Annotated in this window: 44 protein-coding genes and 2 pseudogenes (2 of these 46 cut by a window edge); 15 read left to right on the top strand and 31 right to left on the bottom strand. The window is 67.2% G+C overall.

The window, feature by feature from the left end; genetic code table 11:
- On the bottom strand, nt 1-1,759 hold the 5' portion of the coding sequence (locus EAX62_RS02415) for an Ig-like domain repeat protein (protein ID WP_121900063.1). 1,067 nt of this gene lie to the left of the window's left edge; only the first 1,759 of its 2,826 coding nucleotides appear in the window; it begins with the start codon at nt 1,757-1,759; the stop codon falls past the left edge of the window.
- Nucleotides 1,760-1,950: 191 nt separating this feature from the next.
- Between EAX62_RS02415 and EAX62_RS02410 the strand changes: the two genes are divergently transcribed.
- Entirely contained in the window at nt 1,951-2,460 is a 510-nt protein-coding gene (locus EAX62_RS02410; protein ID WP_121900062.1) for a phage tail protein, read from the top strand.
- A gap of 165 nt (nt 2,461-2,625) precedes the next feature.
- The gene (locus EAX62_RS02405) at nt 2,626-4,038 is read left to right on the top strand and encodes an alanine/glycine:cation symporter family protein (protein ID WP_121900061.1); all 1,413 of its coding nucleotides are present in this window, start codon (nt 2,626-2,628) and stop codon (nt 4,036-4,038) included.
- A gap of 30 nt (nt 4,039-4,068) precedes the next feature.
- Here the strand turns inward: EAX62_RS02405 and EAX62_RS02400 are convergent, their stop codons facing one another.
- The 11 genes from EAX62_RS02400 to dnaA all read right to left on the bottom strand — a co-directional run bounded on the left by EAX62_RS02400 (nt 4,069) and on the right by dnaA (nt 26,656).
- Nucleotides 4,069-5,625: a hypothetical protein gene (locus tag EAX62_RS02400; RefSeq protein WP_121900060.1), complete on the bottom strand. Its 1,557-nt coding sequence runs from the start codon at nt 5,623-5,625 to the stop codon at nt 4,069-4,071.
- Complete coding sequence (locus EAX62_RS02395) at nt 5,625-9,854, bottom strand: hypothetical protein (RefSeq protein WP_121900059.1); 4,230 nt, start codon at nt 9,852-9,854, stop codon at nt 5,625-5,627. Before EAX62_RS02395 ends, EAX62_RS02400 begins: the two co-directional genes overlap by 1 nt.
- A complete protein-coding gene (locus EAX62_RS02390; protein ID WP_121900058.1) occupies nt 9,851-12,334 on the bottom strand; it encodes a hypothetical protein in 2,484 nt (827 codons plus the stop codon). The genes EAX62_RS02395 and EAX62_RS02390 overlap by 4 nt, the downstream gene beginning before the upstream one ends.
- Nucleotides 12,335-12,336: 2 nt before the next feature.
- Nucleotides 12,337-14,541: a DUF6603 domain-containing protein gene (locus EAX62_RS02385; RefSeq protein WP_121900057.1), complete on the bottom strand. Its 2,205-nt coding sequence runs from the start codon at nt 14,539-14,541 to the stop codon at nt 12,337-12,339.
- A gap of 155 nt (nt 14,542-14,696) precedes the next feature.
- Nucleotides 14,697-15,275 (bottom strand): DUF721 domain-containing protein, encoded by a 579-nt coding sequence (locus EAX62_RS02380; RefSeq protein WP_158600472.1) that lies wholly within the window; start codon nt 15,273-15,275, stop codon nt 14,697-14,699.
- Complete coding sequence (gene recF / locus EAX62_RS02375; protein WP_121900055.1) at nt 15,268-16,425, bottom strand: DNA replication/repair protein RecF; 1,158 nt, start codon at nt 16,423-16,425, stop codon at nt 15,268-15,270. The genes EAX62_RS02380 and recF overlap by 8 nt, the downstream gene beginning before the upstream one ends.
- A gap of 201 nt (nt 16,426-16,626) precedes the next feature.
- The gene (locus EAX62_RS02370) at nt 16,627-19,806 is read right to left on the bottom strand and encodes a DEAD/DEAH box helicase (protein ID WP_121900961.1); all 3,180 of its coding nucleotides are present in this window, start codon (nt 19,804-19,806) and stop codon (nt 16,627-16,629) included.
- 163 nt (nt 19,807-19,969) lie between these two features.
- Nucleotides 19,970-21,130, bottom strand: a complete 1,161-nt coding sequence (gene dnaN, locus EAX62_RS02365; protein WP_121900054.1) for a DNA polymerase III subunit beta — start codon at nt 21,128-21,130, stop codon at nt 19,970-19,972.
- 101 nt (nt 21,131-21,231) lie between these two features.
- Nucleotides 21,232-23,781: an ABC transporter permease gene (locus EAX62_RS02360; RefSeq protein ID WP_121900053.1), complete on the bottom strand. Its 2,550-nt coding sequence runs from the start codon at nt 23,779-23,781 to the stop codon at nt 21,232-21,234.
- Nucleotide 23,782: 1 nt separating this feature from the next.
- The gene (locus EAX62_RS02355) at nt 23,783-24,784 is read right to left on the bottom strand and encodes an ABC transporter ATP-binding protein (RefSeq protein ID WP_199711071.1); all 1,002 of its coding nucleotides are present in this window, start codon (nt 24,782-24,784) and stop codon (nt 23,783-23,785) included.
- A gap of 501 nt (nt 24,785-25,285) precedes the next feature.
- Nucleotides 25,286-26,656: a chromosomal replication initiator protein DnaA gene (gene dnaA / locus EAX62_RS02350; protein ID WP_199711162.1), complete on the bottom strand. Its 1,371-nt coding sequence runs from the start codon at nt 26,654-26,656 to the stop codon at nt 25,286-25,288.
- A 366-nt stretch (nt 26,657-27,022) separates the two neighbouring features.
- Here dnaA and rpmH point away from each other — a divergent pair, with 366 nt between their 5' ends.
- From rpmH to EAX62_RS02305, 9 genes and pseudogenes are all read left to right on the top strand, one after another.
- The gene (rpmH, locus tag EAX62_RS02345; protein WP_121900051.1) at nt 27,023-27,160 is read left to right on the top strand and encodes a 50S ribosomal protein L34; all 138 of its coding nucleotides are present in this window, start codon (nt 27,023-27,025) and stop codon (nt 27,158-27,160) included.
- 10 nt (nt 27,161-27,170) lie between these two features.
- A complete protein-coding gene (rnpA, locus tag EAX62_RS02340; RefSeq protein ID WP_121900050.1) occupies nt 27,171-27,521 on the top strand; it encodes a ribonuclease P protein component in 351 nt (116 codons plus the stop codon).
- Nucleotides 27,518-27,749, top strand: a pseudogene (yidD, locus tag EAX62_RS02335) (membrane protein insertion efficiency factor YidD); the annotation flags it as partial. The gene rnpA and the pseudogene yidD, both read left to right, overlap by 4 nt.
- Before the next feature lie 79 nt (nt 27,750-27,828).
- Nucleotides 27,829-28,944: a membrane protein insertase YidC gene (gene yidC / locus EAX62_RS02330; RefSeq protein WP_267897971.1), complete on the top strand. Its 1,116-nt coding sequence runs from the start codon at nt 27,829-27,831 to the stop codon at nt 28,942-28,944.
- Nucleotides 28,945-28,966: 22 nt separating this feature from the next.
- Nucleotides 28,967-29,509: a Jag family protein gene (locus EAX62_RS02325; RefSeq protein WP_121900047.1), complete on the top strand. Its 543-nt coding sequence runs from the start codon at nt 28,967-28,969 to the stop codon at nt 29,507-29,509.
- Nucleotides 29,506-30,192 carry a 16S rRNA (guanine(527)-N(7))-methyltransferase RsmG gene (gene rsmG / locus EAX62_RS02320; protein WP_121900046.1) on the top strand — a complete coding sequence of 229 codons (687 nt, stop codon included), beginning with the start codon at nt 29,506-29,508 and terminating at the stop codon, nt 30,190-30,192. Before EAX62_RS02325 ends, rsmG begins: the two co-directional genes overlap by 4 nt.
- Before the next feature lie 1,339 nt (nt 30,193-31,531).
- Nucleotides 31,532-32,551, top strand: a complete 1,020-nt coding sequence (locus EAX62_RS02315; protein WP_121900045.1) for a ParA family protein — start codon at nt 31,532-31,534, stop codon at nt 32,549-32,551.
- Nucleotides 32,551-33,456: a ParB/RepB/Spo0J family partition protein gene (locus EAX62_RS02310; protein WP_121900044.1), complete on the top strand. Its 906-nt coding sequence runs from the start codon at nt 32,551-32,553 to the stop codon at nt 33,454-33,456. Before EAX62_RS02315 ends, EAX62_RS02310 begins: the two co-directional genes overlap by 1 nt.
- 101 nt (nt 33,457-33,557) lie before the next feature.
- Nucleotides 33,558-33,938, top strand: a complete 381-nt coding sequence (locus EAX62_RS02305; RefSeq protein ID WP_233557771.1) for a DUF3817 domain-containing protein — start codon at nt 33,558-33,560, stop codon at nt 33,936-33,938.
- Here EAX62_RS02305 and EAX62_RS02300 read toward each other — a convergent pair.
- The 8 genes and pseudogenes from EAX62_RS02300 to EAX62_RS02265 all read right to left on the bottom strand — a co-directional run bounded on the left by EAX62_RS02300 (nt 33,935) and on the right by EAX62_RS02265 (nt 40,970).
- Entirely contained in the window at nt 33,935-34,618 is a 684-nt protein-coding gene (locus EAX62_RS02300) for an SURF1 family protein (protein WP_121900043.1), read from the bottom strand. The genes EAX62_RS02305 and EAX62_RS02300 overlap by 4 nt on opposite strands.
- Nucleotides 34,615-35,553, bottom strand: a complete 939-nt coding sequence (locus EAX62_RS02295; protein ID WP_121900042.1) for a D-alanine--D-alanine ligase family protein — start codon at nt 35,551-35,553, stop codon at nt 34,615-34,617. Before EAX62_RS02295 ends, EAX62_RS02300 begins: the two co-directional genes overlap by 4 nt.
- Before the next feature lie 32 nt (nt 35,554-35,585).
- The gene (locus tag EAX62_RS02290) at nt 35,586-36,920 is read right to left on the bottom strand and encodes an aminotransferase-like domain-containing protein (RefSeq protein ID WP_233557770.1); all 1,335 of its coding nucleotides are present in this window, start codon (nt 36,918-36,920) and stop codon (nt 35,586-35,588) included.
- A 34-nt stretch (nt 36,921-36,954) separates the two neighbouring features.
- The gene (locus EAX62_RS02285; protein WP_121900041.1) at nt 36,955-37,596 is read right to left on the bottom strand and encodes a hypothetical protein; all 642 of its coding nucleotides are present in this window, start codon (nt 37,594-37,596) and stop codon (nt 36,955-36,957) included.
- A gap of 1 nt (nt 37,597) precedes the next feature.
- The gene (gene trxA, locus EAX62_RS02280; RefSeq protein WP_121900040.1) at nt 37,598-37,918 is read right to left on the bottom strand and encodes a thioredoxin; all 321 of its coding nucleotides are present in this window, start codon (nt 37,916-37,918) and stop codon (nt 37,598-37,600) included.
- A 66-nt stretch (nt 37,919-37,984) separates the two neighbouring features.
- On the bottom strand, nt 37,985-38,938 hold the full coding sequence (trxB, locus tag EAX62_RS02275; protein WP_121900039.1) for a thioredoxin-disulfide reductase: 954 nt from the start codon (nt 38,936-38,938) through the stop codon (nt 37,985-37,987).
- A 158-nt stretch (nt 38,939-39,096) separates the two neighbouring features.
- A pseudogene (locus tag EAX62_RS02270) lies at nt 39,097-40,509 on the bottom strand (MFS transporter); the annotation flags it as partial.
- Nucleotides 40,509-40,970, bottom strand: coding sequence for a DUF2871 domain-containing protein (locus EAX62_RS02265; protein ID WP_121900037.1), 462 nt, complete (start codon nt 40,968-40,970; stop codon nt 40,509-40,511). The pseudogene EAX62_RS02270 and the gene EAX62_RS02265, both read right to left, overlap by 1 nt.
- A 133-nt stretch (nt 40,971-41,103) precedes the next feature.
- On the opposite strand from EAX62_RS02265, the gene EAX62_RS02260 reads away from it, so the two are divergent.
- Both EAX62_RS02260 and EAX62_RS02255 read left to right on the top strand, forming a co-directional pair.
- Complete coding sequence (locus EAX62_RS02260) at nt 41,104-41,703, top strand: TetR/AcrR family transcriptional regulator (RefSeq protein ID WP_121900036.1); 600 nt, start codon at nt 41,104-41,106, stop codon at nt 41,701-41,703.
- Entirely contained in the window at nt 41,670-42,044 is a 375-nt protein-coding gene (locus tag EAX62_RS02255) for a hypothetical protein (RefSeq protein WP_121900035.1), read from the top strand. The genes EAX62_RS02260 and EAX62_RS02255 overlap by 34 nt, the downstream gene beginning before the upstream one ends.
- A 106-nt stretch (nt 42,045-42,150) precedes the next feature.
- Here the strand turns inward: EAX62_RS02255 and EAX62_RS02250 are convergent, their stop codons facing one another.
- The 7 genes from EAX62_RS02250 to EAX62_RS02220 form a co-directional block, all read right to left on the bottom strand.
- The gene (locus EAX62_RS02250) at nt 42,151-43,326 is read right to left on the bottom strand and encodes an FAD-dependent oxidoreductase (RefSeq protein ID WP_121900034.1); all 1,176 of its coding nucleotides are present in this window, start codon (nt 43,324-43,326) and stop codon (nt 42,151-42,153) included.
- Nucleotides 43,327-43,397: 71 nt separating this feature from the next.
- Nucleotides 43,398-43,889, bottom strand: a complete 492-nt coding sequence (locus EAX62_RS02245; protein WP_121900033.1) for a DUF3253 domain-containing protein — start codon at nt 43,887-43,889, stop codon at nt 43,398-43,400.
- A gap of 153 nt (nt 43,890-44,042) precedes the next feature.
- Entirely contained in the window at nt 44,043-44,927 is an 885-nt protein-coding gene (locus EAX62_RS02240) for a hypothetical protein (protein WP_121900032.1), read from the bottom strand.
- 284 nt (nt 44,928-45,211) lie between these two features.
- Complete coding sequence (locus tag EAX62_RS02235; RefSeq protein ID WP_121900957.1) at nt 45,212-46,762, bottom strand: catalase; 1,551 nt, start codon at nt 46,760-46,762, stop codon at nt 45,212-45,214.
- Nucleotides 46,763-46,824: 62 nt separating this feature from the next.
- Entirely contained in the window at nt 46,825-47,283 is a 459-nt protein-coding gene (locus EAX62_RS02230) for a Fur family transcriptional regulator (RefSeq protein ID WP_121900031.1), read from the bottom strand.
- A gap of 93 nt (nt 47,284-47,376) precedes the next feature.
- On the bottom strand, nt 47,377-49,317 hold the full coding sequence (locus EAX62_RS02225; RefSeq protein ID WP_121900030.1) for a DUF2207 domain-containing protein: 1,941 nt from the start codon (nt 49,315-49,317) through the stop codon (nt 47,377-47,379).
- 39 nt (nt 49,318-49,356) lie between these two features.
- A complete protein-coding gene (locus EAX62_RS02220) occupies nt 49,357-50,664 on the bottom strand; it encodes a glucose-6-phosphate dehydrogenase (RefSeq protein WP_121900956.1) in 1,308 nt (435 codons plus the stop codon).
- A gap of 88 nt (nt 50,665-50,752) precedes the next feature.
- On the opposite strand from EAX62_RS02220, the gene EAX62_RS02215 reads away from it, so the two are divergent.
- A complete protein-coding gene (locus EAX62_RS02215; protein WP_199711070.1) occupies nt 50,753-52,561 on the top strand; it encodes a glycoside hydrolase family 15 protein in 1,809 nt (602 codons plus the stop codon).
- Between the two features lie 3 nt (nt 52,562-52,564).
- Here the strand turns inward: EAX62_RS02215 and EAX62_RS02210 are convergent, their stop codons facing one another.
- Both EAX62_RS02210 and EAX62_RS02205 read right to left on the bottom strand, forming a co-directional pair.
- Nucleotides 52,565-53,488, bottom strand: a complete 924-nt coding sequence (locus tag EAX62_RS02210; protein ID WP_121900028.1) for an enoyl-CoA hydratase/isomerase family protein — start codon at nt 53,486-53,488, stop codon at nt 52,565-52,567.
- 33 nt (nt 53,489-53,521) lie between these two features.
- Entirely contained in the window at nt 53,522-54,493 is a 972-nt protein-coding gene (locus EAX62_RS02205; RefSeq protein WP_233557769.1) for a sugar-binding transcriptional regulator, read from the bottom strand.
- Between the two features lie 159 nt (nt 54,494-54,652).
- Here EAX62_RS02205 and EAX62_RS02200 point away from each other — a divergent pair, with 159 nt between their 5' ends.
- A complete protein-coding gene (locus EAX62_RS02200) occupies nt 54,653-56,383 on the top strand; it encodes a glycerol-3-phosphate dehydrogenase/oxidase (protein WP_121900027.1) in 1,731 nt (576 codons plus the stop codon).
- Between the two features lie 60 nt (nt 56,384-56,443).
- Here the strand turns inward: EAX62_RS02200 and EAX62_RS02195 are convergent, their stop codons facing one another.
- Both EAX62_RS02195 and EAX62_RS02190 read right to left on the bottom strand, forming a co-directional pair.
- Entirely contained in the window at nt 56,444-57,385 is a 942-nt protein-coding gene (locus EAX62_RS02195) for an SDR family oxidoreductase (RefSeq protein WP_121900026.1), read from the bottom strand.
- Between the two features lie 202 nt (nt 57,386-57,587).
- Nucleotides 57,588-57,671: the final stretch of an MFS transporter gene (locus EAX62_RS02190; protein WP_121900025.1), read on the bottom strand. 1,212 nt of this gene lie beyond the right edge of the window; the window shows 84 of its 1,296 coding nt (coding positions 1,213-1,296); the start codon falls outside the window, past its right edge; it ends in the stop codon at nt 57,588-57,590.

Genomic DNA, 57,671 nt, shown 5'->3' with positions numbered 1-57,671 from the left:
CAGCAGCGGGGTTCACGCTCTGGTCGAGGTCATCGCTGCTGGAACCATACGAGGCAGTTCCGCTGTAGGTGGCCACGACGGTGTGGGTTCCGGCCGTGAGCGTGGACGTGGTCCACGTTGCGTGACCGGCAACAAGATTGACGGCCGCGTCCACCACGGCACCGTCGAGGTTGAAGGAGACCGATCCCTCGCTGACCGTGGTGGCACCTGCGTCCACGGCCGCGGTGAACGTCACTGGTTGACCCGGGATCGACGGGCTGGGGGCCGCGGACAGCACGGTTGTCGTCGCGGCCTGCGTGGTCACCGTGACACACCATCCCCCCGCAATGGATCCGGAGTCGCCGGAGGCATCGTCGACAACCGACAGGCTCCACGTGCCATTGGGAGCCGACCCGTTGAACGTCGAGAACCCCGTGGCAGAACTCGGCGCCGGTGCCGGCGTCGGCATGACGTCGTTGGACCCGTCATCAGCGTTGGTGGGCCGGAAGGTGCCGCTGACCAGGGGCGCCGACACACCGGCCGGGGCCGCATCGTCGAGCGTCACGTCCACATTGCTGACCGGATTGAAGCCGCCCGTGTCGCTGAGCAGGAAGAGGTTCGTGCTGGGCGCGGGACCCGAGAGCAGCACGTCGAGGTCGATCGGTGCCTGATGGGAAAGCCCCTTCAGGCTCGCGGTGACCTTGGTGATGGTGCCCGACAACCCGAAGACCGTGATGTTCGAGGGATACGGCTGGGCCGCACCCACGCTGGGGACGGTGATGGTACCCGCGTTGCAGAACGTGTTCCCCGTCACGACGGTTGCGTTGTCGACGCGTTGGGCGACGGCTCCGTTGCTGGTCAGGAAGCCCGCGGCCCCGCTGAACGTTGCCCGAATGTCGTGCGTGCCCTCGGAGAGGGCGGAGGTGGTCAGCGACGCCTGCCCGGAGGCGTTGAGTGCAACAGGGGCTCCGAGGTTGCTGCTGCCGTCGCTGAACTGGACAGAGCCGCCGGTCGCAGGGGTGCCACCCGCTGTGACACTGGCGGTGAACGTCACGGGGTCCCCCGTGGTGGTCGGCGTGCCGGACGTGACCACGGCGGTGGAGGTGGCGACCGCCGAAGTCGCGGTCGTGATCGTCAGGCTCCAGCCACCCGCCATCGTGCCGGTCTCACCGGACACGTCGTCGACGGCGAAGAGCTGCCAGGAACCGTTGGGGTTGATGCCGGTGAATGCCCCGGCCAGGGTGGTCGCGTTCGACGGCGTCGGGGCGGGTGCCGGGAAGGCGTCGCCAGCTCCGGTGTTGGTCGGCTTGTATGTGCCGCCCGGCAGGATGAACACCCGGGGCACCGGTCCGGCTGCGGAGTCGGAGAACGTGAGGTTGACGTTGTTGGCTGTGACCAGTTGAGCGCCCGGGAACTCGCCACTGGGATCGCCGACGTCCGACATGACGACGAGCGTCTCTCCCGACGGCGCGACGAGCATGGCATCGATGTCGCCGACCGAGCCGTGGGTGAGGTTGGTGAAGGTCACCGTGACGTTGGTGACCAGACCACCCAGACCGGCGACGGGGATGCTGGACGGGTACGGGTTCGCGGGGCCGAGCTGATTCACCGAGCCGGCCGCGGGGATGTCGATGCTCGTCGTGTTGGCGACGGTGGTGGAACCATCCGCCAACGCCGGCGACGTGCCCAGCGTCCACCAACCGAGCGCCAGCATCACAGCGGAGAGGGAGGCAACTGATCGGCGGGTGGTACCCCTCACGCCGCGGGTGTCAGTGGTCATTGCGTCCCCTCCCAAGGGTGAGGGCCACCCCCTCATCGGGATGACCTCTGGCGCGCACGTCAGTATTCAGTCAGACTATTTGGTGCCGCGTGAAATGGCTAGGGTCTGACCCGCCACATCACCTCCCGGGCCCCGCCATGACCACGGTGGGTGCTTGTGTCCTCATCATTGGTGCCACAAGGAGACACGTCATGGACCCCCTTCTCGGTGAAATTCGTCTGTTCGGCTTCGCGTTCGCTCCGACCGGCTGGGCGAGCTGTCAGGGCCAACTGATGGCCATCGCTTCCAACACAGCCCTGTATTCGCTCCTGGGCACCACCTACGGCGGCGACGGCAGGACGAACTTCGCCCTGCCGGACCTTCGCGGTCGTCTCCCTCTCGGCTCCGGGCACGGCCCCGGCTTGTCCGACTACACGCAGGGTCAACTTGGTGGTCAGGAGCAGGTCACCCTGCAGGCCGGTCAGTTGCCCGCGCACAACCACACCGTCGCAGCGTCCTCCGGCGCCACGGGTAAGAACCCGTCCAACGCCTTTCCAGCAGTCACCCCGGGCGGCGTGTCCTACGGCACGTCGGCCGACATGTCCATGAACCCGACGATGGTGGGCGGTGGCGGCGCCGGCCAGCCGCACGAGAACCGTCAGCCGTTCATTGCGCTCAACTGGTGCATCGCGACGCAGGGCGTCTACCCCACACGCCAGTGAGGATGATCGTCATGTGCTGCGCCACCCGGTGAGCTGCCGCCCCCGCCCACACAGAATTCATCCTCGGAATGTCCCGCGGAATCACGACCATGGCGGATAGTGTCACGCCCACACCTCGCACCGCCTTCTGACTGTCGGCAAGCGACTGCCCCCTCAGGAGGATCCGTGTTGGACTGGCTCGACACCATCGACAGCTTCATCTGGGGACCTTTCCTCCTCATCCCGCTGCTGTTGGGCACCGGCGTCTACCTGACGATCCGCCTCGGTGGTCTGCAGTTCCTCAAGCTGATCCCGGCGCTGCGCATGGCCTTCTTCGACGCTTCGGAAAAGGACGCCGACGGTGACATCTCCCACTACCAGGCACTGACGACGGCTCTGGCCGCGACGGTCGGGGTCGGTAACATCGCCGGTGTTGCCACCGCCATCTACCTCGGCGGACCCGGGGCGGTCTTCTGGATGTGGGTGACAGCCCTCTTCGGCATGGCATCGAAGTACAGCGAAGCATTCATGGGTGTGCGGTTCCGGACCACCGACGCCCGCGGCGAAATCTCCGGCGGTCCTCAGTGGTACCTGAAGCGCGCCATCCCGGGCAGGTTCGGCGTGGTGTTGAGCGTCGCCTTCGCAGCCTTCGCCATCCTCGCCAGCTTCGGCATCGGCAACATGACCCAGTCCAACACAGTGGCCGCCGTCGTCAAGGATCAGTTCGGGATCACCCCATGGATCACGGGTCTGGTGCTCATGGTGTTCACCGGCCTGGTGCTGGTCGGCGGCATCAAGTCCATCGCCAAGGTCACAGCCGCCGTCGTTCCCGGCATGATCGGGCTGTACGTGCTGGCGGCCCTGGTGGTCCTGGGACTCAACATCGGTGGCATCCCCGACGCACTGGCCACGATTTTCACCGACGCCTTCACCGGCACCGCCGCCGCTGGTGGCTTCACCGGGGCCGTCATCGCGCAGGCCATCCAGTTCGGTGTGGCACGCGGCATCTTCTCCAACGAGTCGGGCCTGGGATCGGCCGCCATCGCAGCGGCCGCGGCCAAGACGCAGCATCCGGTCCGCCAGGGGCTCGTGTCGATGACCCAGACGTTCATCGACACCATCATCGTGGTCACCATGACAGCGTTGGTCATCGTCTCCACCGGGGCGTGGACCAGCGGCAACAAGGGCGCCACCATGACGTCGGAGGCATTCAGCGTTGGTCTGCCCGGGGAGTGGGGCAGCCTGATCGTCACCGTGGCTGTCATCTTCTTCGCCGGCTCCACCGTGCTGGGATGGGCCTATTACGGCGAGCGGTGTGCGCAGCGGCTGTTCGGCATCAGGTCGGTGAAGGTGTACCGGGTCATCTTCACGCTGGTCGTGTTCCTCGGGGCCACCACCGAACTCTCCACCGTCTGGACGTTCTCCGACATCATGAACGGCCTCATGGCACTGCCCAACCTGGTGGGCCTGTTGATCTGTTCCGGGCTGATCGCACGGGAGACGAGGGCCTACCTCACGCGCGACCCGGACCTGCGCAATCCGCCTCCCGGCAGCACGCTCGAGGGCATCAGCGAGTGGGAGACCTCCACGCGCAACTGATGTCGTGCGTGGAGTGATGCCCGGCGGCCGTCAGCCGGGGGGTGACTCACGGAAAACGTCGAAGCGGAGGTGCGAGGTGGGTCCGGCCAGCAGCGGCATCCGACGTCGCTGTCGCCACAGCACCGGCAGACCGTCGGTCCCCCGCGCCAGCACATAGCGTCGCTCCAGACGAACGCCCTGGTACGGCACTGCGTGCGGTTCCAGCACATGCCCTCGGCCGTCCGGGGATGCGCCCTCGGCCACCTCGGCATCCGAGACCCCACCGATCAGCTCCGAACGGGGACCGCGTCGGATGCCGGGGACCACGTCGTTGAGTTCCGCCACCAACCCCTGCTCGAAGACGCGCGGCAGTGCGTGATCGGTGGGGAGGCGGTAGGGGTGCCAGTGTTCCGGCAACGTGGTGGACGGCAGCCACGTGAACTGCCGGGTGCCGGTCCGGCGCCCCTCGGCCATGGCCGTTGCCGTGTCGGCATCGGCAGCCAGTTGTACGCCGTCGGCCCGCAGCTCAACGGCCCAGATGACGTCAGCGTCCTCGTCGACTCCCAGCAGGACGTCGTCAAGCACCGGCCCCACCACAGGGCTCGCCGCCGTCGGCCACAGCACCAGGGACGATCTCCCCAGACCGGACGTGCGGTACAGGGACCACGGTCCGACGGGCTCGTCGGGGATGACCGGGCCGGCATCCACCGGCGGCGGTGTGAGCGCATCGTTCTGGTCGAAGCTGTTGCGGACCGTGACAGCGCCCAGAGTGGCCACCACGCCAATCCCCGGCGCTCCGTCCGCGGGTGCGGGTACCGGAACCAGAAACCAGTCAGTGGCATGGTCGGCGATCAACTGGATGAGCAGGACCGTGGCGAGATGGGACCTGTCCGGGGGGTAGCCGCCGATGTCGCTGGCCCGATCCTCGATCTGCCAGATCCGCGGCAGCGGGGCCCCCGGGAACGCCAGGCGTGTCGGGATCACCTCCCGGGGGGGCGTGGGCGCGGGCTCCGGTCCCGGAAGTTCCGACACGGAGTCCCCGGACCACCAGTCCACCTCGCCCCCACCGTGGGCGGGGACCGTCACTTCTGTGTCACCGACGGCGAACGTCGCCGTGTGATCGAGGGTGCGGCTGCTCCACCGGTCCGTGCGGGCGGGGTCGAATCCGGCGACCGCAGGGTGGTCCGCTGCGACCAGTCCCAGACGCCACGCGGCCAGGCCATCAACCTGTCCGGCAAAACTACTTCCGTAGGGGTCAGGCAGGGCGCCGCTGAAGGCGGCACGACCGAGATCCACCGCCGTCAGATCGGGCGCGACCTGCCTGCCCACGCGGACCCGCCGACCCACCGTCCACCAGTCGAGGGCCGACCCCTCAATGATCGCCTCCGCCGGAACCACCGTGGGATCCAGCCCGTCCACCGGCTGAAGGGGGGCGCGGGCCACGGGCACGGTGACGCCCACCGGCGTCCCGGCATCCTCCCCGACGTGTTCACCCAGTTGCCACTGCCTGCCCAGCATCCACAACGGGTCGGCCACCTCGGTGGCGAAGCCGCGTTGCAGGTCACCGAAGGGGGCCAGTGGTTCAAGTCGTCGCAGCCACTCATACATCAGAGGTCCTCCACCAACATCGTGCCTGCCGTGATGACGCTGTCCACCAGCAGTGCGGCGGGGAGCATCAAGGAGAGCTCGGGCGGCATGGGAGCGCGCACGGACCGGACCCGCGCCAGTCGACGCGCCTGCAGCACGGACCCCAGGATGTCCACGGCCTGGTCGGGGGCGTCGACGTCGGCGGGTAGCGCCAGCAGGATCGCCTGCGGTGGCCGTGCACGGGGGGCGTCGTACCCGAAGGCCGCCCACGTGGTGTGGTGCCTGCTGGGCACCGTCTCGGCCCATGTGTCGATGGGAACGACGGCAGCCTGTCCTGCGATGGCCCCGGTGGTGAAGGTGAGGGTGAGGTCACGGTGCGCGGTCTTCTCCCCACCCCGCTGCCAGATCGGGTCGCCGTCGCTCGCCGTGGCGCTCCAGGGTGTGGTGGCGCTCAGTTGCAGCAGTTCGAGCCGGGCCATGGCGGGGCGGACAGCGGCCACCACCTCCAGCCAGGCCGCGTCGTCGAACGGCTGGTGGACCTCCGGCACCGGTCGCGGACAGGCCAGGGGGAGGGCCAGAACGCTGGGGAGCAGATCTCGAATCCGCCGCGCCACCTCGATGGCGTCCGCATCCGCGTCGCTCACCTCGTCGGGGAGATGGCCCAGCCGTCCGGTGAGCTCCAGTGAAGCGGTGGCCGAATCCTCCGGCAGCCCCCAGCGTCGGGTCAGGGCGCCTGTGTCGGGCAGCGGGGCCGACAGCTCCACCAGGAGGTCGGCGGCCATGGCACGCAACCTCCCCAGGCGGAGTCGCAACAACGGGGCGGACCCCTCACCCGGCTCAGGCCCGCCGAGGGCGCCGCAGATGCGGGACAACCTGTCCCACGCCGTCGCCGCGGCGGAGCCGGGCTGGTCGCCGCCGATCAGGGTTCTCGGCACCATCACCGCGTCGGCGACACCCAACCCACTTTCAGCGAGCGAGGTGGGGCCCGCCGCGCCGGCCCAGGTCCAGTCCACGGGGTCCCCCAGCTCAACGGCAAGAAGGGCGGCAAGAGCCGGGTCGGCGACAGCAACCGGGGAACGTGCGTCCAGGGTGTCGGGGTCAGCCCAGGTATCCTCCCAGGGCAGCGCCGCCTGGACACTGGTCTTGACGGTGCTGCCCGAGCGTTGGGTCCGCAACAACCGGAACTCGGGCGGGGCACCGAGGCCTGCCGCCGCCTCCAGGGCCTCCGCTGCCGCCTCGATCCGCCCCTCGACGACGTCGTGGATCGCGTCGGTGACCAGCAAGTCGGAGTAGGCATCCAGCGCAGCCCGCAGGTCGTCGAAACCGGCCGGGTCGATCCCACCCGGCAGGACGGTGGCAGCCAGCACCTGCTGGCCGTCGCACACCCGGCGGCCCTCCCACTCCGGCCTCGCGGGGAACTCCTGACGGAGCAACAACACCAGGGCCGGATCTCCCGCCCTGCGCTCCACTTCCCGGCCGAGGGCCTCCGACAGGTGCACTCCTGATCTGACCTGTTCGACGAGCCCGGCCGCCACCCGCACCGTCCCAGACGTGAGGGTGATGTTCCACTGGGCATCGTCAGCGTGGTGCACGGCCTGATCACGCAGCACGGCCGCGCTCACCGCCTGGGTGTAGCCGGGGGCGTGCAGAAGCCCCGCCGTGGTGGGGGCGGTGGGGTCCTCGCTCGGTGAGAGGTCGTCCACCCACCCGTAGCAGCCGAGCCGCGGACGGCCACCCGCCGCCATCAGCGCCGTCAGCCGGCGGTGGGCCAGGCCCGTCCACCAGGCGTCGGTGCGGTGTCCGGTGAGGTCCAGCACGGCGGGGAGCACCCGTTCGGTGAGCGCGGGATCCACCTTGGTGAGGACTTCGACGGCGGCCCGCACGTCCTCGAACTGCCGGCAGACGACGTCGGCCCGCGGATCGGCGGCAGCCCGGGCGATGAGTGGACCGACGAAGTCCGGCAACTCCACCACCCGTCCACCGTGATTGATGCTGGTCCCACTGGCCAGGCGGTAGAGCTCGTCGATCCCGTCGATGTCGAAAACCATCTCCACGGGACCTCGTACTGCGCCGGGGGGCGCCAGCCGCACCACCTCGGCCTGGGTGAGCAGGAGGCTGTGTCTCACCAGCCGTGCCAGCACAGCCGGTGGATCGCCGTGCAGGCGCCACCCATCGGAGGCGTCATCTGCTTCGGCCAGTAACCCCCAGGTGGCGTCGAGAAAGGTCCGAAGGAGCTCGCCGTACTCATGGTCCACCCGCTGGGGCCACGGCTCCACATCCAGTATCGGCGAGTACCGACGTGAAGGCCCGGGGTGCCAGTGGGATCGCAGGTACCCGAACTGGTCCTCCCATTCCTTCACCGTCTCAGCCGGCCCCACCAGCTCGAACGCGGCACGCAGCGCCGCGTAGATCAGCATCGGCGGCACCTGCCTCGACCCGTACATCCGGGACGTCGGGATGTGTTCCAGCACCTCCAACAGTCCGTCGACGTCCGCGCCGGCGGCCGTGCCCTGACGCAGCGCAGCCGCCAGGAGCGGCTTGTCCACCACCGGCAACCCGACCAGCGGGATCTGCTCAGCCAGCGGATCTCCTGCCCACAACCTCCCCGCCGGCAACCGGCGGGTCCAGCGGTCGTAGTCGCTGATGGGGAGAACCCCGTACGGGAGGTCGCCGATCCTCAGCACCGGGTAGGGCCCGAAGGTGTGGAGGTGCCGCACCGCCCATTCCCCGAGACGCCAGACCTCGTCACCGGCGCGGGCCACGTCCTTGAGGGTCCGCTGCCACAGCACCGGCCACAATGCCTGCGTCAGGACTGTCGCGACGTGGGCCAGTTCCCCATCCGGTTCGGGTACCCCGGGCCACACCGGCTGACCCGTGAGTGCCCCGGAGAGTCCGGCGACGGCGCTGGCACCGGCCCGGGCCGTCTGCAGCCAGGGCGCGGGGTCGGACCCGAGGTCCGTGGTGGGCGAGCCGGCCAGCGTGGTGGTCGGCGTGAGGGGCGGCAACGTCCCCACCCGCCCCGTGTCGGCATGGGTGGTGAACAGCACCGACGGGTCGGCACTGACCGGGTCGTCGTCGTAGCCGATACACAGGAGCACCTCCAGGTACGGTCTTGCATTCCCGAAGGGGATCTCGCCAGCCAGATTGACGTTCTGCGCCGCCGCGTAGGAGTTCCACCAGCGGCGGGGCGTCTGACCGGCCTCGTCTGGCCTGGCCACCGACTCCACGCTTGCCTCAGCAGCGATCGTCTCCCTCACCGGCTCGAGGGTCAACAGCTTTGACGGCGCGTCAGCCGCGCCACCCCAGATCTCGAGCACCCGTGGCAGGGCCACCAGAGCCGTCGTGTTCGGTACCGGGGTCTCCGGGTACTCCTCCGACGGTGTGAACGCGTCGCCGGTCCGCACCACGGGGACGGTGCGCAGCAGGTAGTCGGCCCTCCCACCGCTGACGGCCGCCGCCAACTTGCGGTGGGCGGCTGCGCCCTGCTCACCGTCGAGACCTCCCCCGGCCTCGCTCCAGCACACCGCGACAAGTCGCCCCTCGAGACGGCTCACCGGAGCGGGCTGGCGGGCCATCGACGGGGCGTCCGGCTCCACCCGGACGCGCAATCGCCAGACGGCTTCGGGCGCACCCGGCGCGGCGTCAGGTTCCGGGGGAAAGAAGCGGGTCTCCAGCCGTACCGGAAGAAGAACATCCCACCCCGGCGACGCCACTGCCACACCGGAGTGCCGCTGCCGCCACCCAGTCGCATGCAGATCGGCCAGGTCCGTGGCGTCCAGAGGGACCCCCTGCTGGAACGCCTGACCGTCACCGACCTCGCCCCCGTTGCCGGCAACGTAGTTCAGGATGGCCTGGGCCGTGGCGAGCGACATCGCCGGCGGATCCTCCAGCAGGCGCTCAGGACTCGTGACCAGTTCGTCGAGAAGCCGCTGGGGATCGTCAACGGGAAGTCCGGCCAACCATTCCGAGAAATCCATGAACGCCCAGATGTCCGGCGGTGGTTGACCGATGGCCCTCTCCACCCGGTCCTCGAACGTCAGGAGCGCCTCACGGACCCTGCCGATCCGTGCCGTGAGGTCTGCGGCCTCCTGCGCCGCAGCGGCATCCGGGGGGTCGGCGTGCCGACCGGGATCCCCGACGCGCAGCCAGCCGGGGGTCTTGGCAAGAGTTGACTCCAGTGTCGCCAGGAGGGCGGCGGCCTCCTCGACCGCGTCGCGGGCGTGGGCGGTGAGGTCGTTGACGGCGCTCATTGTGGCAGCAGCTTTCCGAAGAACGCCCGGATGGGCTTGTTGAGGGTGGCCTTCGCGTATGCGGCGCCGTCGGTCATGGGGCCCTGTGCGGCGGTCGGTGGCGTGAACCGGAAACCCGGCGGCGGTTCCTCCAGGACGAGCCAGTGGTCCTTCCCCGCAGTGGGAGGCAACGGGAAGCCGAAGAAGACCAGTTCGGGGTGAAGACTCCCTGTCAGGTTGGGAAGGATCCGGGGGTTCACAATCTTGTCCACGTCGTCCTGCCAGGTCGCGGTGCCACCGGGATTCAGCATGAGGTAGACGATGGTGGCGGGGTAACGCCGGAACAGTTCGGTGTGCAGGACCACGACGAGCTGGGCTCCGATGCCAACCGAGTGGCTCGGGTCGCCGAGGGCGGAGGTGTCGGTCCAGATGGGGGCGCCGGGGCTGGGGCCGGTGAGGATGTCGAGGACGGGTCGGACATCGGTGGTCGGACCGGCGCCATCGTCGTCGATCCGTTGCCAGAACCGGCGCAGCGGTGTCCAGCCAGTCACCAGAGGAAGGTTGCGCCAGCGAAGCTCTCCCAGTGCACGGTGGTTGGCACCCAGGAGGAACGCGTCCACGAACTCGGGGTTCGTCGAGATGGCGTGCACCCTGTCGATGGGCAGTTCACCCCCTCCCGGGAGCAGCCAGTCGGGGGAATTCTCCTGCAGAAATGACCACAGGGGGATGTTCAGCTCCAACGCCAGGTCGGGCGGAGCCAGTTCAGGCTGGCGAATGCCCGTGATGCCGTCCAGCACCCTTCCCACCACCACAGGCCGGGCAACCATGGGGTCGATACCCCCCAGAACAGAGTTCGCCAGCGCCCCCATGTCGGCGACGGGGGAACACTCCACTTCCACCGGGGGACGGGCGACTCTGCCGAGGGTGTCCTCGCTGAGCTGCCGCAGGAGCTCCGGCAGATTGCCCACGGACTCCTTGGAGTCCTGTGGCAAGGCCTCCATCGCCACTTCCAGGAAAGCGTTTCCGGCCTGCCGGAGCATGTTGGCACCCTTCTCCCGCGCGGCGGGATCGGATGCAGCCTTCGCCAGCTCATACTGGCCGGGCAGCGGCTCGGGAGGCGGAACGCACTTGGTGGCGGCGGCGTCGATGAGCGCAGGCAGTGACGTGGCACCTGGCCCGGCGACTCGCGCCAGAGCGTTCCGGGGGCGAAGCATGCGGCGCGCACCGGAGGAGAACAGTGCCGGAACGAGACGGGAGGTTCGCCCGGCCAGCCGGTCGAGCGCGACGGCGCCCCCGTCCACGGGGAGCCGTGACAGCATCGGCGCCACGACGGCAAACGCCGCCCTCGGATCCGCCGGCAGTCTGCGGGTCCACAGCCTCCGTGCAGCGTGCAGCCCCAGTGAAAGGTTGCGGACGCGTTCGGCCAGGACGGCGAGTTCGCCGGACTGCTGCGCGGCCCCGGCGGCGATCTTCTCCTGCCAGGCGATGGCCGCCCAGGCCCCCAGCCCGGCCGTGCCGCGGTGGCGGGGATCCACCCGCAGCTGTCGACGCCATCCGCTGACCGGCACCGGGGTCCCAGGTGCCGCCCACGGCTCGTCGAAGCGCGGCAGCCCCAGCACCCACCGCCCCCCGTGCACCTCCGAGAGTTCCGCCAGTTTCTCCACCTCCTCCGCGATGCCGACGTGGTCGGACAGCGGCTCGGAGGGCGGTTTGTCCACCGCACTCAGCGCTCCACCGAGTTGCAGCACCGGGTCGTCACGACCCCGAACGGTGACGACGGCCCTGCCGAACCCGGCGCTCTGGAGCGCCTCCTCCTCTGCCGTCGTCAAGGGTTCCAGCCGTTGCGCAATGGAGCGGAAGTCGTCCGTGTCGTCGCGGGTACGGAAGCTCCAGTGGTCGTGACAGGGAAGTGTGACCTCCGGCGTGCCATCCCTCCAGGCCACCTGCGGCGGGTTGGCGCCTGTGCCGGGGACGATGGCGGGCACGAGCACGGCGGTGTAGGAGGCGTTCGCCGCCAGTTGACGCGGGCTGAGGATCCGGGCGATCGTGGCGCCGGGGATGGCGTGGACGTGCGCCCAGCCGGCTGAGTTCGTGAGGGGGTGCGCCACCAACGCGGTGTTGAGGATCCGTACGGTGGCGCCGTCGACGATCACCTCCTGGCCCGTCGTTCCCACCACCAGGACCAGCCAGGGTCGCAGGAGTGGCTGGTTGCGCAGGGGTGTGTAGCGCCACGGCAGACCGGGGTCGCTGAGTTCGATGTGGGCGACGCGCGTGATCTCTGCGTCGAGCGTTCCGGGCGCCGGCTTTCGACCCACGATGACGCCGGCCTGCAGGGATAAGACATCCTGGGGTCCTGCGAAGAGGAACGGGGCCGACCCGTCACGGGCGGCGCCGTCGTCCAGTGTGACGACGAGCTCGCCCTGCATGCGACCCTCGGCGTACGTCGGACCTGCCAGGGCGCTCACCCCCGACCGCTGCCAGGCAAAGAACGTTTCGGTCATGGCTACAGCCCTCCCAGAGCAACGGGGTGGGCGGCATCCGCGGCGGTCAGGGCCGCGCCACCCACGATGAGGGAGCGGCAGATCGCGGCAGTCGCGGAGCTGTGGTGGGCCCCGTCGGCGGTGGTGACCCAGGGGGGCGGCGTGACCGTCACCCGTACGTCGACATCCACCATGACGGCGGGTCGATCGCGCTGGGCCACCATCCCCAGAACGCCTTCAGGGAACGCAGAGGCGATCAGCAACAGTCCCAGTGAGCTGAACCTGAATTCGCCGCGCACCTTCCGCAGGATCTCGGGTGCCGAGGAGGCGTCATCATCCGGCCCGGAGAGCGTGGATCCCGCGCTGACCCGTATGCCGGCATCCAGGAGGTCGTACGTCGGGCTGGCCAGTGCCTGCGCCTTCGTCAGGGTGATGAAGGAACCGGGGGCAAAGCGGTCGCGTTCCACACCGCTCTTGCCGGGCGCGGTGGCCGTCACCGTCTGCCGGGTGCCGAGCGGCGTACCGTCCACCCGATCCACCGGCAGGCCCAGGGGAACGCGATGCTGCGTCCAGAGCACACCGGACAAGGGAGCGATCACTGCGAAGTCCCCCTGCCGGTCGGGCGTGGACAGCACCACTGAGCGATCTATCCCTCCGATGGCCCGGAGGTTGGTGGGGCCGAACTCCTCCGCCACCAGGACATCCACGGCGCGGCGCGGCGGGATCGCGGGTGGGCTCTCCGGCTCGCCGAACACGAACGTGTGTTCCCAGTCGAAGTCCTTCAGGAATGTTTCGACGGTGATCCTGCCGTGAATCGTCACGGGTCCGGGCCCATCGAGTTGTCCCTCGAAACGGACCCCTGCGAAGGTATGGCCGAGGAATTTCACTTCCAGTCCGCCCACCACGTCAGCGTTGATGTGGAACGGCGTGAACTGGATGATGGCGTCGAGCCCGAGGTAGCCAGACGCCGAGGCAATACCCGCATCGATGCCCACCTCCAGCCGACCACCGAACTGCAGGGTGTTGGATGTGGCGGCGAGGTAGCCCTCCGCTCTGAACGTCAGGCCCGGAATGGGTACGTCCAGTGCCATGCCCAGACGGTTCAGAGGTCTGATCTTCGCGGGCTCGGGCGAGAAACCGGGATAGAAGCCGCCGAGGGAGAGCACGGTGTAGGGGCTTGCGCCCCAACTGATGGCGAAGGCCAGGTCGCCGTAGATGGTCAGGATCCCCAGCACACCGCTGTCAACGAGCGACGCGTCCACCGTCGCAGTCCGGGCGGGGAAGTCGAGCACGCCCAGGATGTCGGCACGGATCTGCACCACCGCCGGAATGCCAGCACGCACCGAGCCGACGAGCGCGATCACCGGTCCCGGTAGCTGGATCAGGACAGCCAGGTCGACCGATGCAAACCCCGCACCGGCAACCTCCAGCCACGAGAGACGGAACGTGGGCCCCATCACCGCGCTGCCGTCCCGCGGCGGGAACAACTGGTCGACAGCGATCAGTGCGGCGGTGGCCGAGGGACCGATGTCCAGCGGGAAGAGCACCGCCGCCAGCGTGCCCTCGCGGAGTTTCGCTGCCATCGCATCCCGGTCGATGGCTCGTTCCACCCCCACAAGCCCGCCGATCCGGCTGATCTGGAACCCGAAACCGAACTGGAGCCCCGGTGTGAAACCGGCGGCGAAGACGGCCAGGAAGGACGGCCCCCCCTCAGGGGTGCGAGCAAGACTGGCCAGGGCAGCCACCTCAATGACACCGATGCTGGCGCTGATGACACCGGCGACGCCGGTGTCGGTCACCCGCAGCGCCCCGTTGCCCTTCACGGGGCCGGCTTCCAGCTTGGCCTGGAACGTGTCCGGCGGCATGGGGCCGATCGCGATCAGCGCACCACCACGCGGATCCGCCAGCCGCGCGGCCGGGGACGTCACACTCAGAAACAGTGGGCCGAGCGTTGCCTCGGCATGCAGTTGGTACGCATCCATCAGGCCGGTCTGCTTGGCCTGGTTCGTGAGTTCTTCGATGGGCACCATGTCCAGGGCGCGGTCGATGAGGTCGTCCTTGATGGCCTCCAGCCGTTGCTGGTAGTCGCGGATCGCCTGGTCGATGCTGGCTGCGTTGGTGTCGACGGCGTTGTCGAGGGTCTGTGCGGCCTGAACCAGCCCGGCCACTCGGGGATCGACGGCGGACAGCAGCCCCGCCACGATTCCGGCATATTCAGTGGCCCGCATGCTTCCCCCCCGGTAGCGTGCTGCGTCGTCGCGTACTCCGACTCCTGTGCGCTGGGGAGGCCCAGCTCGTGACCATCGTGAACCGTACAACGGACCAATATTAGATCCATGTATTTGGTCATGGCAAGGGCCAGTATTCAACCGCCCGTCGCTGCTCAGCCGTAGGTGTCGCGGGGACCGCGGCCGTCGCGCACGGAGCGGAGTCCCTTCTTCCAACTGCGCTGATTCGGGGCGCGGATGTCAATGCGCTTGACCGTCTGCTCCCCCAGATCCTTGTTCAACCGGGCGACCAGTGCAGCAGCGGAGAACTTCATGCCCGTGGCCCACGCGGTGGAGTCACATTGCACCGTGAGGACGCCGTCGACGAAGTTCACGGGCTGGCTGTGCTCCGCATTGTCGGCGCCCACGAGGTCCGGCCAGTTCCGCAGGACCGTGGACAACGAGATCCGCTTCACCCACCCTCGCCTGCTGCTGACCTGACTCAGGACGCTTCCGAGCGACTGCGGATCGCGGTCGTCAGGACGGGCGCCGGAGCGCTGCTCCTCGAACTGGCCGAACCGTCGGCGCTTCATCGAGGAAGCCGGTGGCGGCATCGCAGGTAGCAACGGTGCGTTGCGGGCAGTCTGGCGGGCGATTTCGCTGGCGAGGTCCAGGCCTGTGGGGTCGTGGGGCTCGGTGGCGAACGAGTCGGCGTCGCTGCTCTCCGGGTCTGTGGGTGGCACGGTGTCACTCATCAACGCTCTCCTCCCACACTCGTCCGGCGTCCACACGAAAGCGACGCTCGGACGGGAACCCGGGGACGTCGGCGCCGACGGCGGCGGTGATGAGCACTTGCTCGGCATCGACGATGGCCCCGGCCAGCCGGTCGCGGCGGGAGGTGTCCAGCTCGGCAAAAACGTCGTCCAGGACGAGCACCGGCTCCGTGCCGTCGTCGCGCACCAACTCGAAACCGCCCAGGCGCAGCGCAAGCGCCAACGACCAGCACTCCCCGTGCGACGCATACCCCTTCGCGGGGAGTTCACCGACGAACAAGTCGATGTCGTCTCTCTGCGGCCCCACGAGCGTGACACCGCGGTTCACCTCGTCGCTCCGGCGCGCCTCCATGGCAGAGAGCATGCGTTCCTGAAGTGTTGCGCGGACGTCGTTGCTGTCGGTGACACCCTCGAGGTCCAGACCCGTCTTGTAGGTCGCTTCCACCCGGTTGTTGACGGGCGCGATGGTCTCGTAGGCGCGTTGGACGTGGGGAAGCACGTCGGCGAGAGTGTCGAGGCGGGCGTGCAGGAGCTCGGCACCGACGGTGGCGAGCTGCTCGTTCCAGGCCGCCAGTGTGGTGTCGGCGTCCCCGCCCGAGGGGCGCATCGATCGACCGGCCATGGACTTCAGGAGGGCGTTGCGCTGCTTGAGTACCCTGTCCAGGTCCTGCCGGCTCCCGGCCATGCGTGGCCACCGGGTCACGACGAGGGAGTCCAGCCAGCCGCGCCGGTCGGAGGGGTCGCCGCGCACTATGGCAAGGTCGACGGGCGAGAAGACGACGGTCCTCAGGGCACCGACCATGTCGCGGGGGCGGGCCACGGGTGCCCGGTTGAGGCGGGCGACGTTGGAGCGACCGTGCGCCACCTCCATCTCCACGGAGATGATGCGGGGGTCGTCGTGGGCGGCCTGGACCTTGGCGCGCAGGATCGCGGAGTCGCAGCCTGCGCGGATCAGGGGCGCCGTGGACGCGACGCGGTGCGAGGTCATGGTTGAGAGGTACTCCACGGCCTCGACGAGATTGGTCTTGCCCTGCCCGTTGGAGCCCACGAACACGTTCACCCCGGGCGACAGCTGCAGGCTGGCGGTGGTGTAGTTGCGGAAGTCCGTCAAGGACAGTTCGGTCACGAACATGGTGCCTCGATCCTAGGCGGTGGCACTGCGGGTGCTGAATCGCAGCGGCAACGGACTGCTTCTGGCCTGACGGGGCGTGTGGTTGTGTTGCCTGGGGCCGCCTGTGAGGGGCAAACGGCGATGTATCGAAGGCGACAGCGCTACGGCCACGGGCTTGTCCGTAGGGATGCAGCCCATCCCCCCGTGGGGCGGCTTGCCTCGTCAGCCAGCAGCGGGTTCGTCAGGCTCGAGGAGGCCGCGGATGTCCTCAGCCGACAGGGGGGCCGAGATGTTGGAGGTCTGACCGACGACGGCGTCGAAGAGGTCGCGTTTGCGCTCCTGCAGCGCCACCACCTTCTCCTCGATGGTGTCGGCGCTGACGAGCCGGTACACATTGACGGGTTTGTCCTGGCCGATGCGGTGGGCGCGGTCGATGGCCTGGGTCTCGGCCGCAGGATTCCACCAGGGGTCGAGGATGAACACGTAGTCGGCTTCCGTCAGCGTCAGACCAAAACCCCCGGCCTTGAGGCTGATGAGGAAGACGGGGGCGTCGCCCTCACGGAAGGATCGGATGCGCTCGGCGCGGTTGCGGGTGCGGCCGTCAAGGTACTCGTAGGCCACGCCCTCCTCCGTCAAACGCTGCTTGACCAGCGCGAGGAAACCGGTGAACTGGCTGAACACCAGTGCCCGGTGCCCCGTGGAGGTGGCCTCCTCCATGAGCTCCAGCAGGGCGTCGATCTTCGCGGAGACTGCCGGGTAGGTGGGGTCCACGAGCGACGGGGCGAGGCTGAGCTGCCGCAGAAGCGTCAGCGAACGCAGGATGGTGATGCGGTTCCGGTTCATGTCACCGACAAGGCCCAGCACTTTCTGGCGCTCCCGCGTGAGGTGGCGGTCGTAGAGCTTGCGGTGCGCCGACGACAACGGCACGGGCACCACCTGCTCCTGCTTGTCGGGCAGTTCAGTGGCAACAGCGGCCTTGGTGCGACGCAACATCAGGGGGCGGATCCGACGGTGCAGGCGGGCGAGAGCGTCGGAGTCTCCGCCCTCGATGGGTTTGCGGTACAGCTCCGCGAACCGTTTCGGGTCAGGGAACAGGCCCGGTGCCGTGATCGACAGGAGCGACCACAGGTCCATGAGGTTGTTCTCCAAGGGGGTGCCCGTCAGCGCGATCTTGACGCGAGCCCGCAACCGACGCACCGCCTGGTAGGCCTTGGACGAGGAGTTCTTCACGAATTGCGCCTCGTCGAGGAGTACCGCTGACCACGTCAGATCCAGGTAGGCATCGGCCTCCAGCCGCAGCAATGTGTAGGAGGTCAAGACGATGTGGGCCCCGTCGACGGTGTCGGCCAACGGCACCCCGCGACGCTTGTCGGTGCCCGTGATGGTGACCACCTTGAGGTCCGGCGTGAACCGGGCGGCCTCTGCCTCCCAGGTCCCCAGCACGGATGTGGGTGCGACGACGAGCAGTGGCCGGTCCAGTTCGCCCGCCTCCAGGGCGGCCTGCGCCATCGCCAACGACTGGAGTGTCTTACCCAGACCCATCTCGTCCGCCAGTACCCCACCGAGTCGGGTCTTCCACAGGAAGCTCAGCCAGGCGAAACCTTCTCGCTGGTAGGGGCGCAGGGTGGCGTTCACGCCGGCGGGGGGTTCCACGTGGTCGAGTTCGGTGTGGTCGAGCAACGCACCCACGGCGGACTGCCACGCGGAGGACTGCTGCGCGACAACGCCCAGCTCCACCAGTTCCTCCCAGAGGCCGGCGTGCTCGGGCCTCAACTGGAAGGTGTCGCCGTCGTTGTCGACGAGGACACGCGCCTCCTCGATGAGGGCGCGCAGCTGCTCGAGTTCCGGCGCATCCAGCATGAACCAGGTGCCCGAGTCGAGGATGAGGTGGTCACGCCCGGCGGCAAGCGCCTGGAACAGTGGTGCGAACGGCACCTTCTCCCCCGCCACTGTGACGTCGACGGCGAGGTCGAACCAGTCGCCCTTGGCGGAGTCCTCGATGCTGAGCGAGATGGTCGGGGCCTCGTCGGCATGGGTGAACGTGGGTGCCTCGCTGCCGGTCTCGACCACCACGTCGTCCCGTTCCTCGAGCGCGGGCAGAACGTCATCGACGAACGTGATGAGCGGGAGGCCCGTCAGGCTCGCCTCGTGGAGGACAGGCAGACCCCGCCCGTCGACACCACGCCACGGACCTGGGCGGATGCTCCCGGCCAGTTCCTGCTCGGCGACTCGATCGCGCAGCGGCGCCTCGGAACCGGTGGGGTGCAGGGCGAGGTCATGGGGTCGATCGTCGAGGAGGTAGCGGAACCCCCACTGCACGAGCGCGGAGTAGCCGTCGAACGTGACGGTGCAGCGCAGCAGCGGCGGCTGCGCCTCCGGAAGGGTCACGTCCTCTGCGACGACCACCTCGAACTGTTCCCGGAGCCTCGGCAGGTAGCCGGTGGCGAAGATACCGACGTCGTGGGAGGGGATCTGCATACCGCCGCTGCTGAACAGGGTCTGCTCGGACTGTGACAGCGTGTGCGTCAGTGGTGCCAGCAGAAAGCGTTCGCGGGTGCGTACGGCGACGCCGTGCGCAGGGTTCCCCAACAGGTTCTGCCATGTGAACGGGAAGGTCTCACCGTCGACGCGGAGTTCCGGCGTGAGAGTCACCCCGTCCTGCGTGCCGTCGACAGCGAACGTCAGCTCGGCCGGGATCTCGAGCAACTCCGGTACAGGAAGCCGGGTCCGGTGGGGCCCCTCCCCCGGAAGCAACTCGATCCCGGCCGCAACCGCCTGCCTCAGGAGAGCCCACATGTCGGGTGGCAATGAGCGGAGCGGCAGCCGGGCGGGGGTGCCGTAGTGCAGATCGGAGCGGTGCGCGGCCCTCAGTGCGTTGACGAGTTCCAACTGGGTGCGGTCGATTCCCTCGCGGGTGAGTTTGAGGTCACTCCAGGAGGCACCGGTCCTGATCCAGCGCTCCTTGCCCCATCGCAAAGGCGTCAGGCCAGGCCCATGGCCGTCGTCGTCCACCTGGAGCGCGAGGCGGATGCCGTCCGGCCCGGACGCACTCACCTGCACAACGGGGTCGAGGGCCCGACGCCAGTGCGGCACAGTGCGTCGCCCCTGGCTGGTGCGGACATGGATCAGGAGGGCGGCGGCGTGCTTGCAGGCATGGCCGATAGGGCAGGCACAACGAGAAGTCAGGGTGTGGGCCTGCGACTCCCGCACCACCGACACCCGGTAGGAGCGGTAGCCGGAGCCACGAACCTGCGCCGAGATGAGTTTTTCCGCGGACAGGATGCTGCCCACACGGTCCTGGGCAGCGTAATCGCGGCCCCTCTCATACGTCTGTGTCCCGAAGAAACGCACGAGGTCGGCCTCAGTGGGTTCGAGGACCCACGGCGGAATGTTTTTTATCAAGTGCGCAATGATAGTCGACGTGCGCGGGATCGCCCCCACGGGCAGCACCGGGGTTGTCCCATGAGACCGTCCTCACGCAGAAGATGAGGTCCGGATCGGCAACCACGCCTCAACCGCACCCGATAATCGCTTGAGGTCGCGTCGCCCTGATGTTCCCCAGGACTCAACTGGGGAGGCGCATCAGCATGATGACGTGCCGGTAATCCAACAGCTGCTCGCCGTCCATGCTTGCCAACCCCGTGATGAGGCACGGCTTTCCCGGTGCCGTGAAGGCGAAGTGTGCGAAAGGCGCATCGATCGAGTTCAGTGCGTCCAGCAGGTAGTGGGGGTTGAAACCGGCGGCCGTGATCGACTGCTCGTCGGTGGTCACCTCCACCTCGGCGGCGATGGCTTCGGAAGCCTGCGCCTGGTCGCCGGTGGCAGCCTCCAGGGCAATGTGGTCCTCGTTGATGATCATGCGCAGCGGGGTGTTGCGCTCCGCCACCAGGGAGACCCGCTTCACGGCGGCGAGCAGGTCGGCCGTGGAGACGCGGACCGCGACAGTCGCGTCGACGTCCATGAGGTGACGCACCTTGGGGAACGCCTGGTTCAGAAGTCGGGTGGTCGCCTCACGGGTGCCCTTGACACCCTGACCGATGAATCCGGCCAGGCCTTCACCCTCGGACTGCGTGGTGGACAGGGACACGGTCACCTTGTCGCCGGACGTGAGGGACTTGGCCGTATCGGCCAAGACCTTGCCCGGGACGAGGACGGCACCCTCCACCGACGGGGAGGATGGCTTCCAGTTGATCTCCTTCAGCGCCATCCGGTAACGGTCGGTGGCGAGCAGCGAGAGATGGTCGCCGTTGATCTCCACGCGGACGCCGGTGAAGACGTTGAGCAGTTCGTCGCGGCCGGCGGCGACGACCACCTGGGAGACGGCCTTCTCGAACACGTCGGCTGCCACCTCACCGGTCTGCGACGGCATCTCCGGGAGACTGGGATAGTCCTCCACCGGCAACGTCTGCAGCGTGAACCGGGCGGAGCCGCAGGTCAACTCCACCTTCGAGTGGTCGGCGTTGAGCTCAACAGGCTTGTTGGGCAGCGAGCGTGCAATGTCGGCGAGCAGACGGCCCGACACCAGGACGGTGCCCTCGTCGCTGACCTCGGCCGGCATGCTGACCTTCGCCGACGTGGTGGAGTCGAAGCTGGACAGCGTGACGGCATCACCTTCAGCCTCAATCAGCAGACCCGCGAGGATCGGTGCTGTCGGCCGGTTCGGCAGGCTGCGAGCCACCCAGGCCACCGCGTCGGCCAGCGCATCGCGCTCCACTCGGATCTTCACGTCGTCGGCTCCTCATTTGTTCGATGGCATCACGCGCACACGGCGTGGGGCTGTTCGCGGGACAGCATACCGGCTGGCAGCGTGCCCCAGTGGCGGCGGGTTCAGTCCATCGCGATGGACTCGAGAATGTTCATCCGGGACGCGCGACGAGCCGGGCCGATGGCGGCCAGAACCCCGAAGAGCGCCGCGACCACCACGTACAGGGCCAGCTGCCACCACGAGATGGAGAGCTCCGTGATGCCGCTGTCCCGCAGCAGGCGAACCAGCACGACGCCGAAGCCAAGCCCCAGCGCCACTCCGAGCAGGGATCCGAGGACTGCCACCACGACACTCTCCAGCCTGATGACGCGACGCAGCTGTGGTCGGGTCATCCCGACTGCCCGCAGCAGACCGATCTCCCTCGTTCGTTCCATGACGGAGAGCCCGAGGGTGTTGACGATGCCGAGCACCGAAATCACGATGGCCAGGGCCAGCAGCGCGTTGATGACGGCAAAGATCTGGCCGAACTGGCCCACGAGGCTGTCGGCGTACTCAGCGTTGTCGGTGACGACGACCGTGGGAAGGTCGGCGGCAGCCTTCTCCAGCCCGGCGCGCACAGCCTCGTGGTCAGCGCCGGGGGCGACCTTGATCTTGGCCACCGACACCAGGCTGGCATCCGCCACCTGCTCAAACGTCCCCATGTTAACGATGATGCTGGCGCGCTGGCTGGGGTCCGAATCGCCGTCGAAGATTCCGGTGACGAGCAGTTCGATCGTGCCGCCCTTGAGGGTGGGAAGGGTGAACGTGCGCCCCAGGGGCAGGTCGAGAGCACGCGACTCGTCCATGGAGAGCAACGCAGAGCCGCCCTCGGGGTTCAGTTGGCCCGCGAGAACATCGAGTGCGGTGCCCTCGGTGACGCCGTCCGGGGTGGTGCCGGTGACGAACACCGGTTCCCCGTCCACCACGGAGGGGCCGTTGGAGAACGTCCAGACCTTCTCCACGCCCTCCACCTTGGCGGCGGCGTCGGCGACCTTGCGGTCGAAGGGTCGGAAGTTGACGGGCGACATGAGGAAGTCACCGCGCTGGGTGTCGGTGAGACCGGCGCGCACAGACGTGGTGGTGCTGCTGGCGAGGATGGTGACGGTGGTCACCAGTGCCAGCCCGATCGTCAGGGTGGATGCCGTGGCAGCGGTGCGACGCGGCTGGCGCGTGGCGTTGCGCTCCGCGATCTTGCCGACCTCACCGAACATCACCTTGTAGAGCCGCCCGAACAACCACACGATGGGGCGACCGATGACGGCCGCGGCCAGGACGCATCCGATCAGGACCGCCACGCAGCCCACACCTGCCCAGACCAGCGGCTGGGGCAGGCCGTCGAACAGGACCCCGCACACGACGGAGGCCGCACCGAGGATGATGAGGGCGAACCCAATGTGGACGCCGGTGCCCATGGCTTCGGTGGGCGCTGCGGCGGCTGTCATGGCCTCCACCGGCCGGGTGGCCGACGCCTTTCGCGCAGGGGCCCACGCCGCAAACATCGTGATGATGAGTGCCAGGACGTACGACGTGGCGACGGCCTGCCACGTGAGGGTGGGGACCGACGTGCCGATGTCGATGCCGAAGAACCCCAGGGACAGCCCGATCAGGGCGGTCAGCCCGTAGCCGGCGGCGATGCCGATGGTTGCCCCCACGAAGCCGATGACGGCGGCCTCCAACAACACCGAGTTGCGCACCTGGTTCCGTTTGGCCCCGAGAGCGCGCAACAACGCGAGCTCACGGCTCCGCTGGGCCACGAGGATCGAGAACGTGTTGAGGATCAGCAGCGACGCAACGACCAGCGCGATGGCGGCGAACACGAGGAGGAACGTGTTGATGAACGACAGGCCTATGGAGAGTTGCTTCTCGAGTGTGTCGGCCTGTTCCTGGCCGGAGACGGCAGTCAGGCCTTCCGGCAGCAGCTTCGAGACCTCGGTGGTGATCTGCTGGGCGTCGGCGCCGGGGGCCGTGGCGATCCAGGCGGCGCTGTAGTCCTTGGCCCCGTCGAGAACCAGATCACGCATTTCGTCGAGTGTGAAGAAGAGGTAGCTGGCCCCCGCAGTGGCCCCCGAGCCGAATGTGGCCGTGCCGACGATCGTGTACGTGCGGATCCCGTTTTTGGGGGTGGAAACCTTGAGCCTGTCCCCGACGGCGTAGCCACCGCGTTCCATGGTGCTGGGGTCGATGGCCAGTTCGTCGCCCTTCTCGGGTGCCCTTCCATCAATGACCCGGGCACCCTCCGCCCCACCCGCAGCGGGTGTGGTGTACCAGTTGGTCCCGATGCCGGGGGCGCCCCCGAACGCCAACACCTTCCCATCCTTGTCCAACGGGTAGAGGCCGGTACTCATGACGACGCCGGTCGCTTCCACCACCCCGTCGAGCGCGGAGATCTTCTCGAGCAACTCCGGAGTCACGGTGGCCTGCGGACCCGTGGAGGTGTCGTTGAAAGCCCCGCCCCCGGAGGAGACGTTGACGTCGGCGATGCCGGACTTCAGGATCGAGTTGAAACTCGACCCCAACAGGTTCGTGAACATCAGCGAACCCGAGACGAAGGCAATGCCGAGGACGATGGAGAAGGCGCTCAGCAGGAGGCGGAGCTTGCGTCCCATGAGGGAGCGCCACGTGGCATGCAGCATGTCAGTTCAGGATCGCGCGGCGCGGAGTGGTCTGCTCGAACTCGTCGTTGTCCTCGAGTTCGGTCTCCTCCGGCGCCCCACTGCCATCGCGAAAGATTGCGTGTTCGGGGTGGCTGCCGCGGGTCCCATCGCCATCGGTTTCGACCACGTCGTCGCTGGGGCTGTGCGGGGAAGAGGGGACTCCCACGAGGCTATCGGTCTTCCATTCAACGAAACTGGCGGAGCCGTCGGGCTCCTTGCCATTGACCGACTGCTCTGCCTCCGCCAGCCTGTCGTGGCGGGGGTAAATCCTGGCCATCGTCTGCAGCAGTTCGTCCTGGGTGGCGTTGCGGAGTTCCTCGATGATGTGGCCGTCCGAGAGAAACACCTGGCGGTCCGCGTAGCTGGCGGACAGCGCGTCATGGGTCACCATCACCACGGTTTGGCCGAACTCGTCGACGCTGCGGCGCAGGAACGACAGGACCTCGGCGGCAGCGGTGGAGTCAAGGTTGCCGGTGGGTTCGTCCCCGAACACGATGTCGGGGCGGTTCATCAGGGCGCGGGCACAGGCCACGCGTTGCTGCTGCCCACCGGAGAGTTCCGAGGGTTTGTGTGTGAGGCGGTTCCCCAGGCCAAGGACGCTGACGATGCGGTCGAACCACTCCTGGTCGACCTTTTTGCCGGCAATGGCAAGCGGCAGGACGATGTTCTCCTGCGCCGACAGGGTGGGAACCAGGTTGAACGCCTGGAAGATGAACCCGATCCGGTCCCGCCGCAGCTCGGTCAGCGGGCCGTCCTTCAGGGACGCCACATCGGTGTCGCCGATGAAGACGGAGCCTGATGTTGGGGAGTCGAGTGCAGCCATCAGGTGCATCAACGTCGACTTCCCCGAGCCGGAGGGCCCCATGATGGCGGTGAACTCGCCGCTGATCACTTCGAAGTCGACATCGTCGAGGGCAACGACTTCGGCTGAGCCGGTGCCGTAGTGCTTCGACAATCCGATGGCATGCGCTGCGATGGTCACGGCGCAACGCTACCAGCGGCCCCGCAGCCGCTGAGCGTCTGTTCTTTCCCCATTTTCGTTCGGGTCTGACTTTGAAGAACATGAGGAGAGTTGTAAGTCAGTAGAGGTCATAGCTTCTGTGAATCCTGTGGGGAACTCGTCGAGCCGCTAGTCGCGCCAGAGATGGCCATGTGGACTCGTCGGGGAGAACCACAAACTACACGGGGAGGATTTGTGGGTAACTCCCCCGGGCACCGTGCCATCTGGAGTTCCAGCGCACCGTCCACAGGCGTATCGGCACAACATGTGGACAAGTCGGGGCCACAGAGCACCAGCAGTGGAGATTTCGTCGTCGGGGTCGCCCACAGGTCCGGGGCGCCGCAGTTGATCACACGTGTCTGGGCACGTCGATCTGGTCCATCACTGGGGAGAAGACCCTCTGGCGTTCCCTGATGCATCGCCCCCCCCGGGAACGGGAAGTGGCGACGGCGGGGGGACTGTCGGGGCGGGCGGTGGCCCGGTTCAGGACTGTTTGATGCGGTTGGTGAGTTCGGTGACCTGGTTGAACAGGTCCCGGTCCACACCCATTTTCTCGTTGATCTTGCGGACCGAGTGCAGCACCGTGGTGTGGTCCCGGCCGCCGAACTTGGCGCCGATCTTCGGCAGCGACATCTCCGTCAGCTCCCTGCACAGGTACATGGCGATCTGGCGTGCCGACGCGATGGTGGCCACCCGGCTGGCACCGGTGAGCTCATCGAGGGAAATGTTGAAGTAGGTGGAGGTGGCGTTCATGATTGAGTCCGCATCCACGCGCACCTCACCACCGTCGCGTACGAGGTCCTTGAGTACGTCCTCGGTCAGCTGGATGTCGATTTCCTGCCGGTTGAGGCTGGCGAGTGCAGCGACCCTTGTGAGGGCCCCTTCCAGCTCGCGGATGTTGGTGGTGATCCTCGAAGCGATGAACTCCAGCACCTGCGTGCCGGCTGTGAGACGCTGCCAGGCGGCCTTCTTGCGGAGGATTGCGATGCGGGTCTCGAGGTCGGGTGGCTGGATGTCTGTCATCAGCCCCCACTCGAAGCGTGATCGAAGACGAGGCTCCAGGGCTTCCAGCAGCTTGGGCGGCCGGTCGGATGTCATCACGATCTGCTTCTGCGCGTTGTGGAGGGTGTTGAACGTGTGAAAGAACTCCTCCTGCGTCTGGATCTTCGATTCCAGGAACTGGATGTCATCGACCAGCAGGATGTCGACGTCGCGGTAGGAGCGACGAAACTCGGCGGTGCGGTTGTCGGAGATGGCGTTGATGAAGTCGTTCGTCAGTTCCTCGGTGGAGACGTACTTCACACGCAGGTTGTCGTAGTAGGCATTCACGTAGTGCCCAATGGCGTGCAGCAGGTGTGTCTTGCCCAGCCCGGAGGGGCCGTAGATCATCAACGGGTTGTATGACTTGCCGGGCTGTTCCGCCACGGCAGCGGCGGCGGCGTGCGCGAAACGGTTGGAGGAACCTGCCACGAACGACTCAAACGTGTAGCGGGGATTCAGTTTCACGGGTTCGGCGTTGGTGCGTGCGCGGGGTAGGAGCGGGACGGGAACGTTGTCCGCCTCGAACACCTCTGCTGAGGCCTCAGGTGTGTCGGGCACCAATGTCGCGTCGATCATCACGGCGAGGTGCGTCGCGCGGCCGGCGTGCTCACTGAGCCGACGCTCGATCTCGCTGCGCAGTTTGGACTCGACGCGTTCGCGTGTTGTCTCGTCAGGGACGGCCAGCATGAGCGTGGTGCCATGCATCGCCAGGGGTTTGGTGCGCCGGAGCCATGCACGAGTGGGTATGTCGGCAGCATTGACGACTTCTTCCCACAGGCCAACAAGCTCAGGGGTAGGGACTTCGCTCACCAGACCCCTTCCAGCTCCAGACGCGACGGGGTACGACCCCCGAGAAATTCTTCCACATAGTTTTCCACAGCGGGGTACAACTTGCCCATTCGGGGTCCTCTAGGGGTCCGGTCCTGTGGATAACAACAGCTCAAGGCTACGAAAGTAGTGCCCAGAGCAGGGACGTGCAACATTTTCCGATGATTCACCGGTGTGTCGCGTGGACTACGTCGATGTAATTTGCTGTGTTGGCTGGTCGGCCGCCCGCGGTTTGTCCAAGTGACGACTGTGCACGTATCGTTGACCAGTCGCTGTCCATTGGACGGCGGCTACTTCCCCTGCCCAATCCCTGGGCAAGTTCCGACAAGATTCCTCGAGGGAGTCAATCCGATGACCAAGCGTACGTTCCAGCCGAGCAACCGCCGCCGTAGCCGCACCCACGGTTTCCGTGCCCGCATGCGCACCCGCGCAGGCCGCAGCATCCTCGGCGCCCGCCGCCGCAAGGGCCGCGTCGAACTGGCCGGCTGAGCCCCAGCCCGTGTTGCCAGGCGCCCGACGATTGAGGAGACCCGCGGAATTCAGCGCGGTCTTCTCATCCCGGGTGCGGGCAGCCAGTCCGAGCGTCGTCGTGCACGTGGCCCGGCCCGAGGTCGACACACCACCCGAATCCACCCGGGTGGGTTTTGTCGTGTCGAAAAAAGTCGGCAATGCGGTGCACCGCAACCGTGTCAAGCGCCGGCTCCGACACATGGTGCTGAACCAACCCACTCCCTTCGGTGCCGATGTGGTGGTGCGGGCCTTGCCTCCTTCCGCCATGGAGCCGAACCGGTTGGACGAGGACTTCGCCAGCGCCTGGCGTCGCGCCTTCCTGAAGGCGTCGTCATGCTGAAGTGGCCCCTCATCTGGTTCGTGAAGCTCTGGCGGAGGGTGATCTCACCCGGCTATGGCGACGTCTGCAAGTTCCATCCCAGCTGCTCCACCTACGGACTGTGTGCGCTTGAGGTGCACGGCGGTATCCGGGGGTCGTGGCTGATCCTCCGACGCCTCGCACGGTGCCACCCGTGGTCCGAGGGTGGCGTCGACTACGTCCCCGGTACCCCCGAGGCCCGCCTGTGGGCCGCACAAGAAACATCCACTTCCCCATCGGGCACAACGCGTCCCGAGTACTCCGCTACTGAGGTTGCCCCGTGATTGACCTGCTGATTCCGCTAGCGATACCCATCTGGGACACCATCTACGGTGCCCTGTCGACGATGATGCAGCCGATCTACTGGGCCGTGTCCGGGATTTTGGTGCTTTTCCACTCCCTCTGGACGCCAGTGTTCGGCAAGGACTCGGGCGCCACGTGGGCGCTGGCCATCATCTCGATGACGGTCCTCATTCGGACGCTGTTGATCCCCCTGTTTGTGAAGCAGATCAACTCGGCTCGCAACATGCAGTTGCTGCAGCCGAAGATTCAGGCGCTGCAGAAGAAGCACGGCTCCGATCGCCAGAAGCTGGGCGAGGAGCAGATGAAGCTGTACAAGGAGGAGGGCGTGAACCCCGCCGCCTCCTGCGTCCCGCTGCTGATCCAGATGCCGATCCTTCTCTCACTGTTCCGTGTGCTGCAGGGTGTGGCCGACAAGACCCCTCGTGGCCACTTTTTCAAGACCAACCCCGATCTCTCCGCGTCGTTGCGCAATGCCGAGCTCTTCGGAGCCGGGCTCTCGGATCGCATTCCGAACGGTTTCCCCCCGATCGGCCCCACCCAGATCATGGGTGTCCTCCTCGTCATCGCCATGGTGACCACCCTGTTCATCACCCAGCTGCAGCTGATGCGCAAGAACATGCCGCCCGAGGCCCTCACCGGTCCGTTGGCACAGCAGCAGAAGATGATGCTCTACATCTTCCCGATCATGTACCTCTTCTCCGGTGCGGTCATCCCCATTGGCGTGCTCATCTACTGGCTCACCACCAACCTGTGGACGATGGTCCAGCAGGGCCTGCTGATCCGGAACAACCCGGCACCCAACACGCCGGCGTTCGTGGACTGGGAAGAGCGCATGCGCGCCAAGGGCAAGGATCCAGCGGAAGTCATGGCGGCCAAGCAGGCCAAGCGTCGTCGCACCAAGGCAGCCAAGACCACCTCCCGTCCCGTCGCGGGCGCAGCCTCCCCCGGATCACCCTCCGAGGTCGAGGACACGGACGAGGCGAAGCCCACCGTGTCGCGCCAGCAGGTGACGCGCAGTACTGTGCGAACCGTCGACGGCAAGTCCGTGGTGACACGGCAGCAGCCGCGTTCCACCAGCCGAGCCACACGCAAGAAGAAGTGACGAGCGAAGGACAACTGGCTTCATGACTGAGAACAACCTCACCCCCGCCGCCGAGACCGACCCCCCGGTGAGCGAGACCAAGAGCCCGACGAGCGAGACCAAGCCGAGCAGCGCCGAGGAGGTCCTTCTGGGCGAGGGCGACCTGGTGGCCGACTACCTCGAGGAGTTCCTCGACATCGCCGACCTTGACGGTGACATTGAGAACTCCGTCGTCAATGGGCGGGCCCATGTGGTGATCGACACCGACGACACCCGACTCGTGGGCAAGGAGGGCGAGGTGCTGGAGGCGCTCCAGGAGCTCTGCCGCCTCGTCGTCATGACCGAGACGGGAAACCGTTCACGGCTCACGCTGGACGTGGCCGGGTACCGCGCACGCCGCCGCATTGAACTGGTGGCCATCGCCAAGGACGCCATCGCCGAGGTCACCGAGAGCGGCGAAAGCGTCCGCATGGCGCCGTTGAACGCCTACGAACGCAAGATCGTGCACGACGAGGTGGCTGCAGCCGGTCTCGTCAGCGAGTCCGAGGGCGAGCCGCCCCACCGTCGGGTGGTTGTCTCCAAGTGAGCTCCGACGCGCCGCAGGATGGACCCGTCAGCGACGGCCTCGACCCGGAAACGGTCGAGGCCGACGCGCGTGCCGCCCTGCACGCGCGTTTTCCGGAGGCGGCTGAACAGCTGGACCGCTACGTCGCCATCCTGCGCAGCAAGGGCATCGAATGGGGCCTCCTGGGGCCTCGCGAGGGCGACAAGCTGTGGAGCCGTCACGTGTCCAACTCGCTGGCGATCGTGGACGTGTTGGGGCAGGGAATTGACGTCGCAGACGTCGGGTCCGGGGCCGGGCTCCCGGGCATCCCCGTGGCCATCGTCCGACCAGACGTCTACGTCACCCTCCTGGAGCCTCTCCTGAGGCGGACCACCTTTCTCGAGGAAACCGTCGAAAAACTCCTCCTCCGCAATGTGCGCGTCGTCCGGCTGCGTGCAGAGGATTGTGACGAGCAATTCGACGTCGTCACCTGCCGCGCTGTTGCGCCATTGGAGAAGCTGCTCCGGTGGACCACTCCCCTGTTCTACCCCGCCGGTGAGCTCGTGGCGCTGAAGGGTTCCAGCGCAGAACGGGAAGTGTCCGAAGCGGGCTCACTCCTGTCGCGTTCCAGACTGCGCGCCGAGATCCTCGAGGTGCGGGCCGCGCCCGACGTCGAGGGCACCCGAGTCATCAGGGTCACCACCAAAACTGAGACATGTCGTTAAAGCGACAAAGAAATGTTTCACGTGAAACGCTGCGCCTGACGACCCCCGCCGGCCCACCGGGCGGAGGCTCGGCGGGTGGTGCATGGCTGGTACGCCCGCATCTCCGTGTCGAAGCCCCCCGCCGTGGTCTCCTCGCGTCGTGGGGTGATCCGTGAATCCAGGAATACCACGGCGGATCCCCCGGTTCTTCGCCACTCGTCCCGCAGCATGGTCCTAGAGAGCGTGGTCCCAGAGAACTGAAAGGGGCAGGGGCTGGACCGAGCGCCGGTGCCGCAGAAATACCGCCTGTCGTCACTGGAAGCCGCGGAGACTCCTCGACCCTTGGGCAAGGCCCGGGGTCAGAAAGCACTGTTTCCTGCGCCGCTCACTCCTGGAGCCGCCGGACAGGGTGAAGCACCTCCTGCACACCCACTCCCCCGCGCGATACTGCGGTCCCCCCACGAATGCACCTCAGAGGGCAGGGGAACGCTGGGGCCCTCCGACAGCGCGACCACCCAGCGCGTCCCAGCCCCGCTCCCCCGCGCGATACTGCGGTCCCCCCACGAATGCACCTCAGAGGGCAGGGGAACGCTGGGGCCCTCCGACAGCGCGACCACCCAGCGCGTCCCAGCCCCGCTCCCCCGCGCGATACTGCGGGTCCCCCCACGAATGCACCTCAGAGGGCAGGGGAACGCTGGGGCCCTCCGACAGCGCGACCACCCAGCGTGTCCCAGCCCCGCTCCCCCGCGCGATACTGCGGGTCCCCCCACGAATGCACCTCAGAGGGCAGGGGAACGCTGGGGCCCTCCGGCAGCGCGACCACCCAGCGCGTCCCAGGCCCGCTCCCCCGCGCGTGATTGCTCCCCCGCGCGTGACAAGGGAGGGTGATGATGTGGGGAAAACCAGGCGCGAACTGGTAGTCGTGGCTGAGGTGTCCTGCACATTCTGTTGGGAGGCTCATCGTGCCCTGGGTTCACCACGGGGGAAACGTGTTCACACCTGTGGCGGTTGATCCCGGTGGTGGTTGATCTCTGTGGTGGTTGATCTCGGTGGTGGTTGATCACGTGGGGCTGCGGTGGTGAAGCCCCACGATTCTCGTGTGATGGAATCCACACGACAGGAAAGCAATGTAACTATAAGTCGATCTATTTACTTAATGTGAAGTGGCTTCATGAGGTGCTTCACCTATTGGTGTGGAGAGTAGAAGTTCTTTGGCGCACACCCTTCAGAGGGCCACTAGACCCCCGGGATTCATGAATCCTCGAGTCCTGGTCCCTGGAGCCTGTTGACGCGACGTGTCGAGATGAGGTCCTCCGTGAGGACCGATACAGTGGGCACGTCGTTGAGAGGAAACACCAGGATGGCACTGTTCTTCCGCAAAGCCCGAGCAAAAGGCGCTGAGCACTCCCCCACCCCGCCCACTGAAAAGGGAACCAGCAGCGTTTCACGTGAAACGGGCGTGGTTCTTCCGGATGGGCCGAAAAGAGCCGCGTTCGATCGGGAGGACGACGACTGGGGATTGGGTCTGGACGATGAATACGGCATCGAGGTGGATCCCTCAGGTCCGCCCTTGTCTCTCCCCCGCCCCTTGACCCCCCGGGTCTTCGTGGTGGCCAATCAAAAAGGTGGCGTGGGTAAGACGACCACGACCGTGAACATCGCCGCCGCGCTGGCGTTCGGCGGTCTCAATGTCCTCGTCGTCGACACGGATCCCCAGGGGAACGCGTCCACGGCGCTGGGGGTCGAGCACGGGCCGGGCACCGCCGGCACCTACGAAGTACTTCTCGACGGCGCACGGATCTCCGATCTTGTGCAGCGCTCCCCCCATACTCCCAATCTGCATGTGCTGCCGGCGGCCATTGATCTTGCTACCGCTGAACTTGAGCTCGTGAACGAGTCTGGTCGGGAGTCGCGCATGAAACGCGCCCTGGCTGACTACATCGAGAGCTCGGCCGTGGATTACGTCTTCCTCGACTGTCCCCCATCGCTCGGACTCCTGACCTTGAACGCTTTGGTGGCCGCCACCGAGATCATGGTGCCGATCCAGTGTGAGTACTACGCACTCGAGGGCGTATCCCAGCTGGTACGCACCATTGACCGGGTGAAGGGCAACCTCAATGACTCGTTGGAGCTCAGCACCGTTGTCCTGACCATGTTTGATTCACGGAACAACCTGAGTCGCGAAGTCGCACGCGAAGTCCGTACGCACTTCGCCGCGCAAACGCTGGATGTGGAGATCCCCCGATCAGTACGGATTGCGGAGGCGCCAAGCTACGGGCAGACGGTGCTGACGTATCAACCGAAGTCCGCGGGCGCCGTGGCCTACGTGAAGGCGGCGGAACAGATTGCCACCTCAATCAAGGAAGCAGGGGACAAGTAATGGCAGCCGCAAAGCAACACAGTGGTCTGGGCAGGGGACTGGGTGACCTTTTTGCACGAACTGATGACGAATCCACCGATGGCGGGAAGTCTGCACCGCTTCAGGACGGCTCGTACTTCGCGAATCTCCCCATAGAGCAGGTACGACCGAACCCCAGGCAACCGCGTACCGTCTTCGACGAGGACGATCTGGACGAGCTCACCGACTCGATCAGTGAGTTCGGCGTCCTTCAGCCGGTTGTGGTGCGCGAAGTCGGGCGTAAGCGCTTCGAACTGGTCATGGGGGAGCGGCGGTTCCGTGCCAGCCAACGCGCGGGGAAGGACACCATCCCTGCCATCGTCCGCGCCACCGAGGACGAGAGCCTCTTGCGTGACGCCTTGCTGGAGAACCTGCATCGTGCTGACCTGAACCCCCTGGAGGAGGCACGGGCGTACCAACAGCTTCTGGACGACTTCGACTGTACGAAGGAGGAGTTGGGCAGGCGTATCCACCGGAGCCGACCCCAGATCTCCAACACCCTTCGACTTCTGAATCTGCCACCCAGTGTCCAGCTCAAGGTGGCTGCCGGGGTACTGTCCGCCGGCCATGCCCGTGCCCTGCTGGGTCTCTCGGATGCCCGGTCGCAGGAACTGTTGGCGGAGCGGATCATTGCTGAGGGGCTATCCGTGCGCACCACGGAGGAGATCGTCTCCATGGGGGAGGGCCGCACCAAGGCCGCCCGGGCGCCCCGCGGGCCACGTGCTCCCAGTGAGCATGAGGCGGGACTCAATCGTTCGCTGAGTGATCACTTCGATACCCGCGTGAAGGTCGACATTGGTAAGGACAAGGGGAAGATCACCATCGAGTTTGCGTCGGCCGACGATCTTGAGAGGATCCTTGCCATCATCGATCAGCGGCAGCTATAGCGGGCTATAGGTATAGCGACATTACGGCAAAACTGTAGAGAGCTTAAACGGTATATAAATGTAGTGATGTGTGGCTTTGCCTGGCGCGTTACCATGGGGGAGTGTCCGAGTTGTCATTCATCGAAGCCGAAGACGTACCCAAGATTCAGGGTGCACTGACCCGTTACCGCATCATGGCATGGGTGGTGGGCGTGCTGTTGGCGGTGCTGGTGCTCGTTGGCGTTCCGCTGAAGTATCTCGCTGGCGACTCCACGGTGGTGACGTGGACGGGCATCCCACACGGTTGGCTGTACATGGTGCTGCTCATCACGGCCTACGACCTCAGTCGTCGGGTCGGATGGTCCATCAAGTGGGTCCTGCTCATCATGGCCGCCGGTACTGTCCCGTTCCTGTCCTTTGTGGCAGAGCATTACGCCACCAGGGACGTCCATGCCCGTCTGGCCGCCGCTGGGGTCACGGCGACCGACGTGACCGAGGTCTAGTCCAGCCGGGGTTTCAGCCCGCGCGCCACGACGATGCTGAAGGCGATTGACGCAGCCGCGAACACCCACCATTGCAGGGCGTAGCCCTGGTGCATCGCACTGCCCTGCACCTCGGGAAGGGCGGCGCTGGCGGGTTCAAGGGAGTACTGGGCGGCCGCGTCCGCGTCGAGGGTGACATATCCGGCCACCATGGGCTGCGGCCACTGCTGGACGAGCCCCTGCAGGCGCAGGGTGGCCGTGGAACCGGCGGGGGCATCCGCAGGGGGAGTGGACTCGCCCTCCTGATCACCGGCCGTGAAAATGCCCTCGATGCTGGTGGGGCCTGCGTCGGCAATGTTCACCTCCCGATCCCCGAGACCCAACACCACGGGGACGATGCGGCCGTCGGTCATTTCAAAGGGCACCACGACCCGCATCGGCCATTGTGAGCCGACGAGCAGTTCGTACCCGGGCACCACCTCGCCGGAGAGCTGCACCCGGCGACCGTAGATGTCGTCAATCGTTCCGTCGGCGGCGATGCTCTCCGACAAGGGCACGGGTGACTGCGCGGCACGTTCCGCGGCCACGTCGACGATGGAGGCCTGGAACCGTGCCATCTGCCACAGGCCCATGACCAACATCACAACCGCCACGATGACCCCGATCAGGATGGTCAACCCTCGGCGGAACGTCAGGCTCATCGATCCCCGCGGGCTCGCTCGACCAACGACGAGAACACCTCACCCAGCTCCATGCCGGCGGCCTCGAATGCCAGGGGAGCCAATGACGTTTCCGTCATACCCGGTGCTACATTGCCTTCGAGGAAGATGGGGGTGCCATCAGCAGCCACCACCATGTCCGTCCGCGACAGGTGTCGCAGGCCGAGTGCCTCGTGCGCGGCCACAGCCAGCTCCTGGGCGGCGCGCAGCGTTTCAGGGGGCAACTCTGCAGGGGTGACGAACCGGGTGGCACCGGCCGTGTAGCGGGCCTCGTAATCGTAGATGCCGGAGGTGGGGCGGATCTCCACGGGGGGCAGGGCGCGAAGTCCGTTGTCGCCTTCGAGGACCGTCACGGCGAGCTCGGTGCCCTCGATGAAGCGTTCGACCACGGCGACGGGACCGTAGGCGTAGGCGCCGACGAGGGCTGTTGCGAGCGATTCCTGATCAGCCACCTTCAGCGCACCGAGCGCCGACCCGGAACGCGACGGCTTCACCATGAGCGGGTAGCCAATCTGGTCGCCGATGGCCTGCATGAGGGCGGGTGCGCCGAGCTCGCGGAAAATGTCATGGGGCAGGGCCACCTGCCGGGTGACCGAGAGGCCTGCGTTGGCCACCACGCGGGTGGCGATCGACTTGTCGAAGGTGAGGCGGGAGGCTGCGCCGGTGGGACCGACGAAGGGCACCCCGAGGAGGCCCAGCACCTCACGCAGGGCTCCGTCCTCACCGAGACCGCCGTGCAGCATGGGGATGACCACGGGATCCTTCGTGGACCGCACGAGGGGGACCAGGTCTGTTCCCACGTCGGTCTCCACCACCTGGTGGCCCCTGCTGCGCAGTGCCTGGGTCACGCGCCGTCCGGAGCGGAGCGACACATCGCGTTCATGGCTCAACCCACCGGAGATCACGATGACGGTCATGGAAGCATCAGTCCTTGTCAGATCATTTTGGTTCAGTAGGTTTCGGCACCGGGGCCCGCAGCCTGCGGGTGTTTGGTGGGGGCCCTCACACCGAAGATGTCGAGCACGTCGAGTTCGTTGCGCACCACGTCGGCAAAGCGTTCGACTCCGATGATGATGCGCTCGGCCGGGGGGAAGCAGTACGACAGCCGGGCGTTGCGGGCACCTTGGCCGTCGGCGAAGAAGGCGGCCCCGGGCACGAACGCCACGCGGGCGTCCACACCACGCGGAAGCATGGCCTGGGCGTCGATACCCTCGGGGAGCGTCACCCACACGAAGAAGCCGCCGATCGGGTGCGTCCAGGAAGTCCCGGGGGGCATGTGATCGGCCAGTGCCTTCAGCATGGCGTCGCGCCGGGTCCTGTACATGGTGCGGAACGCGTCGATCTGGCCCTGCCAGTCAGAGTGCTCCAGGTACGTGGAAATCGCGAACTGGCTGAACACAGGCGGGCAGAGCGTGGCTGATTCCTGCGCCAGCACCAGCTTCTCCCTCACGGCATGTGGCGCCAACACCCACCCCACCCGGAAACCGGGGGCGAAGGTCTTGGAGAAGGAACCGAGGTAGATGACGTCGCTGTCGACGGAGCGCATCGCGGGGACGGGGTCGGCGTCGAGGGACAGCAGGCCGTAGGGATTGTCCTCGACCACCAGTATCCCGAGCTCACGGCACACCCCCAGGACCTCGACGCGCCGCTCCCACGGCTGCGTGATGCCGGAGGGGTTGTTGTAGTTGGGGATGGTGTAGAGGAACTTGATGCGTCGGCCGGCCGCCTCCAGACGGGCGACGGTCTCGCGCAGGGCGTCTGGGTCGATCCCGCAGTCGTCCCCGGCGACGTGGACCACTTCGGCCTGGTAGCTGAGGAACGTACCGATGGCCCCGACGTAGGAGGGGGATTCGGCGAGCACCACGTCCCCGGGGTCGCAGAAGATGCGGGTCACCAGGTCCAGGCCCTGCTGGGACCCTGCGCTGATCATGACGTCGTCGGGGTGTGCGGAAATGCCCTCCAGTGCCATCACGTCGCAGATCTGTTCACGGATGCGTGGCTCTCCCTGCCCGGAGCCGTACTGCATCACCTTCGCGCCGTTGGTGAGGATCATCTCCGCCACGTTCGATGCGATGTCGCCCAGCGGAAGGTCGTGAATGTTGGGCATGCCACCGGCCAGCGACACGATCTCAGGCCGGTTGGCGACGGCGAAGAGTGCTCGTACGGCAGACACCTTCATGCCATGGGTGCGCGCGGCATAGCTGTCGACGAAGCGATCCAGCCGTGTGTCGTGGCGTGGCACATCTGCGCTCACAGGACACACCCTCCCGCAATGATCCGGCACACGTGGCCACGTGTCGAGCGGGTGGGACGGACGGTCATTGCATCGCCGAGTAGAACGAGTTGACCAGCGTTGCGAGTTCCGGGAACTTCTGGTCGGTGAGCCCGGCCACGGTGATGGCTGTGTTGTCCACGAGTCGCGCGCAGACGGGAATGTTGTTGTTGTCCACGGAAAAACCGCATGTGGTGTCTCCGACGGGTTCGGTCTTCTCGATGCCGGTGTCCTTGAGGTAACTGGCGAGGTCGTCCTCAGGACGGGACAACAGCAGCACCACTTTGTTGGTGCCGTCGGAGTAGTCGGAGCGCACGATGTCGCGGTCGCCCTGGGTGCCACGCGGTGTTGTGGTCGTCTCGCCCTGCACAAGGTTCCCGATGGTCACGGGAGGGGCCAGCTCCCACGGCGTTTCCTCAACGGTGGGCGTGGGCGAGGGTTCCGGCTCGCCGGAGCCCCCCAGGGTGAGACCGAGCCAGGCTGCCAGCAGAAGCAGTACTGCCACCAGAGCAATACCGCCCACCTTGACGGCGGTCGGCATCCGTGGGGCCTCAAGGGTGCCGGGCTCGGTGGGTGTGACAAGTTCCTCCGGGGTGGGCCGGGGCACGTTGCGCCACGGCCCCGCCGACCCGAGCTCTTCGGGTCCGGGGTCGACGGGTTCGTCGTGGGGTTCGCGGGGATCGCTCACATCAGAGCAGTTCGTCGATGACCTTCTTCAAGGCGTTCTTGGATTTTCCACCCGAGAGCGACTTGGCGACCCGACCTGCCTGGAAGAACTGCAGTGTGGGCAGGCTGAGGATTCCCTGCTGCGCAGCCAGTCCCGGCTCCGCGCTGGTGTCCACCTTCACGAACTTCACGCGACCCTCGTACGTGCGTGCCAGCTCGTCAATGATGGGGGACAACTGCTTGCAGGGTGCACACCAGTCCGCCCAGTAGTCCACCACCACGAGCTCGGGTGCCATGAGCACCTCGTCGGCGAATGTGGCTTCCTTCACGTGTGTCACTGCCATGTTTCAACTCCTTGTGTTGCTTCTGGTCAGCCGTGCCAGTCTAGGTCCTGGCGCTGCGGTACGGGCTCAAGCGGTGGCGGCCATGTCGTCGAGCGCGGCCAGGTACTTCTCCGCGTCGAGCGCTGCTGCACACCCGGAACCCGCGGCGGTGATGGCCTGTCGGTAGGTGTGGTCAACGAGGTCGCCGCACGCGAAGACGCCGACGAGGTTGGTGCCGGTGCTGTCGGGTTGGGTGAGCACGTAGCCGTCCTCGTCCAGTTCCACCTGGTCGGTCACGAGTTCCGAGCGGGGATCGTGACCCACGGCGATGAACAGGCCCTGCATGGGAACTTCGCGATGCTGGCCCGTCACGGTGTCGGTCAGCGTGATGGACTCGACGGAGTTCTCGCCGCCGATCCCGGAGACGCTGGAATTCCAGGCGAACTCAATCTTGGGGTCACGCTTGGCCCGGCCGGCCATGATGGCGGAGGCGCGGAGCTCGTCGCGGCGGTGAATCACCGTGACCTTGTTCGCGAAGCGGGTGAGGAAGGTGGCCTCCTCCATGGCGGAGTCGCCGCCACCGACCACGGCAATGTCCTTGTTGCGGAAGAATGCGCCGTCGCAGGTGGCGCACCAGGACACGCCACGGCCGGACAGCCGATCCTCGTCGTCGATGCCGAGCTTGCGGTAGCCGGAGCCCATGGCGAGGATCACTGCCCGCGACCTCCACACCACGCCGTCGGAGTCAGTGACCTCCTTCACGGCGCCGGTGAGCTTCAACTCCGTGGCGTCGTCGGTGATGATCTGGGTGCCGAAGCGTTCTGCCTGGGCGCGCATCGCCAGCATGAGGTCTGGTCCCATGATTCCCTCGGCGAAGCCGGGGTAGTTCTCCACCTCGGTGGTGTTCATGAGGGCGCCACCGGAATCCAGGGAGCCTTCGAACAGCACGGGCTCCAGTGCTGCGCGCGCAGCGTAGATGGCCGCTGTGTAGCCGGCGGGTCCCGATCCGACGATGATGACGTCGTGGATCTTCTCGGACATGCGTATCTCCTGGTTCGGTGAAGGTGGTGTGCCCTGCCCATCCTAGGAGAACGGGCAAGGCGGTCCCATTCCGGGCCCCGGGGCCGTCAGCGCTGGGCGGCGCGGCGGACGAGTAGGGCGGAGCCCAGACCGAGGGCGAGCACCACGGCGGCTGCCCACACGGCTGTTCCCGCCGCGGATGCGAACTGCGCCGCGTCCACCTCACGGAAGTTGGTGCTGCCCAGCGCGATGGCCAGGGCCGTCCCGCCGACGGCGCTGCCGAGTGCGGAGCCGACCTGGCGGACGGTGCTCTGGACGGCGCTGCCGGAGCCGGACTGGTTGATGGGTACGTCGCGCAGCACCGTGGAGGTGAGTTGCGCGGAGGCGAGCCCCAGCCCGATGCCGTAGGGCAGCAGCACGAGCGCCACGAGCCACGGGGACAGGCTCATACCCACCACCAGGGCTGTGCCGACGATGCCGATGAGTTCCAGCGCCAGCCCCAGCACCACGACGTTCGGTGAGCCGAAGCGTGCGGACAGGTGCCGGGCGCTGGCGCCGGCGATAAAGGCGCCAGCCGCCATGGCAGCCAGGACGAGGCCGGCGCCGAGCACGTCGAGGCCCAGCGAGTTCACGAGGTGCAGCGGCAGGATGAACACGAGTGAGAACTCACCCACGGCCACCAGCCCTGCGGTCAAGTTGCCCCATGCGAACGTGGGGATGCGGAAGAGGGTGGTGTCGAGCATCGCGGACTGGCGACGTCTCGTGCGGCGCGCCTCACGCCACACGAAGCCGGCGATCAGGATGGCCCCCGCGGCGATCGACACCGGCACGGGGGACAGTGCAGCATCCATGGGCCAGGAGAGCGATCCGATGGTGAAGGGGGATTTCGGGCTCCACCAGCCGAGGCTTGAACCCTCGATGAGTCCGAAGACCAGGGCGCCGAAACCCAACGCCGACAGGATCGGGCCGAGGATGTCATAGCCCTGCCCGTGATCGGTGGCACGGGTCTCGGACACGAAGAAGGTGGCGGCGATGATGACGCCGAGGCCCAACGGGATGTTCACCCAGAAGATCCATGGCCAGCTGGCCACCTGTGTGAGCCAGCCGCCCAGCAGCGGGCCCACAGCGGCGGCCCCGGACATCACGGCCCCCCAGACACCGAACGCTGCGGCTCGATCCTTCCCCCGGAAGGAGGCGTTGACCGTCGAGAGGGTGGAGGGCAGGATCAGAGCGCCGCCGACGCCCTGTACGGCGCGGCTGGCGATGAGGAGATCACCCGTGGTGGCCATGGCAGCCAGGACGCTGCCCAGCATGAAGAGGGCGACACCGGCAATCATGAGGCGGCGTCGGCCAAAGCGGTCACCGAGGCGCCCGAAGGTCAGGAGCAGGGCTGCGAAGACCACCGAGTAGAGACTGTTGATCCACTGGGCCTCGGTCAGGCTGAGGCCGAGGTCGCGGATGATGACGGGCAGCGCCACGCCGACGATGGTGCCGTCGAGCACGATCATCGCCAGAGCGAGCGCCAGCACCCACAGCCCGATCCAGTCGGACCGGGTCGGGCGATCGATCTCCGTGGCCGTGGCGGAGGACATCAGAATGCCTCGCTCACCAGTTCGGCGTGGGGAGCGGACACGTCGGCCTTGAGACGTGAACGCAGAGCCAGGAAGAACAGGACGAAGGCAACGGTGAGGGTGATGTGTCCCAGCCCGGATATTCCGGCGATCGCCTTGCTGTCGGCCGCGGCGCTGCCGAGTACCTGCAGCGAACCCTTGAACACCTGGCTTCCGGCGGTGACGGCCGTGCCTGCGATCCAGGTCCAGAACAAGCCGGGGAACAGCTTGCTCCTGCTCAGATCATACTGGCGCTCCAGCACCAGGAACAGCAGGCCGAAGACGGTCCCGAGCACCAGGAGGTGCGTGTGGGCCACGGCGAGTTGCGTGCCGCTGGGGTGACCGGTGGAGCGGGTGAGTTCGCGGTAGTACAGCCCGGCGAGCAGCCCGGCACCGGTCCAGGCGGCTGCTGCACGGAAGAACCAGGTGGTGGCGCGTGTCATGAGAATCTCCTCAGTTTTTCGTTGAGCGACGGTGTGTCCCTAAGATTTCTCCAGAATACGTTGGAGACACCCTGTCGTCAACTGGACGGTGGGTTAGGATGAGTCGAACTCAGGGTCGAAAGGGGGGCCGCACGTGCCGCGCATCTCCGCGCCCACAGTGGTCGAACACCGCGCAATGGTGCAGCAGCAACTCGTCGACGCGGCCGAGCAGATCCTTCGCTCCGGCCAGCCCGACGCGCTCACCGCCTCGGCCGTCACCGCCGCCGTCGGCATCGCCCGCAACAGCATCTACCGCTACGTCGACAGCGTCGACGACCTCCGCGGCCTCGTTCTGGCCCGCCACCTGCCCTCCTGGCTTGAGGCAGTCGACAACGAGTTGGCCGCCATCGAGGATCCCGCCGACCGTGTCGCCATCTGGGTGCGGGCCAATCTTGAGCAGGCCGCGCGCAGCGGGCACGGCTGGCTCATGGGGCTGGGACAGACAAGCGTGCCCTCCGAGGCCACCATGAAGGTCATGGAAACGGCGCACGCCACCATGCGCGACGTCCTCGCGAACGCCTGGATGCGGCTCGCCAAGGATCGGGAGACGGCGATGGTGGCCGCCGGGTTCACGCGCGGGATCCTGGAAGCAGGCTTCAAGCAGTTGGACGCCGGTCGCGACCCCGAACTCGTGGCCCGCATGGGTGAAGAGTCCGCGCGATGCCTCGTCGCGACGGTCACCGCCCAGCGCTGAGCAACCGGTCGCTCATGGACCGCACCGACCCCTCGCCCGACAGGTCCGACGGCCCGGCGATCCTTCGTGTCCTGCGACGGGTGCCACCTTGGGCGTGGGCCCTCCCGTGTGGTGCCATCGCCGTGGTCTACGCCGTGGTGTGGCCGTCCTCGGAGGCGTCCGGGGTTGGGGCCGGTGCCCGGCTCCTGCTCCTGCGTTGGGGGCACGCCGTGGCGTGGCTGCTGTTCGCATGCTCGTTCGTTGCGCGCAGCCGTCGGACGCGGTCGTCGCGGCGCATCGCCACCGCTCTGGTCATCCTCGGACTGGCGACCTATGGTGCGTTCTTGGCCATGATCGCCTGACCTCAGCGTTCTGGGTTACGCCAGTGAAGGGGCGGGACATGCCGCGGTTGCTGGTCTCCGTGGACGTATACGTCGCAGTGCGTGAGGCGTGTCCGGCTGCGCAGGGTCAGACCTTGCCGCGCAGGATGCGCCTGAAGTAGACCTGCGGCAGGGCGTAGCGGTCCACCCACCACGTCGCTCGCCGTGGGCGGACGAGGTCGAGGAGTGGCAGCGAGGGTTCGGACCGACCGACCCGGTTCACCTCGACAAGCATCAACCGGTGTCGGGCGACGGTGATGGGCATCACCGTGTAGCCGTCGTAGCGCTGGAACGTCGTCGTCCCCGCCGCCAGGATGTTGTGGGAAAGCACCACCACCTGCTTGCGGAGGGCGCCGCCGGAGGGCTTGATGCCAAGGTCGGCGACGTCGCCCAGCGACCAGACCGCGGGGTGACGTGGGTGCTGCAGCGTGTACGAGTCGACGTCCACCAGGCCGGCCCCGGTCCTGCCCGAGAGGCCGCCCTCGACGATCCACCGGGGAGCCCGGTACTGGGGGATGACGTGGGCGTAGGCGATGCCGTCCAATGCGTGGGTGCCATCGGGGGTGGTGATCGTGACGCGTCGGTCGTCGAGGCTCGTGACGCGCGCGTTGCGCAGCACGTGGACCCCGTAGGACTCCAGCGCCTGCTCCAGGATCCGGTCCGCCTTGGGTACGCCGATGGGGGAGCGGTCCGGCAGGACGAGGTGTACGTCCATGTCCTTCAACACCCCGGTTTGGCGCCAGTGGTCGCACGCCATGAAGAGGGGCTTCAGGGCGGTGGCGCTGCACGGCGCGGGCTCGGCGGGCATGGCGAACACCACGCGCCCGGCGGTCAGGTCCCGCAGCGCGGGCCACACGAGTGGGGCCGTTTCGACGATGAATGTCGAGCCGGCCCAGCCGGCGGCGTAGGACTCCGCCAGGCCGGGTGTGGTGTCCCAGTCTTCTTCGAGGCCCGTGCAGATGACGAGGGTGTCGCATGTGATCCGGCGGCCGTCGCGCATCGCGACGCTCGGTGCGTCGGGATCCACCGACACCACCTCGTCGTGGATCCAGGTGCACCCGTGGGGCATCACCGAGGCGGCAGGACGCTCCAGCGTGGCCATGGTCGCCTCGCCCCCGCCGACATAGTTGAGGAGCGGCCGGTAACGGTGGACGGACTCGGATTCCACCACGGCCACGTCCCGCGCGCCGTCGCGCAGGAGGCGTGCAGCCAGTGAGATACCGGCGTTGCCGCCCCCGACGATCAGCACTGCGTGGTGTTCCATGTGTGGCCCTCCCGTGCAGGCGATCTTGATGGCCCCAACATAGCTTCCGTCTGCAACCCCGCCCGGGGCCGTCAGCGATGCAGTTCCGGTCCGGGCGCGATCCGGACGGGGCCCCGGGCTTCGCGGACGTCGACGGTCTCGCCCTTCTGCTGCACCACCACTTCGCCCTGCCCCACAAGGTGGTGGGCCACCTCGCGTGCCACGGGGACGACGTCGCGCCACCGGTCGCCGCCCACCACCCTGGCCGCGTCACTGGGGCAGATGGTGGTCCCGTCACGGTGACGCAGGAGGGTGCGGATGGTCGCGGCCAGCCGTGCCCGCCGGCCCTCGTCGCTGGCCTCCTCCCACCACGGTTCACCGCGTTCACCGAGGGCCACCTTCGCGTCCTGGACGCAGTGCCTGGCCTCGTCGCCGCGACGACCGACCTCGCGGCGGGCGCGCATCAGTTCGGAGACCAGTTCGGCGCGAAGTTTCTCGGGGATGGCGGTGTCGCTGGCACGCCAGCGTCGCCCGTTCACCACGATGTGGTGGCCGTCCTCGGTGCGCTCCACATCGTCGGTCATGGAGGCGAGCGTAGACGTGGCCCCGGTCACGGCCCGGGACACTGTCGCCGACGCCGCATCCGGCGCGCCCCGTGGACGCATGCGTCGCGGCGGGCAGTGCGTGAGGCGTGTCCGGTCAGGCACGAACCTGCCGGAGGCTGGAGGATCCTCAGCTCAACTGTTGAACAGGACCTGGTTGTTGAAGACCCACGTGTTCTCCTGGGTGTACTTGCCGCCCTTGTGGTCGATGACCGTCGTCAGGATGTAGCTGCGGCAGGCACCACGGCCTGTGTTGGGTGTGTCGCACTCGGTGCGCCACTGACGGCCCTCGGCGCTGGTCCATTTCCCGGTGTGGCCCAGGGGGTTGGTCTTCCACAGGGCGCGGTCGGACCAGCGGTAGGTGAGTGAGTTGAAGGCCCATCCCTTGACGGTTTCGAAGCCAGTGGGTGTCTTCTTGATGACCGTGGCGAAGATGTCGGTGCGGCATCGTGCGGTGGCGGAGTAGTCCTCGCAGGTGGTGCGCCACTGGCGGCCGTTGACGGTGCGTTCCCCGGGGATGGTGTAGACCTCCATCATCGGCCGAAACAGTTTCGCCACCGGAACGATCCCCTCCACGAAGTCCAGGCCGCCCATCATGACGATCGCGCCGGGCGAGAGCTCCCAATAGACAAGGACAGCGAGATCGGCGTTGTAGAACGCGCCCTCCCCGAGCGCCTTGAGCGGCTGCGGTCGAAAGAGATACTGAAATTCCTCGGGGTATGCAGCTCTTGCCTTGTCTTCCGCCTGCTTCATGGTCGAGACACCGGGCTCGACGCTGACCTGGAACATCGCTGCGTCCTGCGCCGCCCAGTACTGGCAACTGGTGGGGGTCGCCTCGAGTTTCACCGCTTGACGCTTCGGAAGAACAGAGGGCTGGATCGCCCTGTTGACCTCCGCGGTGCTGGGGCAGGCGATGCGCCTGACGGGGGCAACGTCGGCGCTGGCCGTGGCCACCGGAACAAGAGCCGACATGAGGGCAACGGCGGCGGCCGCAGCAAGAACCTGAGCGAAGGCTTTCATGGTGGTTCCCCCTGGGTATGTGGTTGAGACCGCGATGAAACCACCGTAAGGGCCGACGGGACAGTAAACCGGTGAATGGTCGCTTCGGCCGGGTCCGAGGCAAGCGGCAGCGGTAGCCGCACACGCCTCTTTCAGTGCGCGCCGTGGACGCATGCGTCGCGGCGGGCAGTGCGTGAGGCGTGTCCGGTCGGGTGGTGGATGAAGCGAAAGGGGGCGCCGACCGAGCCGGCGCCCCCTTTTTTCACGGGACCTGAGCGTCATCCCCGGGAGTGCCGGGGGCTGCGTCAGTTGCGTGCGTTGGTCGTCGTCTCCCGCAGGATGGCGCCCGGGTCGACGCCGTCGGCGGCGGCTTCGGCGTTGGCCTGCACGGCAGCCCGGATGCGGGCTCCGATGGTTTCGTCGACGCAGGTCCAATACTGGAATGCGCGTTCCAGCACCTCGGGGTGAACACCTGCCAGTGCACCGGAGACGGTGTCAACGAAGCGGTCCCTGGCGGCGTCGTCGAAGACTTCCCGCACCAGTGTGCCCGCCTGGCCCCAGTCGTCGTCCTCGGCATGCAGCACGTACGCCTGGCGCACCATCGTGCCGTCAGCTTCCCAGCCCTCGGCGACGGGACCCTCCTGATCGGCGTAGCTGCGGCCGAAGCTGTTGGGCGCGTACACCGGCGCTGCGCCGGAGTGCTTGTAGGACATGTTGCCCTCGAACACGTAGGGATCCGGCGCGTCGTTGATGGGCTGGTTCACCGGCAGCTGGTGGAAGTTGGTGCCGATGCGGGCGCGGTGCGCGTCGGCGTAGGCGAACACGCGACCCAGCAGCATCTTGTCGGGGGAGAAGCCGATGCCCGGGACGGTGTTGCTGGGCGCGAAGGCGGCCTGCTCGATCTCGGCGAAGAAGTTCGACGGGTTCTCGTTCAGGGTCATGGTGCCGACCTTGATGAGCGGGTAGTCCGCGTGCGGCCAGATCTTGGTGAGGTCGAACGGGTTGAACCGGTAGTCCTTGGCATCCTCGTACGGCATGACCTGCACCGAGAGGTCCCAGCTGGGGTGCTCACCGCGGCCGATGGCGTCGAACAGGTCACGACGGTGGTACTCGGCGTCGGCACCCGCGAGGCGTTCCGCCTCAGCCCCCGTGAGGTTCTCCACGCCCTGGTTCGTGTGGAAGTGGTACTTGACCCAGAACTTCTCCGCGGCCGCGTTGGTCCACATGTAGGTGTGGGAGCCGTAGCCGTTCATGTGGCGCCACGAACGCGGCAGGCCACGATCGCCCATGAGGTAGGTCACCTGGTGCGCGGACTCGGGCGTGTGCGTCCAGAAGTCCCACTGCATCGTCGAGTCGCGCAGGCCCGAGTCGGGCAGGCGCTTCTGGGAGCGGATGAAGTGGGGGAACTTCATGGGGTCGCGCACGAAGAACACGGGAGTGTTGTTGCCGACGAGGTCGAAGTTGCCCTCAGTGGTGTAGAAGCGCAGCGAAAAGCCGCGAACGTCGCGCCACGTGTCGGCGGAGCCCTGCTCGCCGGCCACCGTGGAGAAGCGGGCCAGCATGCGCGTGGTGGTGCCGGGCTGGAACACGGCGGCCTTGGTGTAGGCCGACACGTCGCCGGTCACCTCGAACTGGCCGAAGGCGCCCGAACCCTTGGCGTGCGGTCGACGCTCCGGCACGTTGGCGCGGTTGAAGTGGGCCAACGTCTCCACCAGGTGCACGTCGTGCAGCAGGAGCGGTCCATTGGGGGAGAGGCTGAGGCTGTTGCGGTCGGACTCGGAGGGGGCGCCGTTGGTGGTGGCTGATCCGCCGGGGTTGGTGCCGTCGTGGATCAGGTCATCGGAATTGAGCTGCATGGTGCCTTTCTCGTGGGTGTACTCGCCGTGCGGTGATCGCACGACGGAGGGGCCTTGATTGATCAGGCCGGGTCTTGTTGGCAGGCGGGGCACAGGCCCCAGTAGGTGACCTCCGCCTCGTCGACGAGGAATCCGTGCGCCTGCACCGGGGTGAGGCAGGGGGAGGTGCCGGTGGCGCAGTCCACGTCCTGGAGGGCGCCGCAGCGGCGACAGGCCAGGTGGTGGTGGTTGTCGCCGACGCGTGTCTCGTACCGCGCTGACGATCCGGCGGGCACGATGCGGCGCACGAGCCCCAGGCTCGTGAAAAGGGCGAGCGCGTCGTAGACGGCCTGCGTGGACACCGCCCCCAGGCGGTCGCGGATCATCCGCGTGAGCGTGTCGGCGTCGGTGTGCGGGCGCTCACCCACGGCGCTGAGGACCGCCACGCGGGACGCGGTCACGCGGATGCCCCGGGCGCGCATCACGGCCTCTGCCGATGCGGTAACGCTGGGGTGAGGTGACGCCACAGGAGAGACGGACATGGCCGTCAGACTATCTCCAGATCTGGAATCAGTCCAGACAAGCCGCATGGGTCGCGGGCGGGAACATTCCAGTGTCGCGTGGCGCCGGGTGCCTCATCGTCGACCGCCGCCCCCTCCACCAGTGCCGCCGCCCGATGACCCTCGCCGCGAGGAGCCACCGCGTGAGCGGGAGGAGGACCCTCCGCTCCAGCCGCGCCCACTGGAACGGGTGCTTGAGTTGCTGCTGCCACTCCCGGACCCGAGATCCGAGATGGCACCGACGGTACTGCTCCATCCCGTGGCCAGCGACCCGCGGCCGATGTCCGGGCGGCCGTACCAGGCGCTCCGTCGGCTCCTGCTGTTCCTGGTGCCGTAGAACTCCCGGTCCTGCTGCAGCCACGCGGGACCGACCAGGGTCAGGACGGGCAGGCGCAACGGCGACTCGGGGAACCGGTTGTACATGTCTCCCACCAGCTGCGCCCAGGACCGTTCGGCGCCGAAGATGATGGCCCACGGCAGCAGGCGTTCGTACAGATGGATGCGGTCGTCCTCCCTGGGGGCGGTGGCGGCGTTCTGCAACCAGGCGATGCGGTTGGCCTCCGAGGCCGTCACGAATCGTTCAAGCCCCATGAGTTCGCGGCGCACTTCCTTCCCTCTGGGAGTGAGTCGGCCATGAGCCGGGGCAACATGCACGGCGTAGAGCACCATGACGGTGGACACCACACCAGCCAGCAGGAACCACCAGCCGAGGCCGGTCAGCCCCGCCCAGATCTGGTACCACCCGAATCCGATGAGGGCAAGGAAACCGATCCACAGGAGCGTTGGGCCGAGGTGGCTGGCCTTGCGCAGGTACAGGTCCTCGAGGGCGCTGTCCCGGTAGTGCTGCGCCTTGGCCAGATCCGATGTGCGTCGGTGCTGCGCCAACGGGAGATGGGTCTCCTTCATCCCGAACAGAAGCTCCGTGATGCGGCGCAGGGTTGCTGTCATGCCCTCGCCGTGCCAGCGCAACCGCAGATCCTCACCAAGATCCGCGCGCTGCGAAAGGGACAGGTCGTCGCTGCCCGGACCAGGCTGCGCGCCCGGCCTCTCGTCGGACGACGTGATCTCGCCGTGCCCGTTGAGCACCAGCCACGCCAGATGCGCGGCAGCCCCGCGCTCCGGGAGACCGAGGAAGTCCGCGGCCAGCACCGGCTCGATGCCCTTGGGAGGCATGAACTGGGTGACCACGCCGGTCTCACCGTGCCGCAGGTCCCGTGCCGCAGCCCGGGCGATCAGGGACACCGCCAGCATGAGCGCCCCGACGCCGAGCGTGAGGGCGATGCCCAGCCACCCCAGGGAGCGGCCCTCCAGGGGTGGCAGGGGATCGGTGACGGTGCCGGGCTCGAAGCCCACAGCGAGGGTCACGTTCTCCCGGGGACCGAGACCGTCGGCGTCCACCCGGTACGTCTGGCCGCTCTTTTGCAGCATGCATTGCTCCCGGGAACCCGCTCTGCCGCGGTAGCAGGCACTCTGGCCGTTGAGGCGGCCCGCCAGCGTGTCGTCGAGCAGGAGCCGCGCACTGAAGGACGTGAAGCCGTTCTGCCACTCGGTGCCGTTGGTGTTGAAGTACAACTCCTGGTAGTCGTTGGTGCCCACCATGGCGTTGGTGATCGTGTACTTGATGACGTAGGTGCGCAGTCCGCTGACTCTCCGCCCGCCACCGATGGCCAGCTCGATGTCGCCGGTGGCCCTGTCCCTGTCCTCATCGAAATCGACCGGCTGCCCCTGCTTGTCCTCAACGGATATCCCCGTGACGTTCTGGAAGTCATCGCCGTACTTGGTCACGAGGTCGCGGACGATGCCGCGCTCGTTGACGAGCATCACGGAGATCTCCTCCTCCACCTCCAGCCGGACCTGGGCACCCTCGGCATGTGCCTCGTATCTGCCGTGGAACGACTCCATGTCGGGGTAGGTCTTGCCCAGCGCGGACACCGCCGCCACCAGCGCGAGGGCCACCACCATCAGGACCACCCACCCGATGGGGTAGGCGATCCACTTGCGCCACAGCGTCAGCATCCGTAATTCTCCATGCCGCCATCGTGCCGTCCGGACGGGTCACCAGCCGGCGGGACCCCCCGACCCGGCGGGGTACTCGCCCAGCGGCACCGAACCGTCGGCGAAGGCGTCGAACACCGGCTGCAGGATCTCCCACGCCCGTACTGGCGAGTCGGCATGCAATTTTGTGGCGCCGCTCCGCCGCACCAGTCCTCGGACTACCCGCCCGTAGGCCGACAGCTTCGACGGCATGAGGTGGGTGTGGAAGGTGGCGCGCTGGAGGTTCTCGGGGTGCCCGGGGTCGGAGATGTTGATCTCCATGACCACGGCGTCGTCGTCGAACCCGAGGCGCAGCGTGGTGCCGCGCGCGTCCCCGACGGGCTTGTAGTGCACGGTGATCTCCTGGCGGGGATCGCCGATGGCCTTGCCGGAGCGGAGTGTGATGGGAACACCGCGCCAGTCGTCGGTGTCCACCGAGAGCCTGACCTCGGCCAGGGTCTCTGTGTTGCGCGACGCATCCACGCCGTCCTCCGCCGTGTAGTCAGGCAGGGTATGGCCGTGGATGCTTCCGGTGGTGTAGCGGGCGCGCCGGGCGGCGACGGTGACGTCGCCGTCGAGGCTCGTGGCGGCCAGGATCTTCGCGGCGCCGGAGGAGCCATCGGCAGGGTCGGCGAGTGAGTGGCCCATCGTCTGGATGAGATGCGACTGCAGCATGTCGCGGGCCGCGCCCGTGGCGTCGTAGAACTGGGCACGACCCTCCAGCCCCAGAGTCTCGTCGAAGACGAACGTGAGGGACTCGACGTCGCGCCCGTCCCACGTGTCGGCAAGTGGCCGGTTGGTTTCCAGTAGGCCGCGGAGGTTCACGGTGCCAGACATGCCCAGGAAGTGGTCGGAGCGCACGATGTGGTCCTCGTCGGTGAACCGGTGCAGGGCCTCGGTGAGTGCCCGGGCGCTGTCCGCATCGGTCCCGAACGGCTTCTCGAGGACGAACTCCATTCCGGAGGGCAGGGCGACGCCAGCCAGCGCGTCCACCGTCTTCTTCGTGATGGCGGGCGACAGGGCGAAGTACACGATGGTGCGCCCCACCCTGTCGGAGAGCAGCCGCCCGAGGTCGTCGGCGGAGGTGGCATCTGCCGTCACCCACGACGTCTCTCCCACCACCGTGTCCACCAGGTCCGCCGGGACGTCTGCGTCGGTGAGGGCGTCGCCCACCTGCGTGGCGTAGTCGTCCTGGGGTTGGTAGCCGACACCGACCACGGACACCTTGAGGGAGTCGTCGGTGGCCATGTACTGGGCCAGGCCGGGGAGCAGCAACCGGCGGGTGAGGTCGCCCGCGCCGCCGAGGATGATGAGTGTGAGCTGCGTCATGTCCTTCACAGTAGGCACCCTGTTCGTTCCACGGAACCGCTGTGCAACAACGGCCACTGTTGTCCCCCGGGGAAGTACCGTGTCAGGGGTGAGCATCCCCATCGAGGAATACGCGCTGCTGTCCGACCTGCACACGGCTGCGCTGGTGTCGCGCCAGGGGAGCATCGACTGGTTGTGTTTCCCCCGCTTCGATTCCCAGGCGGTGTTCGCGGCGCTGCTGGGGAGCACTGACAACGGGCACTGGAGCCTGGGGGTGGTGGACGGTGAGGTGGAATCGCGCCGCTACGTCGGGGACTCCTGCGTGCTGCGGACCACATGGTCCTCGCCGACGGGTCGGGTGGAGGTGACCGACTACATGCCCGTGCACGCGGACCGGAACAAGGACGTGCACGACCTGGTGCGCCGGGTCCGCTGCGTGGAGGGCACCGCCACCGTGCGTCATGTGCTGTGCCTGCGGTTCGACTATGGCTCCGCCACCCCCTATTTCCGTAGCACAGAATCCGGGGAAGGACATGAGGTCCACGCCGTGGCAGGACCGGACCAGCTGACCCTGCGCGGCCCGGCACTGGAATTGCGCGACCAGAGCCACCAGGGGGACTTCACCATGGTGGAGGGTGATGAGTTGGCGTGGGTCCTGTCGTGGTGGCCGTCCTTCGGGCCACGCCCCGAGGTGCCGACTGAGCGCGCCGCACTCCACCACACCCTGAAGTTCTGGGAGGAGTGGGCTGACAGGATCGACGCGAGCGGCCCCTATGCCGGCGAGATCAGGCGTTCCCTCATCACATTGCGGGCGCTCACCGAGGCGTCGACGGGTGGGATCGTCGCGGCACCCACCACCTCCCTGCCGGAGGACTTCGGAGGTGTCCGCAACTGGGACTACCGCTTCGTGTGGCTGCGGGACTCCGCCCTCACCATCGAGGCGCTGGTCTCGCATGGTTTCACCCACGACGCCAAGGCGTGGCGGCTCTGGCTGTTGCGGGCCATCGCAGGTGACCCCAACCAGATGCGCATCATGTACGGGCTGGGAGGTGAGCGTCACCTGTCGGAGACCGAGTTGGACCACCTCAGCGGGTACGAGGACTCAAAGCCCGTCCGCATCGGCAACGGTGCCGCCGAGCAGTACCAGGCGGACGTGGTGGGGGCTGTCATGGTGGCGCTCGACATGGCACGCGACGCCGGCATCAAGGAGAACGAACTTTCCTGGGGGCTGCAGAAATCGATGCTGGACTTCCAGAAGGCGCAGATGGACCGCAAGGACCACGGCATCTGGGAGATGCGTGGCGAGACGCAGTTCTTCACGCATGGCCGGGCCATGATGTGGGCCGCCTTCGACAGGGGGGTCCGGGCGGTGGAGCGCCACGGGCTCGACGGCCCCGTTGAAACATGGCGCGCCCTTCGTGACCAACTCCGTCAGGAAGTGCTTGAGAAGGGCTGGGACGAGGAGTCGAAGTCGTTCGTCCAGTACTACGGCAGCACCGAGGTGGACGCATCACTGCTGCAGCTCGGACACATCGGATTCCTGGAGTTCGATGACCCGCGGATGCTTTCCACTGTGGCCCGCATCGAGCGGGAACTGCTCGATGACTCCGGTTTCCTGCACCGCTACGACGCCTCCTCCGGCGCGGACGGGCTCACCGGCAAGGACTCCCCGTTCCTGATCTGTTCGTTCTGGCTCGTGGAGCAGTACGCCCGCTCCGGCCGCGTCGACGATGCACGCACCATGATGGACGCCGTCTTGTCCGTGTCCACCGACCTCGGGCTGCTGTCGGAGGAGTACTCCCCCGAGCACAAGCGTCTTGCCGGGAATTTCCCGCAGGCCTTCAGCCACCTGGGACTGATCCGGGCCGCCGACGCCCTCGATGAGGTCCTCGCACCGCACGGACGCCCGGCCCGCTGAGGATCAGGCGGCGAAGACGTCGTCGACGGCCCCGGCAGGGACGTCCTCGATGCGGGCGTGCCGCCATTCCGGGGTGAGGTCCTTGTCCACCAGGAGGGCCCGCACGCCCTCGACGAAGTCGACGGGCAGCGTGCGCTCGGCCACCCGCAGGTCCTGGGCGAGGACGGCGTCGCGGTCGAGGCTCGAGGCCAGCCGCAGGGCCCGCAGCGCCACGTGCACCGCGAAGGGGCTGCGGGCCCGCAGCTCACGGGCGGCCGTCCGGGCATCCGGATGGGAATGGCGCTCCAACGCGCGCACGATGTCGGTGGGGTCGTCGCTGGCATAGCATTCGTCGATCCAGTCACCGGCGGCATCCACCAGGGGAGCCGGCAACGAACCGTCAAAGGAGTCGTCAGCCAGACCCATCCGCAGCGCGTCCCCACCGCTGAACGGGGCCGAGGTCAGCGCCACGTGCGTGCCGACGCCCCCCGCGCGGGACAGGTAGAACATCACGCCGGCGTCCGGGAAGAAGCCGATCTTGGTCTCCGGCATGGCCATGTAGGTGGAGTGCCCCACCGTGCGGTGCGACGCCGCGGCCGCGAGGCCCAACCCTCCGCCCATGGTGATGCCGCGCATGTGGGCGGTGACCGGCTTGGGGAAGTCGGCCACCAGTGCGTCCAGGCTGTACTCGAGGCGCAGAAATTCCAGCCAGTCGCCGCCGCTGGTGACGAGTCCGGACAGCTCCCGCACGTCGGCGCCCGCGCAGAATCCTCGGTCACCGGCTCCGGACAATTCCACGGCACGCACGCCGTCGTCGTCACGAAAGGCGGTGAGGATCTCCGTGGCGGCATGCAGCATTTCGAGGTTGAGGGAGTTGATGACCCGCGGGCGGTTCAGCTCGAGGTGGCCCACTCCATCGTCGACCCGGGACGAGATCAGCTCTGACATGCCCCCCAGACTAGGCACCTGCAGCGCGGACCGTCAGTCGAATCGCAGACCGGGACGCATCCTGCGCAGCACCGCGCGGGCAGTTTCGTCGTCCACCACCAGGTCTGTCATGACCCCGGCACGGAGGGCGCCCAGCACCGGGGCGGCCTTGGAGGCGCCACTCACCACGCAGATCCGTTTGGGGATGGAGCGCAGTTCGGCCGGCGTGATGCCGGTGGCTCGCTCGTTGAACGGAACGTCCCGCCAACTTCCGTCCTCGCGCAGCATCACGGTGCAGACGTCGCCCACCACGTTGCTCCGTGTCAGTTCCGCCAGGTCCTGCTCGTCAAGGTAGTTGGCGGAATACACGTGCGACTGGAGTTCCGAGCCCAGCCCGCCCACACCGAACACCGCCACCCGGCTGGAGGCGCGCACTTCCAGCACATGCTGGGTGCTGCGTTCCCGCCACATGGCCGCCCGCGTCAGGGGGTCGTCGAAGAAGGCGGGAAGTGTGAAGAGTTGTTCCTCGCCACGGAAGGCGGCAGCGAATCGCTGGAGGATGGAGCCGACGTAGGGCAGTCCGGTGGTGCGGTGGTTGGCGCCGCCGTTGAGGCCGACGACGGTGACGCCGGTCAGGTCGCGGGGCCTCAACTGGACCGCGATGGCGGAGGTGGTGGTGCCCCATGCGACGCCGACGGTGTCGCCGTCGTTGACGGTTTCGTCGATGAGTCTCGCCGCCACCCTCGCCACCTGGTCCAGACGAAACACACTGCTGGCGCCCGTGCGCACGTGCACGAGGTGGGCGTTGACGTGGAAGTAGCGGTCGAACAGCTCGGCGAGCCTGCTCATGGGGCGTTCCGGGTCGATGATGGTGACGCGGACCAGTCCGCGGTCGCGGCCCTCCTTCAGCAATCGCGACACGGTGGAGCGGGAGACGCCCAGTTGATGGGCGATGGCGTCCATGGTCTCTGACTGCACGTGGTAGAGCCGGGCCACCCGCAGAAGCAGTTCGTTGTTGCGATCCACTCTCCACCTCCTCGTCAACGGGCCCGCAGCAGTTCGTCTGGTTATTCCCGCAGCGGCACCCGTGCGACAGCGTACCCCCTCGATGCACGAACGTGCAGAGGGGTTGCAAAGATGTGCATCGCGAAGGAGGCTGGTGGTACGAGGATCAAAGGAGAACCCATGTCAGAGTCGCTTTCCCCATCCCAGAGGCCCGCCGCGCTGCAAGCGCTCGAAGCAGAAGAATTTGACGTCCTGGTCATCGGTGGCGGGGTGACGGGGGCCGGTATCGCCCTGGACGCTGCGTCCCGCGGGCTCAGGACGGCGGTCGTCGAGGCCCAGGACTGGGCTTCGGGTACGTCGTCGAGGTCGTCCCGCCTCATCCATGGCGGCCTGCGCTACCTGTACAACCTGGACTTCAAACTGGTGTTCGAGGCGTTGACCGAACGCGCCCGTCTGCTGACCACCATCGCCCCCCACCTCGTGGAGGCCCAGCCCTTCCTGTGGCCGCTCAAGACACGGGCCATTGAGCGTGCCTACTCGGCAGTCGGCGTCGGCCTGTACGACGTGCTGTCCATCGTGGGTGCCGGGGGCAAGAAGGTCGTGCCCATCCAGCACCACCTCAGCAAGAAGGGTGCACTGGAGCACTTCCCCGAGATCAAGCACGACGCGCTCATCGGGGCCATCGAGTTCTACGACGCCCGCGTGGACGACGCCCGACTCGTGATCCAACTGATCCGCACCGCGGTCCAGTACGACGCAGTCGCCGTCAGCCGCGCCAAGGTCACCGCACTGGACAAGGGCGAGGGCGGCCGCATCACCGGCGCCACCGTGACCGATCTGGAGACCGGTGAGACGGTCAAGGTGCGAGCCAAGCACGTCATCGCCGCGACGGGCGTGTGGACTGAGGACACCCAGGAGATGGCCGGCGGCACCGGCGGACTGAAGGTGCTGGCGAGCAAGGGCATCCACATCGTCATCCCGCGGGAACGGCTCAAGGCGACAGCAGGCATGTTCCTGCGTACCGAGAAGTCCGTACTGTTCATCATCCCGTGGCAGCACTACTGGGTCATCGGCACCACGGACACCGCCTGGCATGAGCAGCTGAAGCACCCGGTGCCCACCTCCAAGGACATTGACTACGTGCTGGCGCAGGCCAATGAGATCCTCGAAAAGCCCCTGACGCGCGACGACATCATCGGCACCTACGCCGGCCTGCGTCCGCTGCTGCAGCCCAAGGTGCTGGACGAGGCCAAGTCCACCAAGGTCTCCCGCGAGCACACGGTGACAGAGGTCGCGCCCGGCATGATCGCCATCGCCGGGGGCAAGTACACGACGTACAGGGTCATGGCCGAGGACGCAGTCGATTTCGCATTGGGTTCCAAGGAGGCCAAGAAGCGCCCATCAGTCACGGCCGGCCTGCCGCTGCTGGGTGCCACCGGTTTCGAGGCCATGGTCAACCAGTCCGACCGGCTGGGTGCCAAGTATGGCTTCGACGCGGACCGGATGCACCACCTGCTCCGCCGGTACGGCTCCGAACTGCCTGACCTCCTGGCGACGATTGACGAGGACCCGACGCTCGGTCAGCCGCTCGCGGCGGCACCCCAGTTCATCCGGGCGGAGGTCCATCGCGCAGCAGCCGTCGAGGGTGCCATCCACCTGGAGGACATCTTCATCTCACGTGTGCGGTTGAACTCCGAGTCCCCGGACCGGGGAGGCTCCGCCATCGACGAGATTGCGGAAATCACGGCCAAGGCCCTCGACTGGGACGAGGACCGCACGGCCAGGGAGAAGGCCAGCTACCGTGCCCGCATCGCGGCCGAGTTGGCCGCCCAGGAGGCGCCGTCGGACGACGCAGCCTCCGAGGCCCGCATGCAGGCTGACGACATCGTGGGCGAGGGCGTCCTCGTCTGAGCTGACGACGAAAGCGCCCGCCCCTGTCTCCCGGGACAGGGGCGGGCGCTTCCTCATTCGTCAGGTGGGCATGCTCACGCCGGTGAGCTGCTCGCCGAGCTCCCAGAGCCGCGCGGCATCTGCCAGACTCTGCCCGGTCCTGTAGATCGACTGCATGGCGGGCGCGCCGCTGAGGTGGGCGAAGCCGCTGGGCCCATACAGTTTCCCGCCCTCCGCCTCCGGACTGGTCGCGGCAAGCAGGGCGGGCAGGGCGGCGGCGTCAACTGATTGAACGAGCAAACCCGAGCGTGCCAGCCAGCGGATCACCTTGATTCCCGCGGTGTCCTTCGGACGACCCATCTCGGGCTGCGCGGCGAACAGGTTCGTGGGGGCAACCCCGGGGTGCGCCACGTTGCTGACGATGCCCCAGCCGGCGGCTCTGCTTCGGCGGTCAAGCTCGAGCCCGAAGAGCAGGTCCGCAATCTTTGACTGCGAGTACGCCCGACCCGGCTTGTAGCCCGCCTCCCAGGTCAGGTCATCCCACTTGATGCCACCGGAGGCGGCAGCGACGCTGGTTTGCGTTGTCACTCTCGCCTGCCCGGCGCGCAGCAGCGGCATCAACCCTGCTGTGAGGGCGAAATGCCCGAGGAAATTGGTACCGAACTGCAGTTCAAACCCGTCGATGGTCAGTCGCCTGCTGGGCGGTGACATGACGCCGGCGTTGTTGATGAGGATGTGCACCGGCCGGGCTTCGACGTTCAGCCGGTCAGACAGGACCGCCACCGACGCCAACGACGACAGGTCGAGATCCCGCGTGGAGACCTTCGCCCCGGGAACGGCGGCGATGATCCTTTCGACGGCAGCGGTGCCCTTGGCGCTGTTCCGGACGGGCATGATCACCTCAGCGCCGGCGCGAGCCAGACGGCCTGCGAGAACGAAACCGATTCCATCGCTGGCGCCGGTGACCACTGCAAGCTGGCCCGTGAGATCGCTGACGGCCGTGTCGGGAAGGGAACGATTCATTGGTGTCCTTGGGGTGTGAGGCGGCTGACGTCGCAAGGTGGTGTTCCCCAAGAGTTACCCCGACCACAAAATGCGCTCGGGCCACCGACATGCACGCCCCCCCGGTCCCGGTGTCACAGGGCGCACGCCCACCTCGAAAATGACCTGCCCCCGCTACCGCGGCGCCCGCCGGAGCCTTGCTGCAGCCCTCACGGGCAATGGCTCAGGCGTGGGAGTGTGCGTCGTCGTGGGTCTCCGCGTGCGTGGTGACCCAGAAGAGGCCGGCGACGATCAGGCCCAGAACCAG

It is taken from the genome of Tessaracoccus antarcticus (assembly GCF_003688855.1).
GTDB classification, from domain to species: domain Bacteria; phylum Actinomycetota; class Actinomycetes; order Propionibacteriales; family Propionibacteriaceae; genus Arachnia; species Arachnia antarctica.
The sequence above is the reverse complement of the archived record's forward strand: the minus strand, read 5'-3'. Positions and strand labels throughout refer to the sequence as shown.

Bases quoted from the DNA above. Each gene is read 5' to 3' on its own strand.
- EAX62_RS02265 (WP_121900037.1), bottom strand. From the start codon at position 40,970: ATGACACGCGCCACCACCTGGTTCTTCCGTGCAGCAGCCGCCTGGACC.
- EAX62_RS02220 (WP_121900956.1), bottom strand. From the start codon at position 50,664: ATGACGCAGCTCACACTCATCATCCTCGGCGGCGCGGGCGACCTCACC.
- EAX62_RS02325 (WP_121900047.1), top strand. From the start codon at position 28,967: ATGACTGAGAACAACCTCACCCCCGCCGCCGAGACCGACCCCCCGGTG.
- EAX62_RS02395 (WP_121900059.1), bottom strand. From the start codon at position 9,854: ATGAGCGCCGTCAACGACCTCACCGCCCACGCCCGCGACGCGGTCGAG.
- EAX62_RS02250 (WP_121900034.1), bottom strand. From the start codon at position 43,326: ATGGAACACCACGCAGTGCTGATCGTCGGGGGCGGCAACGCCGGTATC.
- EAX62_RS02410 (WP_121900062.1), top strand. From the start codon at position 1,951: ATGGACCCCCTTCTCGGTGAAATTCGTCTGTTCGGCTTCGCGTTCGCT.
- EAX62_RS02315 (WP_121900045.1), top strand. From the start codon at position 31,532: ATGGCACTGTTCTTCCGCAAAGCCCGAGCAAAAGGCGCTGAGCACTCC.
- trxA (WP_121900040.1), bottom strand. From the start codon at position 37,918: ATGGCAGTGACACACGTGAAGGAAGCCACATTCGCCGACGAGGTGCTC.
- EAX62_RS02225 (WP_121900030.1), bottom strand. From the start codon at position 49,317: ATGCTGACGCTGTGGCGCAAGTGGATCGCCTACCCCATCGGGTGGGTG.
- EAX62_RS02400 (WP_121900060.1), bottom strand. From the start codon at position 5,625: ATGTATGAGTGGCTGCGACGACTTGAACCACTGGCCCCCTTCGGTGAC.
- EAX62_RS02300 (WP_121900043.1), bottom strand. From the start codon at position 34,618: ATGAGCCTGACGTTCCGCCGAGGGTTGACCATCCTGATCGGGGTCATC.
- rpmH (WP_121900051.1), top strand. From the start codon at position 27,023: ATGACCAAGCGTACGTTCCAGCCGAGCAACCGCCGCCGTAGCCGCACC.
- EAX62_RS02240 (WP_121900032.1), bottom strand. From the start codon at position 44,927: ATGAAAGCCTTCGCTCAGGTTCTTGCTGCGGCCGCCGCCGTTGCCCTC.
- EAX62_RS02195 (WP_121900026.1), bottom strand. From the start codon at position 57,385: ATGAATCGTTCCCTTCCCGACACGGCCGTCAGCGATCTCACGGGCCAG.
- EAX62_RS02380 (WP_158600472.1), bottom strand. From the start codon at position 15,275: ATGAGTGACACCGTGCCACCCACAGACCCGGAGAGCAGCGACGCCGAC.
- EAX62_RS02245 (WP_121900033.1), bottom strand. From the start codon at position 43,889: ATGACCGACGATGTGGAGCGCACCGAGGACGGCCACCACATCGTGGTG.
- EAX62_RS02310 (WP_121900044.1), top strand. From the start codon at position 32,551: ATGGCAGCCGCAAAGCAACACAGTGGTCTGGGCAGGGGACTGGGTGAC.
- recF (WP_121900055.1), bottom strand. From the start codon at position 16,425: ATGTTCGTGACCGAACTGTCCTTGACGGACTTCCGCAACTACACCACC.
- EAX62_RS02295 (WP_121900042.1), bottom strand. From the start codon at position 35,553: ATGACCGTCATCGTGATCTCCGGTGGGTTGAGCCATGAACGCGATGTG.
- EAX62_RS02390 (WP_121900058.1), bottom strand. From the start codon at position 12,334: ATGACCGAAACGTTCTTTGCCTGGCAGCGGTCGGGGGTGAGCGCCCTG.
- EAX62_RS02200 (WP_121900027.1), top strand. From the start codon at position 54,653: ATGTCAGAGTCGCTTTCCCCATCCCAGAGGCCCGCCGCGCTGCAAGCG.
- EAX62_RS02360 (WP_121900053.1), bottom strand. From the start codon at position 23,781: ATGCTGCATGCCACGTGGCGCTCCCTCATGGGACGCAAGCTCCGCCTC.
- EAX62_RS02255 (WP_121900035.1), top strand. From the start codon at position 41,670: ATGCCTCGTCGCGACGGTCACCGCCCAGCGCTGAGCAACCGGTCGCTC.
- EAX62_RS02385 (WP_121900057.1), bottom strand. From the start codon at position 14,541: ATGCGGGCCACTGAATATGCCGGAATCGTGGCGGGGCTGCTGTCCGCC.
- EAX62_RS02230 (WP_121900031.1), bottom strand. From the start codon at position 47,283: ATGTCCGTCTCTCCTGTGGCGTCACCTCACCCCAGCGTTACCGCATCG.
- EAX62_RS02210 (WP_121900028.1), bottom strand. From the start codon at position 53,488: ATGTCAGAGCTGATCTCGTCCCGGGTCGACGATGGAGTGGGCCACCTC.
- EAX62_RS02235 (WP_121900957.1), bottom strand. From the start codon at position 46,762: ATGCAGCTCAATTCCGATGACCTGATCCACGACGGCACCAACCCCGGC.
- trxB (WP_121900039.1), bottom strand. From the start codon at position 38,938: ATGTCCGAGAAGATCCACGACGTCATCATCGTCGGATCGGGACCCGCC.